This is a genomic window from Streptomyces sp. NPDC086519 (assembly GCF_040686075.1).
Lineage (GTDB): Bacteria > Actinomycetota > Actinomycetes > Streptomycetales > Streptomycetaceae > Streptomyces > Streptomyces shenzhenensis.
In genome coordinates, this window is sequence record NZ_JBFBJL010000010.1 from 1 (window position 1) to 57,671 (window position 57,671).

The window sequence follows — 57,671 nt, forward strand, 5'->3', positions numbered from 1 at the left end:
CGGCCTTCGGCGTCGAGGGAGACGTCGAGGCGCTGGACGCGGTCACCGAGGACACGCTGCCCGAGGCACTCTCCCGGTCGCGGCCGTGATCCTACGAGGGAGTACCTTGTCTCCGGTTGGTCGCGCGGCACGTATGTGCGAATGTCTCGGCTCTGTGTGCACACCGAGCCTCGCCTGGCACTGAGTTGCGGCACGTTCCCCTGTGATCCGCTCGCCCCCTCCCCGAGGGACGAACGAGAGGCCTGCATCGATGACCACGGTCTCCGACGACGCCACCGCTGACGGAATGCGAGACGTGCGGGCGTCGTCGGCCATGCCCGAGGAAAGCCCATGGGCTGGAATGAAGCCCACGGCTGCACGCAGTCGGACCGTCACCGCCGTCGGCACATCCCTGGTGTCGCAGAACCACGACGTCGCCTTCGCGCAGCTCCTCCTGTCCAGTCACCAGCGGTTGACCGGCACCCCGCTGTGTCCGTCAGAGCTTTCGCACGTCGGTGAGATGGTCCGCTGGCTCTACGAGGACGCACCGTTCGGACTCCTGGCACACGACACGAGCGCGGATCCGATCTTCACATACGCGAACACGACCGCCCAGAGATGCTTCGAATACACCTGGGAGGAGTTCACGCGGCTTCCGTCCCGGCTGTCCGCGGCTCCGGAGGGACAGAGCGACCGGGAGGGGTTCGTGCGATCGGTGACAGAACACGGGTTCGCGTCCGGCTACCGAGGCCTGAGGATCTCCAAGTCCGGCCGGAGATTCTGGATAGAGGACGTCACGATGTGGAACCTCGTCGACGCCGACGGATCACACCACGGTCAGGCTGCGGTATTCCGGTCGTGGACGGACGCACCACAGGAGCGGGCAGGCAGCTGATTCGGTCCGACGCATCGATGGGTCGACGCGCGGCCGCGGCCGAGGGCGACTTCCTCGCCGCACTCCCCCACTACGCCCCGACCGGCAGCACCGTCAGGTCGTGGCCTGTCAGCGTCGCGCCCACCTCCGCTGTCTTCTGCCGCAACCGGATGGGGGCCGCGTCCTGAGTATGCACCGGGTGCTACCACACCGCCCTGCGCCACACGGGCGGCACCAGCTCGTCGTCGATCTCGCGCGGCAGCAGCGGCTTGTCCTTCACCCGCCGCCGCGCCAGTGCGGGCAGCCGCTTCACCCCGGCCGGCACCAAGGCCGTACCAGCGCCCGTCTGCCCACGGGTTGACGAAACCGAGGGATCCCCCGCCCGTGCTGCGCCCGCCTTCGGGGTTACGCCATCGCGGGTGTGCGCAGCGGGCGCAGGGCCTCGGCTACGCGGACGAGTTCGTCGAGCATCGCCGTCGCGGAGCCGGTCATGACCTCGTTCGGCACCAGTCCCTCTTCCTCGGAGAGGAGCTGGTGCGCGAAGGGAATCGACACCGACTCGAGGACCGGCGTCATCTTCAGGGTGGTCACCACCTGCTTGATCATCTGCGCAGCCCGGGTCCCCGCGGAGACGCCGCCGTAGCTGACGAGGCCGACCGGCTTGTACTGCCACTCGCGGTGCAGGTAGTCGATGGCGTTCTTCAGCTCGGCGTTGTAGCCGAAGTTGTACTCCGGCATCACGAACACGAAGGCGTCCGCCTCCGCGACCTTGGCGCTCCAGTCACGGGTGTGCTGGTGGGTGTACTGGCCCAGGCGGGGGTGGTGCGGTTCGTTCATGAACGGCAGGTTCACCTCGGCCAGGTCGACCAGCTCGATCTCGTCGAATCCGGTGTGTTCCTTGGCGTGGGTCTCGAACCACTCGCCGATGGTGGGGCCGATCCGGCCCGGCCGCGTGCTAGCGATGATGATCTCCAACTTGGCCATGGGAAGTTCTCTGCTCCTTCGATACGGGGTGTGCGGGTGTGGGGTCTCGGAGGGCTCGACCGAACAGGTCCTGTGGCGCGGTCCAGTGACGTTCGGCGGTTGCCGCGCTAGAGCGGTCGGTGCCCGCCATGGTGCAGCCGGCGTAGACGTCAGTGTGATGCCGGGCGCGGGCAACCGCACCGCAGGGGCGCGCGCCGGGGATCGCGTCCGCCGGCGCGACGGCAAGGGCGTCGTGGTGAGTAGCAGCCGTCGCGCACCGAGCGTCTCCACCGTGGAGGCAATCCTCAGGTGTTTCTGTTTTCGAAGGAGGTCGCGGTGCTCCGCGCATCCCTGGCGGAGCGCCGCGCCTCGGACGCGGCGTGTCGAAGGAGACGAGAGGTGCGGCGGCTCAGAGGTGATCGGGGAATGCCTGATCCATTCCGAGCAGGCTGAGGGCGTACTCCTCCCGGTTCATGAGAACGTTGTTCAGACCGTGGCGGCTGGCGACTTCGATGTCTCGCCACACCCGCTGAAGCGGGTTCGACAGCGCGAAGCTTCGGGTGCCCCCGATGTCGAGGAGCAGATCGACGGCATTGCGGAAGCTGCGAGTCGCGGCAGCGGCGTCACCGCGCAGTTTCGCTCGCTCACCGACCTCGAGGATCCGGCCCTCGTGGGCCGCGCTGTCGATACCGTCGGCGGCCCGAAGCAGGTGGAAGCGTCCGGTGTCGATCGCCGTTCGCGCGTCCGCCAGAGCGAAGCGGTAGCCGGGTGCCTCACGGATGTCGCTGTACGCGGCCGAGATCGGCCGGCCGGCCTTCATCGTGTCCAGCACCAGATCCCAGGCAGCTTCGGCCATTCCCATGATCGGCCCTACGATGGCCAGACAGGCGACGGTGGCGAGCGGAGCTCGGTAGCCGGGCTCCTCCGGGAGCCATGACGGGAACTTCCTGCCCATGAAGGTGTCCAGATCGAGGGTGAACCCGCTCGGCACGAACAGGTCGTTCGCGATGTAGGTGTTGCTCCCGGTTCCGGCCATCCCCGCGATGTACCAGGTGTCCTCGATCGTGAGATCGGCCGTGGACATGAGGGCGTAGCGGACCTCCCGCACCTCTCCGGCGTCGTCCAGCACCTTGAAGGCGGTCAGCGTCCACTGTGCCTGGTGGCTGCCTGACGCGAACGGCCACTTGCCGGTGAGCCGATACCCACCGTCCACCTCGGTCGCCGCTGCGATCGGTGTGAACTGGCTGATCGCCACGTTGTGGGGATCCGTGTATACCGCGGCCCGCACGTCGTCGGGGAACAGTCCCAAGCCGAAGGCAGTGGCGTTCGCGATGAACGCCACCCATCCCGTGGAGCCGTCGCCACGGGCGAGTTCGGCGGTGACTTCGACCATGGTGCGGACACCGCCGCCGGATCCGCCGGACGCGCGCGGCGTGCATGCCTGGAAGAGACCGGCGGATCGCACCGCTTCGGTCACCTCGTCCGTGAGGCGGCGATCACGCTCTGTGCGTTCCGCGTTTTCCCGGAGGAGGGGGATCAACTCGTGTGCGGTGTGCACCAATTTCTCACGTGTACCTGCTGCGTCGGCTGCCGCTTCCGTGGCACTGACTGCGTGAATCGTCATGATGCGTCCTCCTTTTCTGGGCAGAGATCTGCCTGAATTCGGCTCCGGCCGAGGGGCCGGTCGCCAAATCGGAATGCGATCGCGCTACTGCGCGCCCGACACCAACTCGGACAGCTCACTCAACTGATGCCAAGTCCGGTTGTGGTAGATCAGCGGACGTGAGGCGTCGCTCGGGGCGGCGAAGTCCGTCGGCGCGTAGTGAGCGTCGGTGGCGTTGACGACGACGAGCGTCGAAGCTCCCGCTGCGAACGTGGCCACGATGCTGCCGCGGATGCCTACCGGGGCGGCGACGAAGTACGGCTCGCCGGTCGTCAGCCGGGTCCAGGCAGTGGTGTCCGCGAAGCGATCCGCCCCGCTTGTCGCACAAAGGCGCGCGAGGTCGACCTGACCGGCCCCCAGCAGGTGCACGACCACGGACGACGACTCCAGGATCGTCGGCGTCGCCGAGGAGAAGGCCGACACCGAGAACACGAGGAGAGGTGGCGTCGCGCTCACCGATATCACCGACGTCGCGGTCAGTGCGACCGGGCCCCGGCCGGCATCGGCGGTCACGACCGCGACCCCGCCCGCATGATTGCGGAACGCCTCGCGGAAACCATCGGCCGACAACCCCGGCTCCAGAGAGGCATCATCTATCAACGCAACGTGTTTCCGTAGGTGATCGCGAGCAGTGATTTCAGACATCGGCGGCGTCTCCAGTCAACATCGACGAAACGATGTGTTCATGGAACCCGATACGTCGGCCTGACCTCTTGCCCGATCTCACCAAAACGTTCGTCGTCGATTGCGCCGACGAACCAACGGCCTCGACTGGCGACCGGGCTACACGGCCGGCGAAGCAGAGCCCGCGTCCGGGCCGATGACGGCCGCGAGCCGCAACGCGACACCCAGTTCGAGCTGCCGGGCCCTGATGTCGTGGCCGAGCATCTCCTCCGCACGCTTGACGCGGTAGATGACCGTGTTCTTCGCCACGAACAGGGTGCGGGCCGTGTCCTGCGGTCTGCTATTGCTTCCCAGGTACGCCCGCAACGTCTCGCGCAGCACGCGCGGCGTCTCTCCACTTCCGCCCAGCTCGCCGAGCTCGTCACGCATGAAACTCAGCGCGTCGGCCGAATCGGCCGTGAGGAGAGCCACCAGGCGAACGTCGTGGAAATCCACAACCTGCCCACCCCCGATCGCGGTGGCGTTCAACTCGGCCACGCGTACTGCAGCCCGTGCCTCAGCGTGAGTGGTTCTGAATCCCTCCAAGCCGGACTGCCGCCTCCCCACTGCCACGAGGACACCGCGGAGCGCGGGGATGGTGGACGCATCCGGAGCACACTGACCCGGAACAGATGCCCAAGCCCAGACTTCCGTTCGGTCGATCGCCATCACCAGACACGCCGTCGCTTCCAAACCGCTCAGCATCGACACGGCCTCCTCACGTAGCGGAGTGGCATCTCCGGATGCGGCCGCGCTCCGCCGGAAAATCACGCCGACATGTGAGGAACTCGCCAGGTCGTAGCCGAGAACCCGGGACGCGGTCTCGGCCGAGATATCTTCGCCGGCGAGAATCGACCGCACCATCTGGTCCCGCCGCGCGTTCGCACTCGCCAGCCACCGACGCTCCTCCGCAAGGTAGAAATCGCTGATCGTCGCATGGAACGAATTCGCGAACTCGAACAGGATCGTGAACACGACCTCCAACTGTTCGGCCTGCTGCTCCGGCGGCACGAGGCGGCGGCATGCGCCGAGATACGCTTCCGCCAGCTGCTCGTTCCCCGCGCGGAACCCGCTCAGGACCTGCTCCAGGGGCACGCGACGGGGGATCAGATCGATCACGCCTTGCTCGATCTCCCGAGTGCTCCCCGATCTGTCCGGCACGCCGGACAACACCGCGAGCAGGGTGGTGATGACGAACGACTCCGAGCTGGGCCGCAACATCTGCACGGCGCGGTCCCGACCGCCCAGGAGCAGCACGTCGCTCACCTTCTCGCTGAGTTCGATCGCGAGCTCGATCGCCCAGGCCAATGGTTCTTCGCCCAGCCGGTCCAGGGCCAGTTGCCACATGTCGGAGCTGCAGGCGGGAGCGGGCAGGTCAGTCCGGGTCGGTTGCAGGCTCCGGACCCAGTACCCTTCGACAGTCATCGGTCCAACCCGTCCTTTCAGCTCGGCAGCAGCCGACCGGCCTGCCCAAGCACGTACCGGTCGCCGGTCGGAGGCAACGGCAGCCAGTAATCGATGCGCTTGACTGAGGAGCTTTCGCTCATCTCAAGCCCGTTTTGGTTTCTTGGGTGAAGTGATCAGGGCCAGCACTGCGTCGTGTCGCTCACGTGGCCGCCGAAAGCCGTCCCCGTCGGCCGTGCGGACCTTGGCGGACTGGCCTTCTCCGACCTGAGCGGGGCAGTCACCACCATGGCTATGACCTCGTTCAGGGCAGGAATACGACAATACCGCGCAGTTCATGGCTTGCAGGTCGTTACCAGGCGCCCTCTCCCTCCGTGCCGACCCGAGGCAGAGCGCGTGGGCGTGGAAGCCACCGCCGGAGGGGTACCGGTTCGGCGGTGATCGCTCCGGGTACCCTGGTAGATGTCGCGGGGCCGGAGTTGAACCGAGTCGGCAGATGTCAGGGGCGCCCACCGGCTGCTGCGGCGTTACCGCCGAGGCCGACGCAGACCCTCGAAGGGGAAGGCCGTATGAGTACGACACCCTTGTCCGATGCTCAATCGGTCCGCTTCTCCACTGCGGGCATCCCCGAGCCGGACCGGGTGGCGTCCTGGGAGGCCCACAACACCGCCTTGGTGGCGCCGATGCGCTTCCGTCCCCTGCAGTCCGTCTTCCACGCCTCCAGCGTCCGCACGACGATCGGCGCGCTCGACGTCCTGCGGACGGCCTCGACCTCGCACGTGGTCGAGCGCGACGCCGGGCACGTACGCGACCATCCCGCCGACCAGGTGGCGGTGCACATGGTCCTGCGCGGCAAGTCGGCGTTCTGCACCAGTGACGGCGTCCTCACGCTGCGCCCGGGGCAGGTTCTCCTCCACAGCGACCAGCCGTTCATGCGCGGCTACAGCGGGGACCAGCACGACGTGTCGATCACGGTGCCGCGTTCCCTGTATGCCGAATTCACCCACGGGGCGAAGCCGCCCCGGCCCCAGGTCGTCGACGTCGACGGTCCCCTGGGTGCCTGCGTGACCGCCCTCGGGCGCCTGCTCGACGGGGCCGCCCGGTCGGTGACGTCCGTGCGGGCGGACGACGCCACGATGCTGGAACTGTTGGCAACGCTCATCTCCGGGCGGGGTGCGCCCCTGTCCACGGGCGCCCACTACGCCGCCGCCCGGGAGGTGATCGAACGCCATCTGCACGACCCGGGGCTGAGCGCCACGTCCATCGCGGCCCGGATCGGCATCAGCGAGCGTCACCTCTCCCGGGTGTTCGCCGCCCAGAACACGACCGTGCCGCAGTTCGTGCGCGGTCTGCGGCTGGACCGCGCCCACCGGATGCTGGCGACGTCCGGCGGACGTGAGCGCCTCACGGTGGCCGAGGTCGCCCACAGGTGCGGCTTCGCCTCCGCGTCGCATTTCTCGACGAGCTTCGCTAAGCGCTTCGGCGTTCGCCCCACGGACCTCGCGCAGCAGGCCCGCGGCATGGCCGCCGTCATGGCTGACGGCGCGCGCCGGGCGGGCTGAGACGGGTACGGCCCGGTAGCCGGCCGGGGCCGGTACCGGGCCAGGTCCGCAGCGAACGTGATTCAGCACCTCGGGTGCTCAGGCACGCTCCGGGCCCCCGGACAGGGCTCCGAACGAGCCCCGGAAGTACAGCAGGGGAGCGGCGTCCGGGTGGCCTGCCAGCGCCACCACCCGGCCCACGACCACCAGGTGGTCGCCGATCGGGTACTCCTCGACCAGTTCGCACTCGACATGGCCCGCTGTGCCGTCGAGCAGGGGAGCGCCGGTGACCTCGCGGCGCCACCGCACCCCCGCGAACTTGTCGCCGCCGCTGCGGGCGAACGCCGTGGCGAGTTCGGCCTGGTCCTCGGCGAGGATGTTGGCCGCGAACCAGCCGGCCTCCCGGATCGTCGCGTAACTCCCGGAGGTGGCCGCCGGGGCGAACGCGACCAGCGGCGGGTCCAGTGACAGGCTCATGAAGGACTGGCAGGTCAGGCCGGCCGGGCGGCCGTCGAGCGAGGCGGTGACGACCGTGACACCGGAGCAGAACCTGCCCAGCACATCGCGGAATCGGGCCGTATCGAAGTCCGGGGTGCTGCCCGGAACGGTGTCACGGGCGGTGTCATGGGCGGTGAGCGCGGTCTTCATCAGGCACCCGCCTTCGTGGTGCCGCCGTTCACGACGGTGGTCTCGGCGTCGGTCCCGGTCCGGGCCCGGCGCGCCTCCAGGTCGGCGGCACCGAAACGAAGGTTCATGAGGTCGCGCGTCATCGGGACGGAGTGCGAGCGGTAGGCGCTGAAGTCCCGCCAGTAGCGCTCGGTACGGGTCCCCTGGCGGAGCGCGCTCGATCCGCCGGTGCGGACGAGGAGGTCCATCGCCTCGGTCACGAACCGTCCGCCCTGCCCGGACAGGTTCACCAGGCGCAGGTCGTCGGCGGGGCCGAACTCCCCCTCGCCCCGCACCTCGCGCTCGCTGAATTGGTGATACAGCTCTCCCACCTGCTGCGTCACCGCCTCGGCGGCGTCGAGCAGGGAGCACGCCTCGCCGTACCACCGCTGGTAGTGGGCGTCGTCCGCGCGCAGCCCCTGCGGATCCCACATCGGCTTCTTCTCCAGCAGCGCCGACCGGTACTCGTCGAGCATGGCCCGACCGATGCCTGTCGCGACGGCGAGACTCTCGCCGTAGAAGAAGCCCGAGAAGCGCCCCGCGTACATGGGATTGCCGTGCAGAGCCATGCCGACGGACTCTGCCCACATGTGCTCCTGCCCCTCGACCTCGCGCACGTTGCCCCGCGGCACCACGGCGTTCTCCACGCGGATGGAGGGCGAACCGCTGCCCCGCAGGCCGATGTTGTCGCCCCAGTCGTCGAGCACCGTGTAGCACGACCGGGGCACCACCGCTATGCCGAAGCGGGGCGCGCCGTCCTCGCCGGGGGGCAACGAGACGGCACCGAGCGCGTGGGTCGAGTACGGGGCCCCCGAGTTGTAGCTCCACGTGCCCGTCAGCTCCCAGCCGTCTGCGTGGGGAACCGCGCGGACCGACGGGACGACTCGGTGGGGCGCGATGAAGTGTCCGTCCTCGCCCATCGCCTCGGCCTGGACCTCAGGGCCGAACTGCGAGGAGAACACGAGCACGTTCTCCGAGCCGAGGGCCAGGCACCAGCCCGTGGAGGGGCAGCCCTGGGCTACCTCGAGGATCACCCGGTAGAACTCGGGCACCCGCAGCTCGTAGCCGCCGAAGGTCTTGGGCTGGAGCATGCGGTAGAAACCGGCCCGCTGGAAGGCCTCGTGGGTCTCCTGCGAGTAGTACGTCCGCTTCTCCGTCGCCTCCTGCTCGGAGCGGAGGTGGTCGCGCATGTCGCGGGCCCGCCGCACGAGGTCGTCGACGGTGAGGCCGGGTTCGGGCTGGGCCAGCACGCGGCCCATCGGACGAAGGGCAGCAGTCGGATGGGCCTGCGCCTGGGGGTCGACGCGTGGGGTGTCGTCAACGGTGGTCATCATCGCTCCTTGTTCTCGCCGCTTGCCCCGCCTGCCGTACCTGCACATGGCGGGACCTCCGGGCGGGCGGCCACGGATTCAGCTCCGCAACTGCGCGAATCCCGGTACGAACGAGTCTCAGGGCGCCGACTTATCCCCGTCGAAGGATCGGGCCGTACACGGCGGAAACGGGGAGGGATGGCGGATCGGCGCCTGCGGAGAGCTCGCGGTGAGCACCCCGCCCGGACCCCGGCCGGGGTGCTCACCTGGTCGCAGACCTGATCGACGCGGGTGCGAAGCCGTCGTATACGTTCCCCCGGATGAGCGCCGGGCCGGGGGTGAGCACCCCTTTGTGCGCGGTACCGGCTGGTCAGGCCGGACGGGCGGGAACAGGCAGGTGCCGAGTCGTCCGCCGGTGCGGAGAGTGGGAGAGTGCGCGTGCCGGCGCTCCGGGTGGGAAGCTCGCTCGTGTCGGGGGCAGCCTGCCCCGTCGCAGGTTCCACGGATGCGTTCCGTTTGGCGCGAAGCCGTTTTTCGGGTGGCGCCGGACGAGTGTCAGCGTTCGAGTACGAGTGCGAGGCCCTGGCCGACGCCGATGCACAGGGTCGCGACGCCCACGCCGGAGCCCTTGCGGGCCAGTTGGTGGGCGACCGTGCCGGTCAGCCGGGCGCCGGAGGCGCCGAGCGGGTGGCCCAGGGCGATCGCGCCGCCGAGCGGGTTGAGGATCTCCGAGTCAAACTCCGGCCACTCCGCGACGCAGCCGAGCACCTGTGCAGCGAACGCCTCGTTGAGTTCGAGCACGTCGAGGTCGGCGAAGGACCTGCCTGCCCGGTCGAGGGCACGGTGGACCGCCTCGACCGGTCCGAGGCCGAAGTAGTGCGGCTCGATCGCGGAGACACCGGACGCGGCGATCCGCGCCAGCGGCTCGCGGCCCGTCGCCCTCAGCCCCTCCTCATCGGCCAGGAGGAGAGCCGACGCGCCGTCGTTGAGCGTTGAGGCGTTGCCCGCCGTCACCGTGCCGCCCTCCTTGCGGAACGACGGCTGGAGCTTTGCCATCGCCTCCAGGGACGCGCTCGCCCGTACGCCCTCGTCCGCCGCGAAGAGGACCGGGTCGCCCTTGCGCCGCGGGACGGAGACCGGCGCGATCTCGGCGTCGAAGAGGCCCTGCTCCTGGGCCCGCGCGGCCTTCAGATGCGATTGCAGCGCGAACTCGTCCTGCTGCTCGCGCGTGATCCCGTGCTTGTCGGCGATGAGCTCGGCCGACTCCCCCAGCGGGACGGTCCACTGCGGGTTCATCCTCGGGTTGACCATCCGCCAGCCGAGCGTGGTCGAGTACAGCTCGGCGTAGCCCGCCGGGAACGGGACGGGCGACTTGGGCAGCACGTACGGCGCGCGAGTCATCGACTCGACGCCGCCCGCGACGATCACGGACGCGTCTCCGAGCGCGATCGCCCGGTAGCCCTGGATGACGGCTTCGAGGCCCGACGCGCACAGCCGGTTGACGGTCGCGCCCGGAACGGACGTGGGCAAGCCCGCGAGGAGGCCGGCCATGTGTGCGACGTTGCGGTTTTCCTCGCCCGCGCCGTTGGCGTTGCCGTAGTACACGTCGCCGATCAGCGACGGGTCCAGGTCCGGGGTTCGGGCGAGGAGTTCGCGGATGGTGTGCGCGGCCAGGTCGTCCGGGCGTACGGAGGCGAGGGAGCCGTTGTACTTTCCGACCGGGGTGCGGACGGCGTCGACGAGGTAGACGTCCTTGGTCACGTGAGGTCCTTTGCGACGATCAGCTCGGTGGCGGTCCTGGCGACGACCTCGCCGGCCGTGACGCCCGGTGCGGTCTCGGTCAGCAGCAGGCCGGCCGGGGTGACGTCGATGACCGCGAGGTCGGTGATGACACGGTTGACGCATGCCTTGCCGGTGAGCGGCAGCGTGCACTCGTCGACGAGCTTCGGGGAACCGTCCTTCGCGGTGTGCGTCATGGCGACGATCACGGTGCGGGCACCGTGAACGAGGTCCATCGCGCCGCCGATGCCGGTGATCATCTTGCCGGGGACGGCCCAGTTGGCGAGGTCGCCGCGGGCGGAGACCTGCATCGCGCCCAGCACCGCGACGTCGATGTGGCCGCCGCGGATCATGCCGAAGGACAGCGCCGAGTCGAAGAAGGACGCGCCCGGTAGGACCGTGACGGTCTCCTTGCCCGCGTTGATCAGATCCGGGTCGACGTCCTCCTCGTACGGGAAGGGACCGGTGCCCAGGATGCCGTTCTCCGACTCCAGGATCACCTCCACCCCGTCGGGGAGGTGGTTGGGGATGAGGGTGGGCAGGCCGATGCCGAGGTTCACGTACTGGCCGTCCGTCAGCTCGCGCGCCGCCCGCGCGGCCATCTCCTCACGCGTCCAGGCCATGGTTACGCGTCCCCTCTCGGTGTGGTGGTGACGTTCTCGATCCGCTTGTCGGCGGCCTGCTCGGGGGTGAGGGCGACCACCCGCTGCACGAAGATGCCCGGCAGGTGTACGGCGTCGGGGTCGATCTCGCCGGGCTCGACCAGTTCCTCCACCTCCGCGACGGTGATCCGGCCCGCCGTGGCGGCCAGCGGGTTGAAGTTCCGGGTGGACTTGTTGAAGACGAGGTTTCCGTGCCGGTCGCCCCGGGCGGCCCGTACGAGCGCGAAGTCGGTGCGGATGGCGCGTTCCAGTACGTACTCGACGCCGTCGAACTCCCGCACCTCCTTGGCGGGGGAGACGAGGGCGGCGCCGCCGTTGCCGTCGTAGCGCCACGGCATGCCGCCCTCGGCGACCTGGGTGCCCACCCCGGCCGGGGTGTAGAAGGCGGGGATGCCCGCGCCACCGGCGCGAAGGCGCTCGGCGAGCGTGCCCTGGGGGATCATCTCGACCTCGATCTCGCCGCCCAGGTACTGGCGGGCGAACTCCTTGTTGCCGCCGATGTACGAGCCCGTCACCCGCGCGACACGGCCGGCGGAGAGCAGGACGGCGAGGCCGGAGTCCATCGCTCCGCAGTTGTTGGACACCACCGACAGCCCGGACACGCCGGCCTCAAGGAGCGCCTGGATCAGTGCGCCCGGGACTCCGCTCAGTCCGAATCCCCCGACCGCGAGGGACGCGCCGTCCGGCACGTCCGCCACGGCCTCTGCGGCGGAGGCGATGACTTTGTTCATGGTCGTTCTGACTCCATCGTGATCTGGCTCCATCGTGATCCGGCTGCGTCGCTGGGCGGACGTGCTCTCAGGAGGTCGGGGGCTGTCCGGACCAGGCGGCGCGCAGGAGGTGGCCGAGGCCGTCCGCGGTCACCTCGCGGGGGTTGGCGTAGGGGTTGGCGAGCGAGACCTGGACGATGCGGTCGATGTCGCTCTCGGCCATGCCGAGCTCCCGCAGGGACCGCGGGGCGCCGAGCCGGCCGGCGAGGTCCCACAGATACGCGGCCGGGTCGGCGGAGGTGCCGAGGGCGCGGCCGAGCGCGGCCACCGCCTTGGGCGCCGCGACCTGGTTGTAGGCGAGCGCGTGCGGGAGCACCACGGTGTGGGTCTGGGCGTGCGGCAGGTCGAGGGTGCCGCCGAGGGCGTGGCAGAGCTTGTGGTGCAGGGACATCGTGGTGGCCCCGAGGCAGGCGCCGCACAGCCACGCGCCGTACTGGGCACGGGCGCGGGCGTCGAGGTCGGCGCCGTCGGCGACGATGTCCGGGAGCGCGGCGGCCAGCGCCCGCACACCTTCCTCGGCCATCAGATCAATGATCGGTGAGGCGTCCGGCGCGTACAGGGCCTCGACCGCGTGCGCGATCGCGTTCATGCCGCTGGTCACGGAGACCGAAGTGGGCAGGGTCAAGGTGAGCGCGGGGTCGTACAGCACCGAGACCGGCAGGACGCGGGGGTCCCTGCCCGTGCGCTTGACGCCGTTCTCCGTCAGACCCCACACCGGCGTCATCTCGGACCCGGCGTACGTCGTCGGTACGGCGATGATCGGCAGGCCGTACTGAAGGGCGACGATCTTCCCGAGGCCGATCGCCGAGCCGCCGCCGACGGCGACGCAGCCGTCCGCGTTCACCTCCTTGGCGCGCCTTTGGGCCTCGGCCGCCGATTCTGCGGGCACGTGCATACGGGCGTGGGGGTGGATGTCGGCAGCTCGGGCGCCGATGAGGCCGGCGACGGTTTCGGCGAGCTCCCGCTGTTCGGGCGAGCACAGCACCATGACCCGCTTGAGGCCGGCGTGGTCGATCTCGTCGGCGAGCCGGTCGAGGGCGCGGGGGCCCATCACCACGCGCATCGGGAGCGCCTGGTAGCTGAAGTCGAGCGGGGTGTTCATCGGGCGTCCTTGTGCGTCTCGGGCTCGATCGTCTCCGGCTCGACGGTGATGTCGAACTCGGCCATGCGGAACGGAGCGGTGACCTGGTACTCGTGGGCCTTCTTCTCGTCGTCGACCTGCGGGAAGTCGACGACCAGGCTCTCCTTGACGGCGAAGACGGCGTCCGAGTCCTGGTAGGGGCTGCCGGCGACGAAGATGTGCGTCGTCAGCGGTCGATGGCCGTCGGCCTCGACGATGAAGTGGATGTGAGCCGGGCGGTACGGGTGCCGCCCGGTGGCGTCGAGCAGCCGTCCCACCGGGCCGTCGGTCGGAATGGGGTAGTGGCTCGGCACGATCGTGCGGAACCACAGGCGGCCTTCGTCGTCGGTCCGGAAGAGTCCGCGTCCGTTGCCCAGTGGCTGGACGTCGGGCTGCTGCACGTCGTAGAAGCCGTCCTCGGTGCACTGCCAGACGTCGACGCTCGCTCCGACCAGCGGGCTGCCGTCCGCCGACGTGACGCGGAGCGACACGACGCAGGGCTCTCCGGTGCCCATGAGATCGATGTTGTCCCCGCTCTCGCGCTTCGGGGACTCCACGACGTGGAACGGTCCCAGGACCGTGCTCTCGGTGCCGCCGCCCTGCTCGTTGACGGTCTCCACCAGCATGGAGACACCCAGCACGTCGGAGAGGAGGATGAATTCCTGACGGGTGGGATCACATTTCTGCCCGACGGCGGTGAGGTATTCCACGGCGCACTCCCACTCCTGGATCGTGGGGCGCAGCTCACGGACGTAGCCGTGCAGATGGCGGACGAGCCCTTGGAGCAGTTCACGCAACCGGGGGTCGGGGGTGTCGTGGAAGCTGTCGACGGCCGCCGCGGTAATGGCCTTCACTGCTTCGTCGGTGGCGGGCATGACATACCTCCAGTGGGGTGGCGGGCGTTCTTCGGCCGGGCCGGACGGCGATCGCTCCTCCTCGCGCCGGTCGGCGCCCGGCGAACAAGCTGAGGAAACGCTATGGAGCCGCAGCCGGGGGCGATATCCGCGGAGCGCGGCCGGCAGCCGAATCGCGCGACGAGTTCCGAACGGCCTGTCCGGGGGTGCGGGTGCGGCCAGGGGATGTCCCGCGGAGATCTCGCGTCCACCGCCTGTGCAAGAATGGAGTATGGGGTACTCCCTGTTGGCCAGCCACGTGCTGTGCCGCGATTCAGGCTTCGAAGATTTCCGCGAACGCCTCAATGACCTGTTCTATCCGGCGGAGGTCACCCCGCTGTCGGGCATTGAGGGCCCCGGCGGGGAACTTCGTGGTACGCGCACTGAGCACATCACCATCGGCCTGATGACCTTCGGCCAGCGCACACGCGTCGATCCCGGGCGGACGCCGGCGCACTACCACGTCAACGTCGTACTCCAAGGCGCCATCGAAGCAGCCACCGGACGTCAGGAGATGGTGGCCACCGCCGGCGATGCCATGGTCTTCGCGCCGACACAGCAGCACCGGCTGCTGAGCTGCGACCACGGCGAGCAACATCTGGGAATCAAGATCGACCGGAGCCTTGTCGAGACCGAACTCGAGGCCCTCCTGGGCCGCCCGCTGCAGGCTCCGCTGGAATTCGCGTTCGACTTCGATCTGACGTCCGCGCCCGGGCGCAGTTGGCGCAACACTCTGGACCTGTTGCTGGCCGAGTCCGACAGCACCAGTGGGCTCATCGGCCGACACGCGATCCAGCAGCACTTCGAGCGCCTCCTGGTGAGCGGCCTGCTGCTGGCCCAGCCGCACAACTACACGGAAGCGCTGCTTCGTCCGCAGCCTCCCGCCTACCCGCGGACGGTACGCAAGGCCGTCGACCTGATCGACGCCCACCCCGAGACCCCCTTCACCGTCGGATACCTGGCCCAGGTGGCAGGCGTCAGCGCCCGACGCCTCCAGGAAGGTTTCAGGGAGTACCTCGGCGTGACCCCGATGACGTATCTGCGCAACGTCCGTCTGGACCGTGTCCACGCAGAACTCCTGACCGGCGCCACGGGAGTCACCGAATCGGCCGGGCGGTGGGGTTTCACGCACCTGAGCCGGTTCTCCGCCGCCTATCGCCGGCGCTTCGGCGCCGCGCCCTCCGAGACCCTGGCCAGGTCCGGCGGCCAGGGTCTCGGTGAGCGGGGGGACCTCGGGTACGGCGGCCGACGCATGCCGATCAGCTGATATGGCGGCGGGTGCGCCCACCCGAGGGGGGTGGCATCGGCGGGTGAGCAGACCTTGCCGGTGGGTGCGGGTCCTGCCGGTGCGTCCGGGGAAGCACTCGCCGCCGAGGTCGGCGCACCGCGGTCTCGGTCACGTCGAAGTCCACGGCGATCTGACCGACTGAGTGGTCACCACGGTGACACAGCTCAACGATCTCGTCCTTGAACTCCGGCGTGACCGAGCGGCGAAGCGCGGCTTCTTCATTCTCCCGCCGCGCGGGTCTTGCCCGGCTACGCCCTTCCAAGAGAGCGCCAGAAGGCGCAGTGGTGTTCGGCCGCGTAGTCCGGCATCGTCGAGACGTTGTCCGGGCTGAGCTGCACGATGCCGTTGCCGCCGCCCTGGTACGCCGGCCAGTCGGGTTGGCCGTGTGCGTTGGGGTTGCCCCGCCCGGCGAACGTGGCCCAGTACCGCATGATCCGGTCGGACAGCGCCTTCTGCGCGGTGGTGAAGTGCGAGGGCTGCTGGGCGTAGCCGTTCTGGAAGAGATAGGCCAGCTCGGAGCTGTGCGACGAACCCATCTGGAAGCCCTTCGGCGGTTCGGGGACCGTCAGAGGCGGCGCGTTCGGGTCGTAGAACTCGTAGAAGTAGGTGGTGGTCTGCTCGGCGAAGATGTCAGCGGTCGACAGTTCGCCGCAGCCGCCCAGCCCTGCGGTCGCGCCGCTGTCGGTGAGGACCGCGGCCGTGGCGTAGGCGGGGTCGGTGTAGTCGGAGGCCGGGTACTCCGCGAGGATCTTGTCGGCCTGGTCGCCGAAGAAGGCACGGATCACAGAGTGGTATCCGTCCTCGGACTCCGGGAACGACGCGCCGATGTAGTGCAGTTCCGCCCGTGCCTCGTCCCGGGTGGTGCCCATCAGGACCGGCACCTTGTTCCAGTCGCCGGCCTTGACTGCCTCCAGTGGCTGGGTGGGCAGCGCGTTTCCGCCGGCCACCACGCTCCAGGTGCCCGCCGCGGGCACCTTGGCCATCGCGTCGTTCAGCTCGCCGACGGACTTGCGCCGCATGCAGGCCAGTTCCGCACGGGCGTTGGCTGCGGAGCAGCCCGCGGCCCTGACGATCGCCTGGTCCGTCTCCTGGTACGACGTCTTCGACGCGGTGGGGCAGGTTCCGCCGCTCTGCATGACCGCCGCGCTGAACAGGCCCTTGGCCGCCGGCGCGGCCAGCATGTTGCAGACCGAGAAGGCGCCGGCCGACTGGCCGTCGATCGTGACGCGGCCCGGGTCCCCGCCAAAGGCGGCGATGTTCTTGTTCACCCAGCGCAGGGCGGCCAGTTGGTCGAGGAAGCCGTAGTTTCCGGAATTGCCCTGCTCGTGGTCGAGGGACGCCAGGGCCAGGAAGCCGAAGACGTTGATCCGGTAGTTGATGCTGACCACGATCGCGTCGTTGGCCGCGGCGATTTTGGTGCCGTTGTACAGGTTGGCCGCGCCTGAGCCGTATCCGCCTCCGTGGATCCAGAACAGCACGGGCAGTTTTCTCGCGGTGGTGTGCGCGGGCCGGTAGACGCTGAGGTACAGGCAGTCCTCGGTGACGCTCACCTCACCGGGCCGCAGTCCGCCGACGGCCTGGGCACAGGCCGGAGGGTTGGCGGTCGCGGCGCGGACGCCCCGCCACGGGGTCACCGCGGCCGGCGGGCGCCAGCGGCGCTCACCGGTGGGCGGCGCGGCGTACGGGATACCGAGGAACTTGTCCGTGGCGGCACTCCTGACCCCGCGCACCAAGCCGTCGTCGGTCCTCACCAGGGGAGCACCGCTCCCCTTCGCACTGCCTTCCGGCGACGCGTACACCACCGACGGCGCCATGAGTGCGATCAGGGCGAACAGGCAGGCGGCCAGGCCCGCCAGACCGAGTCGTCGGCCTCTTACGCCCAAGCCGACAAAGCGAAAACGTGATGGCATCTCACGCTCCGTTCGAGAAGGCGGCGTCGAACGACGCCGCGGGAGGGTCGAAGGCAAGGCGCCTGACGAAGGCCAGGGCCTCGGGAGCACCGACCAGGCGGTCCATGCCCGCGTCCTCCCATTCGACGGAGATCGGTCCGTCGTAACCGATGGTGTTGAGCATGCGGAAGCAGCTCTCCCACGGCACGTCGCCGTGGCCGGTGGAGACGAAGTCCCAGCCGCGGCGCGGGTCGGCCCACGGCAGGTGGGAGCCGAGGCGGCCGTTGCGGCCGTTGCCCACCTGGCGCTTGGCGTCCTTGCAGTCGACGTGGTAGATCCGTTCCCGGAAGTCCCACAGGAAGCCGACCGGGTCGAGGTCCTGCCAGACGAAATGGCTCGGGTCCCAGTTGAGCCCGAACGCCTCGCGGTGGCCGACCGCTTCGAGGGCGCGGGTGGTCGTCCAGTAGTCGTAGGCGATCTCGGAGGGGTGCACCTCGTGGGCGAAGCGCACGCCGACCTCGTCGAAGACGTCGAGGATCGGGTTCCAGCGGGCGGCGAAGTCGGCGTAGCCGTCGTCGATCATCGACTCGGGTACGGGCGGGAACATCGCCACGGTCTTCCAGATCTTCGATCCGGTGAAACCGACGACGGTACGGACACCGAGGCGTGCCGCCGCGTGTGCGGTCAGCTTCATCTCCTCGGCGGCGCGGCGGCGTACGCCTTCCGGGTCGCCGTCGCCCCAGACCCTGGGGTGGACGATGGCGCGGTGGCGCTCGTCGATCGGGTCGTCGCAGACGGCCTGACCGTTGAGGTGGTTGGAGATGGCGTGGACCTGGAGGCCGTACTTGTCGAGCAGGGCGCGGCGGCCGTCGAGGTAGGTGTCGTCCTCGGCAGCGCGGGCGACGTCGAGGTGGTCGCCCCAGCAGGCGATCTCCAGGCCGTCGTAGCCCCATCCGGACGCGAGCCGGCACACCTCCTCGAGGGGCAGGTCGGCCCACTGGCCGGTGAAAAGGGTGACGGGGCGGGTCATCGGCTCTCCTTTCGGTCCTGGACAGCGGTCCACTGAGAGTCATGCGCGGCGCTGTGTTCCACGGATTCCAGCACCCGCTGCACCTGGAGGGCGTCGTCGAACGACGGCTCAGGGTCGGCGCCTTGGGCGATGGCAGTGATCAGGTCCACGACCTGGTGGGTGAAGCCGTGCTCGTAGCCGAGGCCGTGACCGGGGGGCCACCAGGCGGCGACATACGGATGCTCGGGCTCGGTCGCGACCACTCGGCGGAATCCGGCGCTCGCGGTGGGGTCGGTGCCGTCGAGGTAGTGCAGGACGTTCATGTCCTCGAAGTCGAAGGCGAGACTCCCCCGGTCGCCGTTGATCTCGATGCGCAGCGCGTTCTTGCGGCCGAGGGCGAAGCGGGTCGCCTCGAAGGTGGCCAGGCCGCCGCCGTCGAGACGGCTGAGGAAGACGGCGGCGTCGTCGACGGTCACCTTGCCGGATCCCGTGCCGTCCGGCAGCGGTCGCTTGTCGACGAACGTCTCGGTCAGGGCGCTGACCCCGGTGAGCCGTTCGCCGGTGAGGTACTGGGCCATGTCGACGATGTGGGAGCCGATGTCCCCGAGCGCTCCTGACCCGGCGCGGTCCTTCTCCAGCCGCCAGCTCATGGGGGTGGCCGGATCCGCCAGCCAGTCCTGCAGGTACTGGGCGCGGACATGCCGTACGCGCCCGATCCGGCCCTCGGCGACGAACTGCCGGGCGAGCCCGACGGCCGGCACGCGCCGGTAGGTGAAGCCGACCATGGAGCGGATGCCGCGCCCGCTCGCCTTCCGGGCCGCCGTCGTCATCTCCTCGGCCTGTGCGACCGTGTTGGCGAGGGGCTTCTCGCACAGGACGTGTTTGCCCGCCGCGAGCGCGGCGACGGCGATCTCGGCGTGGGTGTCGCCGGGGGTGCAGATGTCGACGAGGTCGATGTCATCCCGCTGCACGACCTGACGCCAGTCGGTCGCGCTCTCCTGCCAGCCGAGCCGTCGGGCGGCCTGTGCCGCGCGTTCGGCGTCCCTGCCGACCAGTACGGCTTGCTCGGGAGCCAAGGGCATGTCGAAGAAGTGCGGCGCGGTCCGCCACGCCTGGGAGTGCGAGGCTCCCATGAACGCGTGTCCGACGAGGGCCACGCGCAGGGTGTCTCCGGGCAAGGTGTCACCGTCCTTCGAGGGGCAGGGTGCGGGCGATGTGGCGGGCGCCGGCGACGGCCAGGGCCACCGAGGTGAGCGTCGGGTTGCAGGCGGTCGCCGTGGGGATGACGCCGTTGCCGGCGACGTGCAGGCCCGGTACGTCCCAGACCTGGCCGATGGGGTCGCAGACCGAGGTGCCGTCGTCGGTGAGGCCCGCGCGGACGGTGCCCTGGTAGTGCAGCGACGCCCCGAGGGCGAGGGTGCGGGGTGCGTCGTCGAGGGGGTCGCCGAGGGCGTCGGCCGCCCGGCGGACCGCGGTGCGGGCCGCGTCGAGGGAGGCGTGGTCGCGTTCGGTGAGCCGGTAGTGGATGCGCATCGCGGGCATGCCGTAGGCGTCGCGACGGGCGTCGTCGAACTCCACGCGGTCCTCGGCCCGTACGTCCTTCGCGCAGAACCAGCCCAGGCCCACGATCGACCCGGGCGCCGGGACGTCGTCCCCGACCAGCGGGACGGGTGAGGCGTCGAGCTGCATCACCTGGCCGTGGAAGGGCTCGTCGTCCGTGTACGGCACCCAGCTGACGCCGCTGGACGGGGCGGTGGCCGTACCGGGTGCCGCCTGGACGTCGCGCAGGCGGACGGCGTACACGATCTGCGGCTGGTCGTTGAGGTACCGGCCGAGGGCGGGCGGCCGTACGCCGGAGGCCCACAGCAGTTGGGGGGTGCGCAGGGCGTCGGCGGCGACGACGACCCGTGCGGCGCGCACCTCGTGCTCGGTGCCGTCGCGCAGGTCGCGCACCAGGACGCCCGCGGCCCGGCCCTTCTCGACCAGTACGCGGGTGACCAGGGCCTCGGGGCAGAGGGTGTGCCGTGGGTTGGCGCGGGTGGCCTCGCCGTAGACGACGTCGGCTCCGGACCAGGTGACGCGGCCGTCGTCGTGGCGCCGTACCGCCAGGGGCATGGGCCGCACTCGGCGGGCCTGCGGGCGGTCGGCGTCCAGGGCGTCCGCCAGGCGTTTGCGGACCTCGGCGGCGAAGGGGGCGTCGTCGAAGGCGTGGGCGTCGACGCCGAGCAACCGCTCGGCGTCGTCGAGGAGTTCGTCCATCCCCGGCACGAAGCCGATGCGTTCGCCGCCGCCGGGGCGCGGGCACGCGGCCGTCCAGTGGGCGCCCATGCCGCCGACGTTGCTGGACATCGCCGCGTTCGGCAGGCCGTCCTCGCCGGGGCTCTGGTAGCCGTCGGGGAGGAGGAAGGTGCCGGGGCGGGAGAGGCGCCCGTCGGCGGGGGCCGGGCCCGGCCCCTGGGAGCGGAGCTGGGCGCGCTCGCGTTCGGCGGGGTCGGCGATGTTCTTCACATGCACGCCCGGAGGGTCGGCCAGCAGGGGGCCCACCTCGAAGGTGGCCAGGTCCAGATCGGGGCGCTGCTCGGACAGGATGCGCGCGTAGGCGGCACCGCACGGTCCGCTGCCTACGACGGCCACGTCCACGCGCGCGGGGAAGTCCCGCCTCATCACTTCCCCGCTCCGGCCCCGAGCCGCAGTCGCTTGCGGTCACGGCCGCCGCCGGGCACCGGCATGTAGGAGATCCGCAGCCGCACCGACACGGCGACGTCGTGGTCACCGGGAGCGAGCGGCGCGTCGGTCTCGAAGGCGAGGACGGCCCGCTCCCCCATCTCCCACCGGTCGTCGGTGACTTGGGGCAGCTCGGCGAAGGTGTAGGTGTTGCCGTGCACGCTGAAGGTGGTGCGCTCTGCGGGTACCGGGCGCTCGTCGAGGGTGAGGTCGACGGCCTCCACCATGGACAGGAACAGGCCCCGGTAGTAGGGCATCCTCACCTCCAGCTCGCCGCCCGGGCGGCCGTCGCCCCGGGTGCGGAATCCGTCCTCGCAGACGATGTATTTGTCGAACACGGTGAAGCCTCTCCGCGGTGGTGGGTGGTGATCAGGCGGTCTCGCCGAGGAGGCGGGCGAGCAGCGTCTGCTGCCGGCGCACCTGCTCGACGCTGTCGACGTGGAAAGCGTCCTGGATGTGGCGGTTGCCCTCGTACTCGCTGGAGAGGTAACCGGTGAAACCGCCGTCGACGAGGACCGGGACGATGTCCTCGTAGGGGATGCTGTACTCGGTGCCCTCGTCGGTCATCTCGTAGAACTTCGCCTGGATGTGCCCGGTGAAGGGCATGTGGGCGAGGAGTTCCTTGGGCTCGGTCCAGATGTAGTGGGTGGCCTGCCGGGCCAGGGCGAACTCGACGGGCCCGCCGCCGCGGTAGTTGACGATGTCCATCAGCGCGTGGGTGTCGCCGTGGTCGTCGTAGGTGCGGACGATGTGGTCGACGAGCTCGGGCCGTGCCCCGTCGCGCAGGGCCCGCTCGCTCACCACGCGCGGGAACCGCCGTACGTGGATGCCCATGTCCGGCATCAACCCGAGGACGTGGGCGCCGGCGCGGTGCATGACCTCCAGGTGCTCCAGGATCCACGGGTGCCCGAAGTGGAACAACGCGTGGACCTCCAGCAGCAGCCGCACCCCCTGGTCCTCGGCGTAGGGGGCGACGGCAGCCATCACCTCCGGTGAGAAGTTGACGGTGGCCTTCACGATCGGCGCGCCGACACGTACCGCGATGTCGATGTCACGGCGGACGCGGGCGGCCTGCTCGTCGAGGGTCAGCAGGCGGTCGGAGTGCAGCTTGGTGTCGAGGAAGGCGTTGGTGGCCACGGGCGTCGTACCGTAGGCGCGCATCCAGTCGTGCCAGCGCGTGACGAACTCGTCGGTCGGCTCGGGATAGCCGGGGACCGACTGCTCCGGGATGATCTCGATGCCGGTCGCGCCCATGCCGGCGGCGGCGGCCACGCAGTCCTCGACGGTCATGGTGCGCAGGAAGTACTCCTCCTGAAAGGAGTAGAGGCTGACTCCGCGGCGGATGGCGTGCGGCGGCCGACCAGAGATGGGCGTCATCGGCTGTCGTCTCCTTGCTCGGTCCCGTGGGGGCCAGTGTGTGCCCCGAGCTGGAATAAATACAAGATTCTGATTCTGTTTTTTTCGCGGACGGTACCGCGCAAGACGAGGGGCTCATGCCCCTGTTCGTCCGCTGGGAGCGAGCGTCAGCTCTTCTCCGAGTGGGCCGCGCGGTCGATCTCGGCGCGCATCTCCTCGTGCCGCCCATCCAGATCCCAGAAGGCCATCGTCACGGCCTGCGCCACGACGAGGAGCAACGGGACGCCGTAGAACAGCACGCGAATGCCGGTCACCGCCGCCCCGCCCTCGTCGCCCGCCCGATAGCCGGCCAGAGCGAGTCCGTATGCGATCGCGGCCGAGCCGACGGCGGAACCGACCTTCGTGGCGAAGCTGATGCCGGACGACAGCAAACCCTCGTGCCGCGTGCCGAACCGCCACTGCTGGTACTCCACGGTGTCCGCGACCATCGTGAACATCGACACCATCGACACCGCGATCGCGAGCGTGGCGATGATGTAGAAGGTGAGGAACACAGGGAAGGCACCCTCGGCCGGGTACAGCGCGGCCCAGGCGACGAAGCCCACCGCAAGCGCCTGCAGATTGCCGCGACGCTTGCCGAAGCGGCGGTAGTACGGAGCGGCCACCAGGCCACCGACGATCATCGTGCCGGACACCAGCGGGAGCAGTACCGAGATCGCCCAGGGGGCGCGCAGCACCGCCAGGGCGAAGTACACGGTCACCCCGAGCACCAGGGACAGTCGTACGAAGTTGAGCACCCCGTAAACGAAGACCACCTTCCACGGCCGGTTTCCCCACAGCGTCCGCAGGGCGGCCGTCAGCCCGACCTGCTCGGATTCGGCGGGCAGGGCGTACCGCTCCTTGCAGGCGAGGAAGGTGACGGCGAAGAAGCAGACGCTCAGCACGCTGTAGATCGTGGTCGCGACGGTCCAGCCCCGCTGCTCACTGCCGGCCCCCAGCCAGGCCACGAACGGTGTCGTGGAGGCCGTCACGATGATGGATCCGACGGAACTGCCGATGGCCCTCAGACCGCCCATCTGCATCCGCTCGTCCGAGTCACGCGTCATCATCGGCAGCAGGGCACTGTAGGGGACGTTGACCAGGGAGAACAGCAGCCCCAGGGTCAGGTACGTGACGAACGCGTAGACGAGCTTCCCGCTGTCGCTCACGTCCGGGACCATGAAGGTCAGCACGCCGACGACCCCGAAGGGTATCGAGGCGAAGACCAGATAGGGGCGCGCCTTGCCCCAGCGGGACCTGGTGCGGTCCACGAGGACGCCGATGGCCGGATCGATCACGGCATCGGCCAGCCTGGCGACGAGGAAGAGGGTACCCAGGGCCGCGACGGGCACCTCGGCGACGTCGGTGTAGTAGTAGAGGAGGAAGCCTCCGACGAGGTTCCACGAGAGGTTGGAGGCCAGGTCGCCGGCCCCGTAGCCGAACTTCTCCCGCCAGCCGAGGCGGGTCGTCGCTCCCTGGGGCGTCTGCGGTTTGACAGCGCTGATTGTCACGTCCAAGGTGCTCCGCTCCTTTGCGTGGCACGACGCCGCACCGGCGCCCCTGGATGAACAGGGCACACCACACTCGCGTCCAGCGCAAGACAGAGTAAATTCAAAATTAAGATTTTGGTTATTCCTCCAACAGCACCTCACCAGGCGCACCCGTCCCAACCTGGAACCTTGCCGCGAGGTGCGCCACCGAGCCACCCGCAGGAAGCCGACCCGCCCCCGAGCACCACCGGCACCGGAAGTCCGCCGCGCGCGCCGCGGGCGACATCCTCCCGCACACCCGCGATCACGCCGACCGTCGGCGCGCTCGGCGCGCATGGACATGAGCACCAGCCGTCACGAGGTCACGCGGCTCGACCACTTCCCAGACCTAGAACCAATATGTAGATTCTGTTTAATCGAGATCGCATCCTGTCGGCTGCGTCCCCTCCCCCTCCCTGGAGTTGATCAGGCATGAACGAGCTCCGCTGGAGCTACATGGACCACTGGCGGGTGGACAGCCCACGCGGCCCGGTGACCCAGTACGCAGCCCGCCGCCACATGGACGACTTCGTCAAGCAGATCAGTGCGGTCGGTTTCGAGGGCCTGGACATGTTCGACTTCCAGGTCTACGCCCTGTCCGGCATGTTCGGTTCCGTCGAGAACTACCAGCGCTATCTGCGCGACCACGGCATCGAGAAGATCGTCAATCTGTTCCGCGGCATCATGTACGACCCGCGCGTCGCCGACGCCCACGTCCGCGAGACGCACGACGAGATCGTCGGGAGCACCCGCCGGATGCTCGGCATGTGGGACGCCCTCGACATCGAGAGCCTCATCGTGATGCCGGCCAGCCTCTACACACAGACCGCGCCGGTCACCGACGACAAGATCAAGGCGGCGGCCGAGTGCTGGAACCGGGTCGGGGAGATGACCCTGACGGAGTTCGGCGTCCGCACCACCTGTCACCACGAGTTCTTCTGCGCCATCCGCACCGAGGACGACATCCGCAAGTTCTACGAGTTCACCGACCCCCGGTACGTGTCGTTCTTCTGCGACACCGCCCAGCACTGCATCGCCGGCATCGACCCCGTCACCCTCTTCATGGACCTGCACGAGCGCTGCTCGGGCTTCCACTTCAAGGACACCCGGCAGCGGGACACCACCGAGGCCTACAAGCACAGCCCGGACGCCGAGCTGATGGCCCCGCAGACCGACCAGTGGTTCCACGAGATGGGCACCGAGGGCGGTCTGGTCGACTTCCCGCGGCTGATGCGCGCAATCAAGGACGTCGGCTACACCGGCTGGATCACCGTCGAGCACGACAAGGTCAACATCGGCGGCGACTACGCCGAGGCCACCGCCCTGTCCATGTGGTACGCCCGCAACGTCCTGTCGGAGATCTACGCATGAGCCCCCGCATCCGTCTCGGCTACGCCGTCAACCAGTGGAAGCCGAACTTCGACGACTTCACGCGACCCGAACAGCACGAGCGCGCCCTGAAGGTGATCGCCGCCTGCGGGTTCACCGGCGTCGAGCTGTGCGGCGGCACCGGCCGCTGGGATCCGCTCGGCCGGCCCGCGTCGATCGCGGCGACCTACGGTTCCACCAGGGCCTTCCTCGACATCGTCCGGGGTACGGGTCTCGAGGCGGTGTCCAGCTGGTACGTCGACCCCGGTGAGCCCGTGGACGAGGAGCTCAGCCGCGGCCGGTCCATCCTGGAGCGCGCCCGACACGGCGAGATCACCGAGGCTCTGCTGCCCTTCGCCGAGTTCCTGGCCACGGCGGGTGGCACCCGGCTGGTGGTGCGGGCTCTGCCGGCCGCCTGGACCCTGGACCGGCCGCTGCCGGGCGCGGCGATCACCGATGCCGCGGCTGGCTGGAACAGCGTGGGCGCCGCCGTCGCGGAGACCGGCGTACGGCTGTCCCTGCACGTGGACTGCCTGAGCGCCGCGGCCGAGGAGAAGACACTGTCCGCGCTGCTCACCGAGACCGACCCGGCCCTGGTGGGTCTCACGCTCGACACCGCCGAGCTGACCGTCGCCGGGCTGGACCCCGTGCGGCTCTTCGACACGCACCACGACAGGGTGGACCACCTGCACCTGAAGGACACCCGGTACGTCGACGAGAACGGTGAACGCCTCGCGCCGCACGCGGAGGCGAGCATGCTGTCCGAGGGCGGAGCCCGCGGCATCGAGCGCTGGTTCTACGAGTGCGGCACCACCGGCGGGCTCGTGGACTTCCCCGCCCTGGCGGAACGGCTGCGCGCCCACGACTGGTCCGGCTGGGCCGTCTTCGAGAGCGAGCAGACACCGAACCCGGCCCGCAGTGCCATGCTCAACGGCTGGTACGCACAGCGGCTGCTGCGCGGCTGACACCTCGCGCGGGGCGGCGGCCGGTTGTCGCTTCCCTCCCGGCCGGCGCCCCGCGTGCCGGCTCACCCCGCGGTCACCGTCGCGGGGGCTTCCCTCTCCGTTTCAGGAGCAACCATGTCCCGTCCCGTCCCTTTGTCCGTCAACGTCGAACTCCTCTTCAAGGAGGCCGGAGACGATCTGGGTGAGCGCATCCGCGCCGCCGCCGACCATGGCGTCGACGTGGTCGAGATCTGGTCGCACAGCGACAAGGACCTGGAGTCGATCCGCAAGGCCCTGGAAGCCACCGGCTCGTCCCTGCACACCCTGCTCGTCGAGGGCCGGCTCACACTCGCCGACGCCCGCACCCACGAGGAGTTCCTCGGTCACGTCCGGGCCGCGGCGGAGGTTGCCGCCCGGCTGGGCTGCACCCGCATCGTCACCGGCTCGGGCGTGGGACTGCCGTACGTGAAGCGTGCCGTGCAGCACGGCATCCTCGTCGACGCGCTGAAGGCGGGCGCCGAGATCGCCGCCGACCACGGCGTGACGATCCTGCTGGAGAACCTCAACACCCGGGTGGACCACCCGGGCACCCTGTTCGACACCACCGCCGAATGCCTCGCCGCGGTGCGTGAGGTCGACTCCCCCGGGCTCGCCCTCCTGTACGACCTCTACCACTCACTGCAGATGGGTGAGGCGCCCGAGCGGGAACTGACCGGCGCCATGGACCTCGTCTCACACGTACAGATCGCCGATCTGCCGAACCGCACGGAGCCGGGCACCGGAACCGTCGACTGGGCCGCGCAGCTCCACGGTCTGCGACAGCTCGGCTACGAGGGCCCGATCGGTCTCGAGTACCACCCCACCATCGAATCGGCCGCATCACTGCGGTCCGTCCAGGAGGTCGTCGCGGCGCTCTGATCGCGACAGCCGAAACGGGCGGGGAGAGGCGGTGAACGCCTCTCCCCGCCCGTTTCGGCTACAGCTTCGGCTACAACTCGTGGACAAGCGTCTGCACGATGTCCTCCGCGGACCGGCCGACGAGGACCTCATGCCGCCCCTCGATCACGGACCAGCCTCCCCCCGCGGCGTCCCACCGCTGCCACGTACGCTCGTCGAGCTCCACTTCCACCTCGGCGTCCTGCCCCGCGTCGAGCCGGATCCCGGTGAAGCCGGCGAGCCGGGCATCCGTCTCCCCCGGCGCCCGGATGTAGACCTGGACGACCTCACGCCCGCCGCGCTCCCCTGTGTTGGTGACCGGAAGGCGCACCGCCCAACACCCTCCGCTCGGAACGAGCGAGGCCGCCCCGAGCCGCCAGGTCGTGTAGCCGAGTCCGGCGCCGAAGGCGAATCGGGCCTTGGTGCCGCTGCGCCTCAGATGCCGGTACCCGGTGGGTTCTCGGTAGACACGACGCAGATCGGCGTCGAGCGTCTCACCGTGCGTCGCACGGTCGGCGTCGCACAGGGGCACCGTGACGGGCATCCGGCCACCGGGCTCGTCGTCCCCGGCCAGCACACCCGCCAGAGCCGTGCCGTACCCCTGCCCGGCGAACCAGCTCTGCAGCACGGCGGGGACCGAGTCGGCCCAGGGGGCGTCCACGGGCCGTCCCGCGTTGACGACCACGACCGTGCGCGGATTCGCCCGGGCCACCGCCTCGACGAGTCCGAGCTGGGCCTCCGGCAGAGCGGAGTGTTCGAGGTCCTTGCTCTCCCGCGATGTCTCCAGTTCGTCGCCCACGACCAGTACGACGGCGTCGGCCGACGCGGCCGCCTGCCGCGCGCGCTCCAGGGCTCCAGGAGTGGCCGGCGGCGTGCAGCCCACGGTCAGCGCCTGCACCGGGCCGCCCGTCGAGACCATCTCGACGACCACGGTCACCGGTTCCCCCGCCCTCAGTTCCCACTGCGCGGTCGTGGTCTCGGCGCGGGCCACCTGCCCCATCAGATCCCCGGCGGCGGGGGCCGGGCGCCGGGCGAGCACCACGCCGTCGACGGACAGCACGGTCGCACCGGATCCACCGGCACCGAATGTCCAGTGTCCGCCGGCCTCAGGGGTGAGCACGGCTGTGAGCCTGAGCGTCATCGGCTCCGTGGTCGGCCCGACGCCCGGGATGTCCCCGAACCAGATGAACGCGCTGTCCGCGCGGACTTCGGTCAGGGCGACGTGTCCGTCGCGCAGATGCTCCAGCCGCACTCCGGGCTCCTTGTCCGGAGTGGTGACCCGGAAGGCACCCAGGGAGTCGGGCGGCACCGTGTCGACCCCGGGTTCGTACACGACATCGCAGAGGGGACCGAAGCGTTCCCTCATCGCCTGGAGCGGGGTGGCCGCGACCTGTTCCGGCCGGATCCGGCCGAACGTCGCTCCCTGGTAGCAGGGCCGGCCGGCGTTCGGTCCGATGACGGCGAGCCGTCGCAACCCGGCCGGGTCGAGCGGGAGCAGCGTGTCCTCGTTGCGGACCATGACGAACGAGGCGGCGGCAGCCCGGACGAGTGTCTCCTGTGCCTGTTCGCGCGGTACGTACGCGTCACCGGCGGCCACCTGCCGGTGGGCACCCTCGATGCCGCCGACCCGCCGGGCCAGACGCAGCAGTCTCTCCACCGCGTCGTCCAGCCGTGCCCGCGGCACCTCACCCCGTTCCACCGCCTCGGCGAGCCGCACACCGTAGTGGATCGCCGGACCGGGCATCTCCAGGTCGAGGCCGGCGAGCGCCGGGCCGACCGTCTCCTTGAGGGCGAAGTAGTCGGAAACGACCACCCCGTCGAAACCCCACTCCTCCTTCACGATCGCCAGCAGTTCGGCGTGGGCCGTGCACGGTGTGCCGCCCAGCCGGTTGTAGGCGGCCATCAACCCCCAGGCGCCGGCCCGCACAGCCATCTCGAAGGGGCGCAGGTAGACCTCACGCAACGCCGTGTCGTCGACCTCGGCGCTCATCCGCTGTCGCGCCGTCTCCGTGTCGTTGCAGACCAGGTGCTTGGGGAACGCCGCGACGCCCTGTCCCTGCAGGCCTGTCACGAAGGCCGCACCGAGCACGCCGGCCAGCAACGGGTCCTCCGACAGCATCTCGAAGGTCCGGCCGGACAGCCCCGTCCTGGCCAGATTGAGGTTGGGGGCGTAGATCGCGTCGAAACCGCGCCGACGTGCTTCCGATGCCTGTGCCGCGGCCACCGCGCCGACCACTTCCGTGTCCCAGGTCGCTCCCAGCGCGATGCCGCTGGGCAGCAGCAAGGAGGTCTCGCGCTCGTCGAAGGTCGGACTGACCAGGCCCAGAGGCCCGTCGACCAGGAACAACGACCGCAGCCCCAGGGCCGGCTCGTCCAGGGTGCTCCAGCCTGTCTTTCCCGCGGTGAGGGAGGCGGCATCCAGGGGCGGGTACGCGGAGGCGTGCATGGCGACCTCTCGATGTGCGGGTGGGTGGTGCGACGACGGCGCGGGAAGAACACCGCCACTTCACTAGAACCAGAATATTAATTCTGCTCAAACCTAGGCAGCCGAGGTCCGGCCAGTCAATACCGAGCTCACCCCTTGACGGCCATGCAGCCCTCACGTATTTTCAGAATCGCAATTCTGATTCACTGGTGGGGGGTTCTCCCATGCACTTCTCCGTCTTCCTCGTCGGCCGCTCCCTGGGACCGGCCGACGATCCCTTCACCGCCTACGCACCGACGTCCGGCGACCCCCTCCGCTTCGCCGTGTACCTGGCCTCCCGGACGCAGAACGTGCACCACGGCTTCTCCGTGACGACCCTGCCTCTGCACCGTCCGGTCCGCCTCGCCGAACACGTGAACCTGCTCGACCACGGCCCCCCGCAAGGGCGCGGTGGTCCAGCGCATCGTTCCCGCCGGCGCGAACCCTCGACGGCCTTCCAGACGTGCCTGAACCCCTACCGCGCCACCATGAGCCACCTCCGGTCACCCGCAGCCGGAGACCGACGAGCAGGCGCGTGAGGAGGTGGAGATCATCCTCGCCGCCTACCAGGAGGCCATCCTCATGGGTTTCGCCAACGGGCCTCTCGCCCCGGGGCGCTACGCCCTGCCCCAGTCCTCGCTGCGCCTCTTCGCCTCCGAGGTCATGCCTCACTTCCGAAAGGACTCCACCCCGATGAGTCACCTGATCGTCGGCATCGGCGGCACCACCCGCGCCGGCTCCAGCAGCGAGCTCGCTGTCCACACCGCCCTCGCGGCCGCAGAACGGCGTGGCGCCCGCACGGTGCGCTTCGGAGGCGACTTCCTCGCCGCACTCCCCCACTACGCACCCGAAAGCGCCGAACGTACCGACCAGCAACGCCAACTGGTCGAGGCGGTGCGCCAGGCGGACGGCCTGGTGATCGGCTCCCCCGGCTACCACGGCGGTGTCTCCGGCCTCGTCAAGAACGCGCTCGATCTGCTGGAGGACCTTCGCGAGGACGAACGCGTGTACTTCGACGGGCGGGCCGTCGGGCTGGTCGTGACGGCGGCCGGCTGGCAGGCATGCGGCACCACCCTCGCCGCCCTGCGCAGTACCGTCCACGCCATGCGCGGCTGGCCCACCCCGCTCGGCGTCACACTCAACTCCGGCCAGGGCCCGCTGTTCATGCCGGACGGCACCTGCGCCGACCCCACCACCGCTGCCCAGCTCGACCTGCTGGCACGACAGGTCCAAGAGTTCGCCCAGCGCTTCGCCGCTCCCACAGGGGCGGTACGTGTCGCCTGAGTCCGAAGAGTACGCGCGCCTCCCCCTCGTCCCGCGTATCCCTCGTTGCCGGAGCCCGCGGGGTGACGCGAGGAGAAGGCGGGCCGCGGGCGGTTCCCGCACGGTCGCCGACCACGACCGGGCGGCATGTCACGCTGCATACACTGACTGAATGCCCACCACGCCACAGAAGCCCCCACAGACCGGCGGTATCCGCGCCCCCAAGCAGGAGCGTAGTCAGCGCTCCTTCGACCTGGTTCTCGACACGACCCTCGAGCTCCTCTCCGAGAAGGGCTACTCCGGTTTCGCCCTGACCGAGGTCAGCCGGCGCTCCGGGGTGTCGGTGGGTTCGATCTACACCCGGGTCGACGGCAAGGACGACCTCTTGCGGGCGGCACAGGCCCGGTTCCAGGAACGCCTGCTCGCCGCGCAGCGCGAAATGACCGACCCGCAGCACTGGGCCGGCGTGCCGCTCGCCCAACTCGTCCCGCAGCTCATCGCGCAATTCGCCGACGTGCTGAACCAGCAAGGAAGGACCCTGGGCGCCTTCCTCCAGCGAGGCGCCGTCGACCCGGCCGTGGCCAAGGTCGGCAAAGCCGGGTACATGGACGCCCGCGACCGGTTCATCGACCTGATCCTCTCCCGCCGCGACGAGATCCGGCACCCGGACCCGATTCGCGCCGTCGGCTCCTGCTTCACCACGGTCTACGCCGCGCTCGCCAGGGCGTTGGCCCTCGACGTCGCTCCGGAGGCCGCGGAGGGCAGCGACTTGCCTACACTGATCGAAGACCTCGGCGCGATGACGCTCGCCTTCTTGCGCTACGAAGGACAATGAAGGCTGTCCGCAGCCGCTGTCACGGGTCGGACGATCTTGCGGTGTCCGGTGCGATCACGGCGTCCGAGCCGTCCTGGACAGCTCCGTTCAGGGGCCCGCGGTCCCTCGGCGACCCGGCCAAGGCGGCGGGGCGGCCCGCCGAGTTCCACGAAGGTCCTGCCCGGACCACGCCGTACGACGACAAACCGCCGGGGCGTACAGGCCGGCATGACGATCCGGCCGGCGCAGGGCGGATCTGCCGGAAAACGCAAAGCGCGAGCTGGGCGCCTTCTCCGAACCACCGTGGGCTGGGAGACGCAGTAGCCGTCGCGCACCGGCTGAGATCGGCATCCGGCGAGCGGACGCCGCCGCCGAAGCCGGCGGCCTGACGGTCCGGTACGGCCGGCGACTGCGTTGCGGCGAGTCCACGCACGTGCCGTCGGAGGCGACCAGCCTGGCACTGTTGTCCGCGTGGAGCGTGACACCGAGGGGGATGGCCCAACCCCATGGCGTGGACTGCCAGGCTACGGGAAGCCAGGGTGGTCCCACAGGCCTGCCACCCAACGGCCGTCACCACAGGACCAACGGCTGCAGGTCCGGAGCGTTCCTGACCGGCCCCGAGATTCCGCCGCGGTAGCCAGGAGAGCCGACGATCGGGCCGTCCGCCCTGCTCACGGCGTGGATGGTGTACCCGGTTTCAGGTCCCCAGATCGTCGTCGAGCGGTTCGCCGGTGCATCGACCGTACGCTGGACCGAGTCGCATGCCGCCGCGGTCCGGGCATGGTCACGATCGGTGAGCCGGTAGTGGATGCTCAACCCGGGCGCGCCGTAGGCGTCGTTGTGGCACTCCGCCCGGTCGGACGGTCAGGCGGTTTCGCCGAGCAGCCGGGCGAGCATGGTCTGCTGACGGCGGACCTGCTCCACGCTGTCCACCGGGACCGCGTCCTGAATATGCCGGTTGCCCTCGTATTCACTGGAGAGGTAACCGTCGAACCCGCCCTGGAGAAGAACGGGGATGATCTGCGCGTACGGAATGCTGTACTCGTCCCCGTCATCGGTCATCTCGTAGAACTTGGCCTGGATGTGCCCGATGAGGGACATGTGGTCGAGCATGGCCTTCGGCTCGCTCCAGATGTAGTGGGTGGCCTGTCGCGCGAGCCCGAACTCCACCGGTCCGCCGCCCCGGTAGTTGACGATGTCCATGAGGGCGTGGGTGTCCTCGTGGTTGTCGTAGGTGCGCACGATCAGGTCGACGAGGTCCGGCCGCGCGCCGTCGCGCAGCGCGCGTTCGCTCACCACCCTGGGGAAGCGCTGGACGTAGGTGCCCATGTCGGGCATGAGGCCCAGCGCGGGCGACTGGAGGCGGTACATGACGTCGAGGTGCTGGAGGATCCAAGCGTGCTCGTAGTGGAACGGGGCGTGCACTTCGAGGAGCAGACGGACGCCCCGTTCCTCGGCGTGGCCGGCTACGGACTCCATGACCTCGGGCGGTGTGTTGATGATCATCCGGACGACGGTGGCACCGAGGCGCACGGCGATGTCGATGTCGCGGCGGACCGATGCCACCTGTTCCTCGTGGCTGAGCCGTCGCCCGGGGTACAGCTTGGTGTCGAGAAACAGGTCGGTCGCCACCGGGACGGTGCCGTAGCGGTCCATCCAGCCGTGCCAGTCGGCCACGAAGGCGTCGGACAGGTCCGGGTAGCCGGGGATCGACTGCTCGGGGATGATCTCGATGCCGCGCGCGCCCGTGCTCGCGGCGGCTGCGACGCAGTCCTCCAGCGTCATCGTGCGCAGGAAGAACTCCTCCTGGAAGGAGTAGAAGCTGACTCCGCGCCTGATCGTGCGCGGGCGGGGCGTGAACGTGTCGGCCATGGATCCTGGTCTCTCCTCGGGGAGTGACGGCTTGGGCGGATGCCGGGGGTGGGGGCCCGGTCGGTGGCTACGGGGTCAGGCCTTGAGCCCGCCGGAAAAGCCGCGCATCAGGTGTCGTTGCGCGGCGACGAAGAGGATGAGGACGGGCAGCAGTGCGACGAGGATCCCCGCGAAGACGAGGTTCCAGCGGGTCGCCACCGAGCCGACGAACTCGTAGATCGCCAGCGGGAGAGGCACCTTGTCCGTGCCGGACAGGAAGATCAGCGGTGTGAAGAAGTCGTTCCAGACCAGGATTCCGCAGAGGGTGGCCACCGTCGCGGTCACCGGCCGCAGCTGCGGGAAGATCACACGTCGGAAGGTCAGGAAAGGCGTCGATCCGTCCAACAGGGCCGCTTCCTCGTAGTCCTTGGGCATGGCACGGATGAACCCGGTGTAGAGAAACACCGCCATGGGGATCCACATACCGCCATAGAGCAGGATGATCCCCAGGTAGCTGCCTACCAGGCCCAGGGAACGCATCATCGAGTACAGCGGGATCAGCCCCAGCTGGAAGGGCACGATGATGCCGATCACGAACAACAGGTAGAAGGCGGCGCTCCAGCGGCCGGGCCGGCGAGCGATGGTGTAGGCGCAGAGGGAGCCGACCACGATCAGCAGGGCGACGCTGCCACCCGTGATGATCAGGCTGTTGAGCAGGGCGCGGCCGAGGTGTGCGGTGCTCCACGCCTCGTCGTAGTTGCCGACGTCGAGGCTGGTGGGCAGGGCGGTCGGGGCGCTGAAGATCTGGCTGTCGGGCTTCACCGACGTCATGACCAGGAGGTAGAAGGGGAAGAGCCACACCAGCCCGGCCACGATCATCGCGATCTCGCGGGCAAGGGTGCGCCGGGTGTAGCGCTGCATTCCGGAGTTCATCGCATCCGCCTCTCACGGGAACGCAGAACGAGGAGTTGGGTGACCGAGGCGAGGGTGATCACGACGGTGAGGATCACGGCCAGGGCGGTTCCGTACCCGAACCGGCCGAGACTGAAGGTCTGCTCGTAGATGACCGTGGACAGCGTGTCCGTCTTCCCGGCGGGGCCGCCGCCCGTGAGCGCGACGACCTGGTCGAAGATACCGAGAGCCATGATGGTGGTGAGGGTGAGCGCGATCGTGGTGGCGGGAGCCAGTAGGGGCAGGGTGATCGCGCGGAAGCGGCGCCAGGGGCCCGCCCCGTCGACCGAGGCCGCTTCGGTGAGTTCGGCGGGAATGGACTGCAGACCGGTCAGGTAGATGATCATGGCCAGGCCGGTGAACTGCCAGACGGTCACCGCCGCCACCGCCCACTGGGCCCAGGTGGGGTCGGCGAGCCAACTCCGTTCCCAGGAGCCCAGTCCGACGGCGCCGAACAGGTGGTTGAGCGGTCCGTCGATCTGGAAGATGTAGCGCCAGATGTAGGCGGTGGCCAGCGGGCTGAGGACGGCGGGTGCGAAGAACACGGCGCGTACGATGTTGCGCGTCTTGATCGCCGAGTCCAGTGCGAGGGCGAGGGACATGCCGAGTACGTTGCTGGCGGCCACGACGGTCAGCGCGAGCACGAGGGTGTTGACCAACGCCTGCCGGGAGTCCGGGTCCTCGACGATCGTCCGGAAGTTGTCCAGGCCGACGATGTTGTAGACCGAGCTGAGCCCGTTCCAGTCGGTGAACGCGTAGTTGGCGCCGAGGACCGTGGGGACGTAGCGCACAGCGAGCAGGAGCAGCAGCCCCGGGGCCAGCCAGATCAACGGTGCCGTGGCGCGGCGCCGTGGGCGGCGCCCCGGCCGGTGTTCGGTCTTGGCGGCCGGGGGCGCCTCAAGGGTTGTGGTCACGGAATCTCCCTGCGAGGTCGGGGTGAGGGCGAAGGAGGCGCCCCATCGCTTTCGTCAACCGTTTGAGGAGGACAGATGCCGGCGGGCGCGGCGCTGCCCGCCGGCACCCGCGCTCACTTCTGCTTCCAGGCGTCGTCCATGCTCTTCAGGACATCGGCGGGGCTCTGCTGGCCGGTCAGCAGGCCCTGGACGCCCTTGCCCAGGTCGCTGTAGACCTCGGGGTTGGGCCACGGGAGGTTGATCATCGGGAAGTTGTGCTTCTCGTCGGCCAGGATGCCGGAGATTCCGCTCAGCGCGGGGTCGTCGAGCGTTCCCTTCAGCGGCAGGTTGCCGGTCGCCTTGGCGTAGACCTCGTCGCCGCCGCCCGTGGCGACGTACTTCAGGAACGTGGTGGCGGCTCCGTTCTTGGCTCCCTTGGTCGAGATGGCCAGCGCGTCGGACTGGGAGGAGTAGATGTTCGTTCCCTCCGCGGTCACACCGGGCAGCGGGTGGGCTTCCAGTTCCAGGTTCGGCGCTATGCCGCGCAGGGCGGCCAGCGCGCCCGTGGGGATGACGAAGGACAGGGCCTTGCCCTCCGCCAGGGCCGGGGCCGCCTGGGGGATGTCGGCCGCCTCGACTCCCTTCTGGAAGCACCCGGCCTTCTTCATGTCGACGATCGCCTGGACGGTGCTCTGCCAGCCCTTGCTGCCGGCGAACGTGGTCTTGCCCTGTGCGCGCTCGGAGTTGAATTCCGGCTGGTCGGCGAGCACGTAGTTGGCGGCGAGAGCGACGGCGAACAGTCCGGAGTTCTCCGCGCTGGCACCGGCCAGGGAGAGCAGGGACTTGCCCTGGCTGTTCACCTTCTTGCAGGCGGTCAGGAGTTCGTCCATCGTTCTGGGGATCTCGATGCCGCTCTTCTTGAGGGCGGTCGTGTTGTACACCTGGGCGACGACCACCCGGTCGAACGGGATGCCCCACAGGCCCCCGTCCTGGTAGAAGAGCTCGCGGGCGTTGGTGTCCACCAGGCCCTTGGTCCAGGACTGCTTGGCCAGATCGGCGGTGAGACCGGCATCGGCCAGGTTGAGCAGGGAGGTGAGGCCTCCCGCGCCGGGCGCCGCGTAGAAGACGTCGGGCTGGTTGCCGCCGCGGAGCCGGGTCCGCAGCGAGTCGGCGTAGCTGGTGCCGATCGGCAGGTACTCCGACTTCACCTTGATACCCGGGTACTTCTTCTCGAAGGCCGCGATGACCGTGTCCAGGGGTTCCGGCTTGTTCCCACTGGCCTGGCCGAGGAGGGTGAGGGTACCGCTGTCGGCGGGGGCGGCCACGGCTGCCGAGGAGGCGGCCTGGTTCTTGGTTCCGCCTCCGCCCCCACATGCGGACAGACTGAGTGCCCCGGCCGCTGCGAGTGCGATGACGAGGGTCGAACGGGAGGCTGCTGACATGGTGCTGCCTTTCGGGTTGGCGCTGGTCCGGCCTTCGCGGGGAGAGGACGGTGCCGACGGCGGAGGAACGTGTCCTGATGTCTGGGCGGCAGACGGGCATGGGCCCCGGCATGGAGTGCGGCGCGGGGAGGCGGCGGTGGGTTCACATGGCGCTCGGGAAGGACCGTCGGGTACGGCGGGCGTCCGAACGGCGCGGAGCGGGTCGGTGTCGAGCGGTCCCGGCACCGGACCGGAAGGGGTGTCACCGGGGGGAGGGAGCGGATCGTGTGGCGCGCTGTTCCGTGTGTCCGACCAGAAGCGCCGGCACCGACTCACCGGGGTGGGGTGGTACCCCTCCGCCCGTGCGGTGCCCGGCCGGTGGGCCGGGCACCGGCGGCGGATAACTTGTCGGGTTGGGCCACAATGCCTCCTCCGCCGTACCCGACCCGTTCTGGCGGGTGCATCACGTTACGGGCGAGTGTGCGCGCCGTAACGAACAAATTCAAGATTCTGATTCTAAAAATAAAAAGTGACCTAAGTCACTGTCTCGACGGCGGCGTCAGGCGACATCAGCTGAGCCGAGGCCACCGCCCGCCGGGCGGTGGCCACAACGCGTGCGGTACGGCACGCACGTTCCCGCCCCCGTCCCCGCGGAAGCACGGACTCAGAACCCGTCCTCCGGCGAGGAGGGAGCCGGTTCCGGCGACGCACCCCGCGGCAGAGCCAGGCCGCAGAAACCGGCTCCGAGAACCACTCCGGCGGCGACCAGCAGAGCGAGGCCGAAGCCCTGGGTCGTGGCCGCGTCCTCACTGGTACGCCCTGCGGCCGTGAGGGCGACCGTACGCGTGGCCGCCAGCGTGACCAGGACGGCCAGGCCAACGGCGCCGCCGATCTGCTTGGCGGTGTTGAGCAGACCCGAGGCGAGCCCGGCCCTGTCCGGCCCGGCGCCCGCGACCGCGGTCAGCGTCAGTGGCAGCCCGGCCACACTGAGCCCCGCCATGGAGAGGAACAGCGGAACCGCGACGGGCCCCGCGTAACCACTGTCCGGGCCGAGCCGCGACAGCCACACCAGGGACGCCGCGGCTAGCAGCGAACCGGCCAGGAACACCATGCGAGGGCCGAGAACGCCGACCAGCCGGGAGGCGGCCGCCGCGCCGAGCGCGACACCGGCGGCGCTGGGCAGCAGGGCCACACCGGCCCACAAGGGCGTCAAGCCCTTCACGTTCTGCAGATAGAGGGAGAGGAAGAACATGGTCGCCGGCAGCACACCACTGATCACGAGCGCCAGCGTGTTGGCCGTCATCAGCGGGCGGACACGGAACACCGCCGGGGGAACGAGCGGGTGACGGGCACGCCGTTCCCACAACAGGAAACCGGTAAATAGCAGCACAGCCGCCGCCAGAAGGGACAGGGTGAACGCCGAGGTCCAGCCGTGGCCCTCCGATACCACGATCGCCGCCACCAGACCGGAGGTTCCGAGGGTCACCGCGAGCGAGCCCGGCACGTCCAGCCGCCCTCGCACCGAGCCGCGCACCGCGCCCGGCAGTGTCCCGGCAGCGGCGAGGGACAGGACGACCCCCAGGGGCACGTTGACGAACAGCACCCAGCGCCACCCGAGCAGCCCGGTGAGCAGCCCGCCGAAGACGCCTCCCAGCGCTCCACCCGCCCCGGCCGCCGCAGTCAGCACGGCGAGCGCTCGGGCTCTGGCACGGGGGTGGGGGAAGGTGGTCGTCAGCACGGTCAGTGTCGTGGGCACCAGCAACGCGCCGCCCAGCCCCTGGACGAAACGCGCCGCGACCAGTTGCCAGCCCGCCTGGGCCAGGCCACCCGCCAGGCTCGCCGCGGTGAACAGCGCCAGCCCGGCGAGGAAGACACGTCTGGTCCCCAGCAGGTCGGCGGCGCGCCCGCCGAGCAGCAGGAAGCCGGCGAAGGTCAGGGCATAGCCGTTGACCACCCACTGCAGCCCGCCGGGCGAGAGACCGAGGCTCTCGCGCATCGACGGCAGCGCCACGTTGACGATCGACACGTCCAGCACACAGATGAACTGAGCCGCACAGGCGATCGCCAGGATCACCCACGGGCGGCTCCGGGCGACGGCGCCGAGGTCGGGGCCGTGGTCCGTGTGCTGCTCCGGAGAGGGCGTCACAGTTCGACTGCCAGATGGTTCGAGAACTCGGTCGACGACCTGCCCACGAGGACCTCGTGCCGACCGGGTGCGACCCGCGAGCGCGCGTCGGCGATGTTCCGACGGGCGAAGGCCCACCTGTCCGGGGGCTGGTTGGCGCAGGCGCCCCGCAGCGTCTCCGGCTCCTCGGGGCCGGGGCCTGTCGAAGCACCCACGGCCCTCTCGCGGGTGTGAGTGTCGCCGCTCACCGGGACCGGAACCTCGGCATGACCTCGGTGGCGAAGAGCTCCAACGAGCGCTTGCCCCATTCCGTGCGCTCCGGGGTCAGCGTCCCGCCCAGGAAGGCGCCGAGGACGTTGCCGATACCCACGTCGGCGACCTCACGCAGGTGCTCGGTGACCGTTTCCGGGCTGCCCCACAGGCACCAGGTGCGCTGCCAGCCGGGGTTGCGGGCATTGTGCACGGCTCCGAGCTCGACGCCGCTGAGCCGCTCGGCGGCCTTGTTGGCCGTGTGTTCGCGCTCAACCGCCTTCTGGTACAGGTCGATTATCAGCTGGAACTCGTCCTCGGCCTGCTCGTCGGTCGGTGCGACATGCACATGTTGGTAGGTGTGCGTGGTCCAGCTCAGCGCGTGGTCCACCAAGTCCTGCGGATGGCCGGCCGCCTCCAGGGCGTCTCGGTAGGCGCCGAAATGCCTGCGAAGGTGCGACAGGGGCTCGCCGTCGTCGAGCACGGGCGGAGTGAAGGCGGGAACAAAGGCCGGCTGCGCGAGATCGGCGGCCCGCTGGGTGCTGGAGGGACGCAGTGCCACCGACATGAGCTGCGGGCCCTGCGCCGAGTGCGCGACGGGCACGATACGGGAGACGACGGCACCCTTGTACGGCCCGTTGTCGAAGACTACCGGCTCGTCGTCCGGCTTCTTGTCCCACAGCCGTCGCACGATTTCCAGGTTGGACACGGAGAGCTGCGGGGTGTCCTTGTAGTTGATGCCCAGCCCGATCATCTCCTCGGGCGTGGTGCCGCTGCCGGTGCCCACGAGGACCTTGCCGTCGGTCAGCTGATCGAGAAGGTTCAGCCGCTCGGCGAAGCGGACGGGGTGGTGCAGCGGAATCGTCTGCACCGAGAAACCGAAGTGCAGCCTGGGCAGAAGAGCCGCGAGATAGGCGGCGAACATCATCGGGTCACTGGCCGGCGGGGCGTACCCGGTGAAGTGGTGGTCCGGCAGGAACACCGCGTCGAACCCGAGCCGCTCGACGTCGACGGCGTGCTGGACCATCGCGTTCATGACGTCGCGGTCCTCGTGCGGGCCGGCAGATCGGGTGGTGAGAAAGGCGGAGAAGCGCACAGAAACCTCCTGGCCGATGCAACGGATCGGGTAAGTGGTCGCGGGGAAATACCTTCGAGGGAATCGGACCGTGACGATCCCTGGAGAAGCCGACGCGACGATGACGCCCCTGCCACCGCGGCACGGACGGGCACACCGGTGAGCTCTTCCGGCGCGCGTCAGGACGGCACTCGCGCCCGCCTTACGGGCAGGACGGTGCCGCACGGTGACAAGCCACCCGGCCGGGTCCTGTCCCCGGCCCGGATCACTACGGACGCCCCCTCACATCAAATTCAGAATCCTGATTCTGTTGAAGAGTAGGCGTCGCTCCAGGCATCGTCAACAGACCTGACCGCCTCCGGGCGCAGCGGCGAGCTCGCCCTCCGCGCGGCCCCTGCGGCCACCGAGCGGCGCGGCGCGGTGCCCGGACGATGCACTTCGGCGGTGACTTCCTTGCCGCACTCCCCGCTACGCTCCCGAACACCCGAGCGGACCGACCGGCAGCACCGCCCGGCACCCTCTGAACCGACGCGACCGTGAGCAGGTGAGCACCCAGTGACGACCTCGCCTCTGCGCCGCGCCACATCAGCCCCGGCCGTGGTCGGCTACGTCCGCCCGGCCCGGCCGGAGCCCCGTCCCGCAGGTCAACACCCTTGTGCACGTCGGTGCCACCAAGGAGGACATCCGCGTCGAGCGAACCAACGGCCATGAAACCGCACGGTCCGAGCGGGACCTGCCATCGCCCCAACTCCGCTCCGGCGACGCCGTCACGGTCACCCGGCCGGACCGGCTCTCCCACTCCGTCCGGAACCTCATCGTCGTGGGCACCGAGCTGCGGGACCGCGGCATCCGACTTCACGCCGTCGCGCGGGGCATCGACGGCAACACCCGCTACGGACGCGACCCCTTCGGCATGGTGTCCGCCTTCGCCGACCCGCACCGCGAGTTCGTACTCGGCGCGACCAAGGACGGCCCGGCCGCCGCCCGCGCCCGCGCCCGCGACAGGATCGGCGGACGGCCCCCACGCCGCCGAGAAAACGGGAGCATGGAACGTTCCGGGCGCGCGAGACTTCCCACCGGAGCCCCACGGAGACCGACACGCCGTCGCCCGGCGGATCTCACCACCTACAAACCGGCGTCAACGAAGGCCGCATCACCGACGTCGAACTCCAGAAACACCTGACGGCAGGACGCACCGGCGTCCCGCTCCCGTGCCACCGCGTCGTCCTGATCGCCCGCCTTCGCCGCAGCTGTGCGGACCGGCCGACCGCGGCACCCGGATGATCTCCACCCACGAAAATCTCGCCAGAGCCACGTTCACATGTACGCCGACACCGGATCCCAAGGGCGTGAACGCAGATGCGTCGAGGCCGAGCACGACGGTCGCCCGCCCTTGAGCAGCCGGACCGCACCCGCCTTCCTCCTGTAACGCTCAGGTTACGAAATCGCCCTGCGGTCTTCCCCGTCCCACGATCCCGGTTTACGTTCCAGCGAAAACCAACCACATGGTAACCGTTGACGTCGGAGCACAGCCGTCGCTCGAATCCACGTCCAGCCACACCCCCGGCCCGAAAGGCGTGTGAAACCGCCCTCGGCGGCACACGTCCCGCCGGGCTCGTCGCCATCGGCACTCAGGAAGGCAGTCGACATGACCGAACTCGCTCCCGGTTTCCTCTGGGGCGCCTCCACCGCACCACACCAGATCGAGGGCAACAACCTCAACAGCGACTTCTGGGCGAACGAGGGGCGCATCCCCGGCATGGAGCGCAGCGGCGACGCCTGCGACAGCTACCACCGGTACCGCGAGGACATGCGGCTGCTCGCTGACGCCGGGCTCAACGCCTACCGCTTCGGCATCGAATGGGCCCGTATCGAGCCCGTCCCCGGCCTGGTCTCGCGCGCCGAACTCGCCCACTACCGGCGCATGATCGACACGGCCTTCGAGCTCGGTCTGACCCCGGTCGTGACCCTGCACCACTTCACCAGCCCGCTCTGGTTCACCCAGGAGGGCGGCTGGCTCGGCGAGCACGCGGTCGACCGGTTCCGGACCCACGTCGAGACGGTCGCGCCGATCCTCGAAGGCGTCGAGTGGGTCGTCACCATGAACGAGCCGAACATGCTGGCCATCATGGCCGGCATGGCGCGGGCGATGCAGAGCGCGCAGGCCTCCGGGGAGTGGCAGAGCCCCACTCTCGACAACGAGGGCCCGCGTCCACCACTGCCGGCCCCCGACACGGCCATCGGCGAGCGGCTCGTCGAGGCGCACCATGCCGCGCGAGAGGTGCTGCGCGAGCGCACCGGCGCCAAGGTCGGCTGGACGGTCGCCAACCGCGCCTTCGTGGCCCGTCCAGGGGCCGAGGAGAAGAAGCGGGAACTGGAGCACGTCTGGGAGGACCTCTACCTGGAGGGGTCGCGCGGCGACGACTTCGTCGGCGTGCAGTCGTACTCCAGCCAGTGGGTCGGCCCGGACGGCATCGAGCCCCACCCGCAGCACCCGGACAACACGCTCGTCGGCACCGCCTACCGGCCCGACGCCCTGGGCATCGCGGTACGGCACACCGCCGAGGTCACCGGCGGTGTGCCGATCCTGATCACGGAGAACGGCATCGCCACCGGCGACGACACACGCCGCATCGCCTACACGGGCGAGGCCCTGGAGCACCTGGGCAAGGCGATGGCCGACGGGGTGGACATCCGCGGCTATCTGCACTGGAGCCTGCTCGACAACTACGAGTGGGGCCACTGGGAGCCGACGTTCGGCCTGGTCGAGGTCGACCGCGAGACGTTCGAGCGCCGCCCCAAGCCCTCTCTCGCGTGGCTGGGCGAGACAGCCCGCCGCGGCCGGATCTGACCGCCCCGTCACACGGAGGACACACCGTGCAGATATCCGTACCCGACGTCTCGTCCAAGTCCCTGGCCGAACTCGTCTCGCTCTCCGGACGGCGCGCCGTCGTGACCGGCGCGGGCCGGGGGCTCGGCCGGGCCGTCGCCGAGCGACTGGCCGAAGCGGGAGCGGACGTGCTCGTCGCGGACATCGCGGACGAGCTCGCCGGCGCCGTCGCCGAGGATCTCGGCGCGCGAGGCCGGGGCCGCGCCCTGGCCGCCCATCTGGACGTCACCGACCCCGACAGTGTCGTGTCCGCCGCCGACCTCGCGGTCCGGGAGCTCGGCGGGATCGACATCTGGGTGAACAACGCCGGGGTCTTCCCCAGCGTGCCCGCGCTGGAGATGTCCGACCAGGCCTTCGACGAGGTGTTCGCCGTGAACACCCGCGGGGTCTTCCTCGGCTCCCGGGAGGCCGCGCGCAGGATGAGCGCCGCTGGACACGGGGGCGTCATCGTCAACGTCGTCTCCACGGCGGGGTTCCGCGGGACGGCCCCCGGGCTGGCCGCGTATGTCGGCTCCAAGCACGCGGCACGCGGCCTCACCCGGCAACTCGCCCTGGAGTTCGCCCCGTTCGGCATCCGCGTGCTGGGCGTGGCGCCGACGTTCGTGCCGACCGAGGGCAACATGGCGGCGGCCGCCGCGGCCGGGGTGCCGCTGGACTCGGAGGCGCTCTTGTCCGTGATGCGGCCCGGCCCGCTCGGCAGGCTCGGCGTGCCCGACGACATCGCCCGGGTGGTGCTGTTCTGCGCCAGCGACCTCTCGGCCTTCATGACGGGCAGCACACTCCTCGCGGACGCCGGTGAGACGGCCTGACGCGCACCGCCCCGACCGCCCCGATCGCCCTGACCGTTCCGAGCACCCGGTAGGAACCCTCATGCTCTCGCCCCGTACCACCCCCACCCGCGACGTCGTCGGACTGGACGGCCTGTGGCGGTTCGCTCTCGGCACCCGGGCCGGCGCCGCCCCGTGGGCGGCACGGCTCGCCCCGCCGCTCGAAGTCCCCGTGCCCGCCAGCTACAACGACCTGTTCGTGGACGCCGAGATCCGGGACCACGTCGGTGTCGTCTGGTACCAGCGCGACGTACGCGTCCCGCGCGGCTGGACCGACGAGCGCGTGGTGCTGCGCTTCGGGTCCGTCACCCACGCCGCTCAGGTCTACGTGGACGAACGGCTCGTGGCCGAGCACACCGGCGGCTACACGCCGTTCGAGGCGGACCTGACCGGCATCGTCGAGCCTGGCACGGAGTTCCGGCTGACGGTCGGCGTCGACAACCGGCTGACGAACGTGACCATCCCGCCCGGCACCATCACGACCGGCCCCGACGGCCGCGAACGGCAGTCGTATCTGCACGACTTCTACAACTACGCGGGGATCGCCCGCCCGGTCCGCCTGTACAGCACCCCGAAGACCTTCGTCGAGGACGTCACCGTCGTCACCGGGCGGGACGGCGCCGCGGGTACCGTCGGCTACCGGGTGGAGACCGCGGGCGAGCACGCCGACACGGTCACCGTGCGGGTGCGCGCGGTCGACGAGGCCGGCCGGACCGTCGCGGAGGGACACGGCGCCGAGGGCGTCCTGCGCATCGAGGACGTCACGCTCTGGCAGCCGGGCGCGGCCTATCTCTACGACCTGGTGGTGGAGCCGGCCGTCGACGGCGAGACCGTGGACAGCTACACGCAGCCCTTCGGGGTCCGTACCGTCGAGGTGCGGGGCACCGAGTTCCTCATCAACGGCGAGCCGTTCTACTTCACCGGCTTCGGCAAGCACGAGGACACCCCGGTCCGGGGCAAGGGCCACGACGACGCCTACCTCGTCCATGACTTCCAGCTCATGGAGTGGACCGGCGCCAACTCCTTCCGCACCTCCCACTACCCCTACGCCGAAGAGGTGCTGCACTTCGCCGACCGGCACGGCATCGTCGTCATCGACGAGACCGCCGCCGTAGGCCTCAACCTGGGCGTCCAGGGCGGCCTCACCGGCGTCCCGCCGACCCCCACCTTCGCTCCGGAGAACTTCGGCGGGGTCACCCGCGACGTCCACGCCCGGCATCTGCGAGAGCTGATCGAGCGGGACCGGAACCACCCGAGCGTGGTGATGTGGTGCCTCGCCAACGAACCGGCCTCCAACGAGGAGGGTGCGCGCGAGTACTTCGAGCCACTGGTCGAGCTGGCCCGCAAACTCGACCCGACCCGGCCGCTCACCTACGCCGCCGTCATGTTCGCGACGCCGCAGAACGACAGGATCGGCGACCTGTTCGACGTGCTCAGCATCAACCGCTACTACGGCTGGTACCTCTTCACGGGCGACCTCGCGACGGCGGAGGGGTATCTGGAGCAGGACCTGCGCGGGTGGGTCCAGCGCTTCGGCAAGCCGGTCATGATGTCCGAGTACGGCGCCGACACCCAACCCGGGCTGCACTCCGTGTGGGACGCGCCGTGGAGCGAGGAGTACCAGAGCGACTTCCTCGCCATGTACCACAAGGTCTTCGACCGCATCCCCGAGTTCGTCGGCGAACACGTGTGGAACTTCGCCGACTTCCAGACCTCCGCCGGCATCCACCGCGTCGACGGCAACAAGAAGGGCGTCTTCACCCGCGACCGCAAGCCCAAGTCCGCCGCGTTCGCCCTGCGCCGACGCTGGCACGGCCTGGATGGCGGCAAGCCCGGCCGGGCCACGGCCGACTGACGTCCGCGGCGTTCGGGTTCCGCCCGGGCGCATGCCGCCACCCCGCCACCCCGTTCGGCGCACGGACGGGCACACGGCGGCAGGGGACGGGACGGTCCGCGCGGCAGGGGACGGTCCGCGCGGCACGGGACAGGTCCCCGCAGCACACGACAGGTCCGCACTCTCGCGTCTCCCCACGGTCCCTCGCCGGCGTCCCCTGAGCCGACGCCCCGGGATCCCCCTGCCTCTGCCCCCGCGACCCTCCGGCACCGCGCGCGTCGCCGGCGGACGCCCTGGGGTCCCGACGGCCGGCCGTTGCCAGGCCCGTGACCGGCGCTTCGGCCCGGCTCTCCCATCTCCCCAGCTCCCCTTCTCCTCCCCCACCGGTGGCAGCCGCCGCTTGCGCTCATGTGACAAAGGAGTCCGCATGTCTCACGACAACCGGGACGTCAGCGTGGTGGTCACCCCTTCCACGACATCACCGCCGCAGGACGTCGAGGGCAGCCCCCCGATCGAGGCACCACCGCTGCGGAAAGTCGGCAGGAGCTACCTCCTGTGGCTGATGATCGCCAGCTTCGGCGGCTCCCTGGCCCTGATGGTCCCCCTCTCCTACTCCCTCGCCGTGCGGATCGACGACCTGGCGCCCGGACACGAGGAGCGGCTCGGGTACGTCACCGGGTCCGCCCAGTTCGTCTATCTGGTCCTCAGCCCCCTGATCGGGCTCTGGAGCGACCGGACGCGTTCCCGTCTCGGCCGCCGGACCCCCTTCATGATCGGCGGCACTCTGCTCGGCACCGTCGCGCTCGTGGGCGTCGCCCTCGCTCCGTCGGTCCTTCTGCTGGGCCTGGCGTGGGTCGTCGGCATGATCGGCTGGTCCACGGCCGGGCAGGCCGTCCAGAACGTCCAGGCGGACCGGGTGCCCGAGGAGCAGCGCGGCCGGGTCTCGGCGCTAACCGGCGTCATGACCCAGATCGCCCCGGTGATCGGCATCGGTCTCGCCTACGGGGTGGCCTCCAGCACCTTCCTGGTGTTCCTGGTCCCGGGCGTCCTGGGCGCTGCCCTGGTGGTGCTCTTCCCGGTGTTCAAGCCCGAGGGCGACTCCCGCGCGCTCGTGCGCACCAGCGGCGTGACCCTGAGGAGCATGGTCGCCAGCTACGGCTTCAGCCCGCGCAGGTACCCGGACTTCGGCTGGAACTGGCTCGGCCGCTTCGTCTTCTTCATGGGCCTGTACTTCAACACCACCTTCGGCACCTTCTTCTACGCGCAGCGGCTCGACCTGCCGGTCAAGGAGGTCGCCGGGATCGTGGCGGTCATCGGGACCATCGGCGTGGTGGCCGCGGCGGGCGGCGCCATCGGGGGCGGTTTCCTCTCCGACAAGCTCGGCCGGCGCAAGCTGTTCGCCCTGATCGGCTCCGCGGTGTTCGTCGCCGGGGCCGTCACCGAGGCGTTCGCGCACTCGCTGCCCCAACTGGTCGTCGGCGCGGTGCTGATGCAGTTCGCCATCGCCACGTTCAGCGCCGTCGACCAGGCGATCGTCTTCGCCGTCCTCCCGGACCGCGCCGAGGCGGGCCGCTACCTCGCCGTCGTCGGTTTCGCGCAGAAGATCCCCAGCGCCGCCGCCCCGCTGATCGCCCCGCTCATCATCACCCTCGGCGTCAGCGACGGCGGCGAGAAGAACTACACCCAGCTCTACCTACTCGGCGCGGTCCTGGCACTGGTCGGTGGCCTCATCGTCAAGCTCAAGATCAAGTCGGTCCGATAGCGCCGCCTCCGGCAGGCTTCCCGAGAAGCCATCCCCATCCACCGAGTTCCGAGAAGGCACAGCATGCACAACGCACCGTACGACCAGGACATCGACAGCGGCGGGGACACCTTCCCCGTATCGGGGACCACGCCCCGGCTGTCGTGGAAGCCGCCGTCGGACGCGGCGCGCCCGGTGGCGTACGAGGTGGAGTGCACCGTCGACGGCGAGGCGCGTCCCGCTGTGACCACCGCCGTGGGCGGGCACCGGTTCCTCCCCTGGCCATGGGCGGCACTGACCAGCGGGCAACGGGTGGCCTGGCGGGTCCGGGCACTCGGCGGCGACGACGGCGACCGCGACTCGCCGTGGTCGCGGTGGCACGCGTTCGAGGCCGGTCTGCTCGCCGCCGACTGGAAGGCACGCTGGATCAGTCCCGCCGAGACCGGCGATCCCGGCTACGGCAGACGGCCGGCGTACGTCCTGTCGGCCCGGTTCGAGGCACGGGCCGGGGTGCGCTCGGCACGGCTGTACGCGACGGCACTCGGGGTGTACGAGGCGTACGTCAACGGCGAGCGGGCCGGCACCGCCGAACTCTCGCCCGGCGCGACGTCGTACGACCGCACGCTTCACGCCCAGGCGTCGGACGTGGCGGACGCCCTGCGACAAGGCGGCAACCTCATCGAGATCGTGCTGTCCGACGGCTGGTACCGGGGTCAGGTGGGCGCGTTCCGGCTCCCGGCCGGCTGGGGCACGGTGACCGGTGCGCGGGCCGAACTGCACATCGCCTACGAGGACGGCGCGCGCCAGGTCGTGCACACCGACGGGACGTGGACGAGCGCGGAGTCGGCCATCACCCGGGCCGACCTCATGAACGGGCAGACCACCGACTTCCGTCTGCGGCCCGGGGCCGGGCGGCCCGGGGCCGGGCGGCCCGGGGCCGGGCGGCCCGTCCTCGTCGACCAGGTGGCGGCGTCCGCGGTCGGCTGGTCGCCGGCACCGCCGGTGCGCGTGGTCGAGTCACGCCCCGCGCACTCCGTCGTACAGCTCGAAGACGGCCGCTGGATCGCCGACTTCGGCCAGAACGCCTCCGGCTGGATCGCCCTGGGTGACCTCGGTCCGGCCGGCACCCGCACGGTCGTCGACTACGGCGAGCATCTCGGCCCCGACGGCGATCTGACGACCGCCCACCTGGACTCCGCACGCCCCGGCCAGGCCTCGATCCCCTTCGTCCAGCGCGACGAGGCCGTCTCCGGGGGCTGCGGCGAGACGTTCGAGCCGCACCACACCGTGCACGGTTTCCGGTACGCCCGTCTCCACCGCGACGGCGCCCCGCTCGACCCCGCGAGCCTCGTCATGCGGGTCGTCCACTCCGACCTGCGCCGCACCGGCACCTTCGCGTGCGGTCACGACGACCTCGACCGCCTCCACGAGATCGCCGAATGGAGCTTCCGCGGCAACGCCGTCGACGTGCCCACCGACTGCCCGACCCGTGAACGCCTCGCCTGGACCGGCGACTACCAGGTGTTCGCGCCCACCGCGACCCGCCTGTACGACGTCCTGGGCTTCAGCCGCAAGTGGCTGCGATCCGTCCGCGACGACCAGCTCCCCGACGGACGGATCGCCAACTTCTCGCCCGACGGACGCCGTATCAAGCACCACCTCGACGACCAGTTCGCCATGATGACCGGCTCGGCCGGCTGGGGAGACGCCGTCGTCGCCGTCCCATGGGAGCTGTACGAGTCGTACGGCGACCGAGAGATCCTCGCCGAGAACTGGGACGCGATGGTCCGCTGGGTGGAGTGGGCCCTCACCACCGCCCGCACCGCCCGGCACCCCACCCGTGTCGAACGCTCGCCCGAGCCGCTCGCGCACGAACAGTACCTGTGGGACGGCTCCTTCCACTGGGGCGAGTGGACCGAACCGAAGGAGAAGGCGGCCGACGGCACGCCCATCGACCCGGTCAAGGACAATCCCGTCGCCTGGTTCACGGCCGACAAGGGCGAAGTGGGCACGGCGTTCCTGTACCGCTCGACGGCGACCCTGGCCCGTGTCGCGCGGATACTGGACCGCGCCGAGGACGTGGACCGTTACGCCGAGCTCGCCGAGCGGGTCCGCGACGCCTGGCGCACCGAGTTCCTCTCCCCCGACGGACGCACCTCCGGCGACACCCAGGCCGGTTATGTGCGCGCGCTGTCCCTCGGACTCGTCCCCGGTGAACTGCGCGAGGCCGCCGCCGCACGCCTGGTCGAGCTGATCCGCGCGGCCGGCACCCATCTCGGGACGGGCTTCCTCGCGACCGGCGACCTGCTCCCCGTCCTCGCCGACACCGGACACGCCGAAGTCGCCTACGAGTTGCTCCTCCAGCGCACCCCGCCGTCCTGGCTGTACATGCTCGACCGCGGCGCGACCACCATCTGGGAGGAGTGGGAGGGCGTCGACGCCACCGGTGCCGCCCACGAGTCCCTGAACCACTACAGCAAGGGCGCGGTCGTCCGCTTCCTGCACACTCACACCCTGGGACTGCGCCAGACGCCGGAGTCGATCGCCTGGGAGTCCTTCGAAGTCGCGCCCGTCCCACACCCGTCTGTGCCGTGGGCCCGGGGTACCCACGAGTCACCGCAGGGCACGATCGCCGTCGAGTGGCGGACGGTCGGCGCCGAACTCACCGTCACGGTCGACGTACCGCCGGCGACCACCGCACGCGTCGTCTTCCCCGACGGCACCACCGTGGAACATCTCCCACCCGGCACGTTCAGCGCCACCCGCCGTGTGGAGAAGGCGGGTTGAGACGACCCGGGGGCCGCCGGTGACGCCGCGGGCGGTTCGCCCCTGTCCGCGGCGTCTCGTGCCCGAGGTCGCCGCGGGCGCCGCGCCCGAACTGGAGGCGGCACGTGGCGCCTGCTCGGATGCGCCGGCCGTCCTGTCGCCGACCGACGATGGCGGAAGCAGCCGCACCGACCGGCGCCTCACGCCGGCACGATCCGATCCGGACCCGCTTCCCCACGCGTGGCCCGACCGGCGTCTGCGTCCCCGGCGGACACCACTGGTTGACTGAGTGTCAGGACGCGGTGAGGCCACCCTGCAGGAGGACTTGCCGGTTGGCTGCGAGGAGTTCGAAACGCTCGGCTTCGGTCCGGTCGATCTCTGTGATGTGCCAGCGCAGATGGCTTCCCGCGCGCAACGCCGCCGGAATGTCGACGTCCCCGGTACCGATGGGCGTCTGCGGCGCGTCGGGTTCGGCGGGCCCGTCCTTGAGGTGGGCGGTCACGGCGCGTTCTCCGAGGCGCTCCAGGACCTCCACCGGATCCTGACCGGCCACGGCGGCCCAGTAGACGTCGACCTCGGCGAGGATCCCGGGGTCGAGCAGCTGCCACAGCACGTCGAAGGCGCGAGCGCCGTCCGGCAGCCGCACCCACTCGAAGTGGTGGTTGTGGTAGCCGAGCCTGATCCCCGCCCCGGCCAGCTCCCGCGCCGCCGTGTTGAGGCAGTCGGCGAAGGCGCGTACACCGTCGCAGGTCTCAAACACCCGTTCGTCGAATCCGTCGACGAGCCATGGGACAGGAACGAACGCGGTGTCCGTGCCGAGGATGCGGCAGGTCTCGATCGCGGATGCCTGGCTGTCGGCCGAGACGGCGACGTGCACGGAGCTGACGCCGAGGCCGACCGCGTCCAGATCAGCGCGCAACTCGGCGGCGGAGGCGGCGAGTTCGTCGGGGGACGTGTTCCACATGCCGAGCGCGAACGGCTCGACGTGCCGGTATCCGAGCCCGGCCAGCCGCGCGAGGGTGCCGGGGCGGTCGGCCGCCAGAGCATCGATCACGCTGTACAGCTGGACGGCGAGGGTTCCGGTTCTCATTCCTCGCCCTCTGGTTCTGATGTCTGCGGGAAGGCCATCCGCATGAAGGCCCCGACGGGGCCGATGACGTCGAGATCCTGGTCCAGCAACCATTGCAACTGCAGGCCGTTGAGCACGGCCTGGAGCAGGGTGGCCGCGTGTTCGGGGGCGAGCGCTTCGTGCAGGGCCCCCTGTTCCGCCTTCTCCCGCATGCCCTGCGCGAAGTTCTCGCGTACTTTGTCGTAGCGCCACACGAAGTATCCGTGTGCCGGATGATCCGGACGTGAGGCGGCCACGGCGAGTTCGATCCACAAGCGCATCAACTCGGGGGCCTGCTGGTGGTGACGCAGCAGGTCACCGAGGTACGGCGCCAGGTGATCCATGTTCGCGACCTGCGACTGGGCGTACTCCCACTCCTCGGTGTCGCGTTCGGCGAGCACTGCGGCGAGCAGCTCGTCCTTGTTGCGGAAGTGGTGCAGCAGCCCAGCGTGGGTGATGCCGACCCGCTCGGCGATGTCCCGCAGGGACGCCTTCGCGAACCCGTGCTCGGCGAAGCTGTCACGTGCCGCCCGGACGATCTCCGCACGCCGGGCCGGTGTCTTCGTGTACGGGCCGCGGCCCTTGGCCTGGGTCACAGTGCGCTTCCTCTCCCTGGATCCCGAGCTCTCCCTCGAAAACCTTCCAAGAGTCTATATTTCACGGCCCGCTCGGAGTGTGAGCGCCGACCGGCGCGAACGCAAGAGGTGCGACGCGACGAATTCGCGCCACATAACGCTCTGATTACGAACACGGGGCGCCCCCTTCCCGCGCCCCGCGCCGCGCCCTACCTTCCGAGTGAAAAGCGACCAAGTGGTAACTGTTGGCGTGACAGGGGCACCGGCGGAGCCGTGATCGCCGCAACCTCCCTGCTCACAGCGCACGTGCCGGCTTCACACGAGCTCCAACCCACACCCGCGCCTGTGCGTCCGCCGGTTCATGCGTCCCTGCACGGACGCGCCGAAGCACCGCACTGACAAGGCCTCGGCTCTTCAGGTTCCAGGACGAAGGAATCCATCCATGCGCACACGACCCTCGCTTCCCCGGCCCAGGCCTCGGACCCGTCCGCGCTCCCAGGCCATGGCGGCCCTCGGCGTCGTCGCACTGCTGGCGACGGCCACCTCGGCATGCGACAGCGAACCCGCCGCCACCTCGAACTCCGGCGCCGACAGGACCCTCGCGCTGTCCATCCTCGGCACCCCCAACTCGTTCGACCCCGCCCAGCTCGTCGAGGGCCAGTCGACCTACGTCTGGGACTCGATCTTCGACACTCTGCTGCTCCAGGACAACAAGGGCGAGCTGCACCCCGGCGCCGCGCAGAGCTGGTCGTACTCGAAGGACGGGCTCACGCTCACCCTGAAACTGCGCGCGGGCATGAAGTTCAGCTCGGGCGCGACGGTGGACGCGAATGCCGTGAAGGCCACTCTGGAGCGCATTCGAGCCACGCCCGGTCAGAGCCAGCAGTCGCTCGCCTCCGTCTCCTCGGTCGAAGCCCCCGACACCTCGACGGTCGTCATCAAGCTCAAGCAGCCGGACTCCACGCTGCTCGCCTCCCTGTCGACGGCCCCCGGCGTGATCGGCGACCCGAAGACGATGGCGAGCAAGAGCACCGCCCTCAACCCGGTCGCCTCGGGCCCGTACACCCTCGACACGAAGGCCACCGTCAACGGCTCGGTGTATGTCCTGAAGCGGCGGGACGACTACTGGAACAAGAAGGCCTATCCGTTCCAGACGGTCAAGATCCGCGTGATCACCGACCCGACGGCGTCGGCCAACGCCCTCAAGGCGGGCGAGACCAACGCCGGCACGGTCGACGTCTCGCAGTTGTCCGCGCTCAAGGCGGCCGGCTTCAAGATCACGCACGTCCAGGCGACCGCGGGCGCCTATCTCGTCCTCGGCGACCGCGCGGGCACCAAGCTGAAGCCACTCGGCGATCTGCGCGTGCGCAAGGCCATCAACATGGCCTTCGACCGGGAGAAGCTGGTCTCACAGCTGCTGCGCGGCTCCGGCAAGGCCACCGACCAGCTGTTCAACCCGAAGGACGAGGCCTACGACGACGCGCTCAACAGCGTCTACCCCTTCGACGTCGCCGGGGCCAAGAAGCTGCTCGCCGAGGCCGGCTACCCGGACGGCTTCTCGGTGACCATGCCCAGCCTCGTCTTCACCAAGAGTTTCGAGCCGATCTTCACCCAGGCGCTCGGCGACATCGGCATCAAGGTGACGTGGGAGCCGGTGCCCGCGCAGCAGACCGTCTCCGCCGTCTCCTCGGGCAAGTACCCGATGTTCCTGCTCGTGGAGGGCCTCAACAGCGACGCGATCATGACGCGCAGCTTCTACACCCCGACCGGTTCCCGCAACGTGTTCCACACCACCGACCCCAAGCTGACCACGCTCCTCGACAAGGCGGCCCGGGAACGCGACCCCGCCAAGTCCCGCGGCGTCTACCGGGAGATCAACAAGTTCGGCGTCGAGAACGCGTGGGTCGCGCCCGTCTTCTTCATCGGCAGCGACTGGGCCACCGGAAAGGGCATCACCTATCTCGGCGACGGCGCCTCGACGATGTCCACCATCCGGCAGTTCGGCGTGACCGGCTCGTCGCAGCAGTCGGGAGGGTGAGTCCGCGCCCATGACGGTCTATGTGCTGCGTCGCCTGACCGCGGGCCTCGTGCTCGCGGTCCTGGTGACCATGATCACGTTCCTGTTGCTCAGCACGTCCTTCGACGACGTGGCGAGCAGTGTCCTCGGCAGCGGTGCCACCCCGAAGCAGCTCGCCGCCCAGAAGGCCCAGATGGGCCTCGACCGACCTCTGTTCACCCAGTATCTCGACTGGCTCTCGCACGCGGTCCGTGGTGACCTCGGCGCCTCGTATTTCACCAGCGAACCGGTCCGCTCCGCCATCACCGCCCGGCTCGGCGTCACCCTGTCGATCGTCGTGGTGGCGCTGCTGGCCACCTCGGTCATCAGCGTCGCGCTCGGCGTGGCCGCCGCCGCGCGCGGCGGCGCCGTCGACCGGTTCGCGCAGGGCGCCGCGATGGTCGGCTATCTCGTCCCGAGCCTGCTCGTCGCCATCGCGCTGGTCTACGTGTTCGCCGTCAAGCTGCACGTGTTCCCGGCCACCGGGTACACCGACTTCAGCGAGAGTCCGACCCGCTGGGCGAGTTCCATCGCCATCCCCGTCGTCGCACTGATGATGGGCGGTGTCGCCAGCCTGACCTCGCAGATCCGCGGCGCCATGATCGGCGAACTGCGCAAGGACTACGTCCGAACCCTGCGCACCCGGGGCATCCCCACCCGCTCCATCGTCCTGCGGCACGCCCTGCGCAACGCCGCGGGACCGGCCCTCACCGTGCTGTCCCTGGAGTTCATCCAGATGCTCGGCGGGGCCCTGATCATCGAGCAGATCTTCGCGCTGCCGGGCTTCGGCCAGTACGCGTTCAATGCCTCCCTGCAGGGCGACGTCCCGATCATCATGGGCATCAGCCTGTTCGGCGTGCTGCTCGTCGTGGTCGTCAACCTCGTCGTCGATCTTCTCAACGGCTGGCTCAACCCGAAGGCGAGGATAGTCAGTTGACCACACCGAGTGCGGACACGCGGCGCCGCTCGAACCTGCGGCGCCTGCTCGCCGACCCCCAGGCCGTCGGCAGCGCGAGCCTGCTGACCGTCATCGTCCTGCTCGGGCTGCTCGCACCCGTCCTCACCTCCCACGGTGCCAACGAGGCGAACCTGGACGCGGTCAACGCCGGTCTCGGCGACCACGGCTATCTGCTCGGCGGGGACAAGAGCGGCCGGGACATCTTCGCCAGGCTCCTGTTCTCCATCAACACGAGCGTGGTCTCGGCGCTCATCGGCGCGAGCATCGCCCTCGCGATCGGGATCACGTCCGGGCTGGTCGGGGGATACTTCGGGCGGCGCGTGCGCGGAGTCACCGAGTGGCTGTTCAGCCTGATCATGACGTTCCCCGGGCTTCTCCTGCTCATCGTCCTCATGCCGGTGACCAAGGGCGACTACAAGGCCACCATGCTCGTCTTCGGCGTACTGCTCTCCCCGGGCATCTACCGGCTCGTACGCAATCTCGTCGTCGGCGTGAAGAACGAACTGTACGTCGACGCCGCCCGGGTCTCCGGCCTGCCCGACCGGCGTATCCTGCGCCGCCACGTCCTCACCGTGGTGCGCGGGCCGGTGATCATCGCCACCGCGTTCCTCGCCGGGTCGTCCATCGGCGTGCAGTCGGGCCTGGCCTTCCTCGGCGTCGGCTCGAACACGGTGCCCAGCTTCGGTGCGATGATCTCCGACGGGTTCACCAACCTGTACGAGGAGCCTCTGCAGTTCGTGTGGCCGAGTCTCGTCCTCGGGGTCATCACCGCTTCGCTGGTGCTCCTGGGGAACGCGCTGCGGGACGCTCTGGAGGGCGGGCGCCCGAAGCCAACCCGGATCGTCACCGCCACCACGTACCGGCCGACGGCCGGCGGGGGAGCCGCCTCAGGACTGCTCACCGTCGACGACCTGGCCATCGCCTACCCGACACCGACCGGCGAACTGAAGGAGGTCGTCAGCGGCGTCACCCTGAGCGTGGCGGCCGGGGAGACCTTGGGCCTGGTCGGCGAGTCCGGGTCCGGCAAGACACAGACCGCGTTCGCCGTGCTCGGAGTACTGCCGGCCGAGGCGGTCGTCGTCCGAGGCTCGATCCGGCTCGACGGGCGCGAACTGCTCGGCCTGAGCGAGCGTGAACTTCGGGCGGTGCGGGGGACGTCCATCGCGTACGTGCCCCAGGAACCGATGTCGAACCTGGACCCCTCCTGCACAGTGGGCGCCCAGCTCGTCGAGGGGGTGCGCGCGGCGACGCCCATGTCCAGGTCCGAAGCCCGCGAGCGGGTCCTGGCCCTCCTCGCCCGGGTCGGCATCCCCGACCCCGAGCGCACGTTCCGGTCCTATCCCCACCAGATCTCCGGTGGCATGGCGCAGCGCGTCCTCATCGCGGGCGCCGTCGCCAGCCGGCCCCTGCTGCTCATCGCCGACGAACCGACCACCGCCCTCGACGTCACGGTGCAGGCGGAGATCCTCGACCTGCTGCGCGACCTGCAGAGGGACCTGAACATGGCGGTGCTGCTCGTGACCCACAACTTCGGTGTGGTGGCGGACATCTGCGGCCGGGTGGCGGTCATGCAGGAGGGGAGGGTCGTCGAGACCGGCACCACGGAGGAGCTGTTCGGCGTACCTCAACACCCCTACACGCGCAAGCTTCTCGACTCGATCCTCGACGAGACCGCTCTGCGCACCGACCCGCCGGCCATCCCCGCGGGCGCGCTCGAGACGGAGACCCGATGACCACACTGCTGGAGGTGAGCGACCTGCGCGTCACCTACCCCGGGCGGGTCTTCAGGGCGCGCGCCCACGAGGTTCTGCACGGCGTGTCGCTCGCCGTGGGGCAGGGCGAGACCCTCGGCGTCGTCGGCGAGTCGGGCTCCGGGAAGACGACCATCGGCCGGTCCGTGCTCGGCCTGGTCGCGCCCAGCGGGGGCACGGTCCGCTTCCAGGGCAACGACATCACCCGCGCCGGGCGCAAGGAGCGCCGTACCCTCGCCCGTGACATCCAGGTCGTCTTCCAGGACCCGTACTCCTCCCTCAACCCGGCCCTCACCATCGGCGACATCCTCAGCGAACCGTTGGTCGTGCAGGGCACCCCGGTGGGTGAGGCCCGAGGACGGGTGGCGGAGCTGCTCGACCAGGTGGGGCTGCCGGGCAACGCTTCGCAGCGGCTGCCGCGGGAGTTCAGCGGCGGTCAGCGGCAGCGCGTCGCGATCGCCCGCGCCCTGGCACCTGCCCCCCGGCTCATCGTGTGCGACGAACCCGTCTCCGCGCTCGACCTGACCACCCAGGCCCGCGTCCTCGACCTGCTCATCGACATCCAGCGGCGGACCGGCGTCGCCTACCTGTTCATCTCGCACGACCTTGCGGTCATCCGGCACGTCAGCCACCGTGTGAGCGTCATCCACCGGGGCGACATCGTCGAGACCGGTCCGGCGGCCGACGTCA

46 protein-coding genes and 1 pseudogene (1 of these 47 running past the window's edge) are annotated in these 57,671 nt (G+C 70.0%); 19 read left to right on the forward strand and 28 right to left on the reverse strand.

The annotated features are described in order from the left end of the window. Window positions 1-250: 250 nt before the first annotated feature. Window positions 251-874, forward strand: a complete 624-nt coding sequence (locus AB0P24_RS12060) for an MEKHLA domain-containing protein (protein WP_365792826.1) — start codon at window positions 251-253, stop codon at window positions 872-874. Window positions 875-1,258: 384 nt separating this feature from the next. Here AB0P24_RS12060 and AB0P24_RS12065 read toward each other — a convergent pair whose 3' ends face one another. The 4 genes from AB0P24_RS12065 to AB0P24_RS12080 all read right to left on the reverse strand — a co-directional run bounded on the left by AB0P24_RS12065 (window position 1,259) and on the right by AB0P24_RS12080 (window position 5,567). Further along, entirely contained in the window at window positions 1,259-1,837 is a 579-nt protein-coding gene (locus tag AB0P24_RS12065; RefSeq protein ID WP_365792828.1) for an NAD(P)H-dependent oxidoreductase, read from the reverse strand. A 388-nt stretch (window positions 1,838-2,225) separates the two neighbouring features. Further along, window positions 2,226-3,440, reverse strand: coding sequence for an acyl-CoA dehydrogenase family protein (locus tag AB0P24_RS12070; RefSeq protein WP_365792830.1), 1,215 nt, complete (start codon window positions 3,438-3,440; stop codon window positions 2,226-2,228). Between the two features lie 84 nt (window positions 3,441-3,524). After that, window positions 3,525-4,124, reverse strand: a complete 600-nt coding sequence (locus tag AB0P24_RS12075) for a flavin reductase family protein (RefSeq protein ID WP_365792832.1) — start codon at window positions 4,122-4,124, stop codon at window positions 3,525-3,527. 138 nt (window positions 4,125-4,262) lie between these two features. Further along, entirely contained in the window at window positions 4,263-5,567 is a 1,305-nt protein-coding gene (locus AB0P24_RS12080; protein WP_365792834.1) for a helix-turn-helix domain-containing protein, read from the reverse strand. 548 nt (window positions 5,568-6,115) lie between these two features. Here AB0P24_RS12080 and AB0P24_RS12085 point away from each other — a divergent pair. Further along, window positions 6,116-7,108: an AraC family transcriptional regulator gene (locus tag AB0P24_RS12085; RefSeq protein WP_365792836.1), complete on the forward strand. Its 993-nt coding sequence runs from the start codon at window positions 6,116-6,118 to the stop codon at window positions 7,106-7,108. 78 nt (window positions 7,109-7,186) lie between these two features. On the opposite strand, the gene AB0P24_RS12090 is transcribed toward AB0P24_RS12085, so the two are convergent. The 7 genes from AB0P24_RS12090 to AB0P24_RS12120 all read right to left on the reverse strand — a co-directional run bounded on the left by AB0P24_RS12090 (window position 7,187) and on the right by AB0P24_RS12120 (window position 14,269). Then, a complete protein-coding gene (locus AB0P24_RS12090; protein ID WP_365792838.1) occupies window positions 7,187-7,735 on the reverse strand; it encodes a flavin reductase family protein in 549 nt (182 codons plus the stop codon). Further along, the gene (locus AB0P24_RS12095) at window positions 7,735-9,084 is read right to left on the reverse strand and encodes an acyl-CoA dehydrogenase family protein (protein WP_365792840.1); all 1,350 of its coding nucleotides are present in this window, start codon (window positions 9,082-9,084) and stop codon (window positions 7,735-7,737) included. Before AB0P24_RS12095 ends, AB0P24_RS12090 begins: the two co-directional genes overlap by 1 nt. Window positions 9,085-9,618: 534 nt before the next feature. Then, the gene (locus AB0P24_RS12100) at window positions 9,619-10,824 is read right to left on the reverse strand and encodes a thiolase family protein (protein ID WP_365792842.1); all 1,206 of its coding nucleotides are present in this window, start codon (window positions 10,822-10,824) and stop codon (window positions 9,619-9,621) included. After that, window positions 10,821-11,465: a CoA transferase subunit B gene (locus AB0P24_RS12105; RefSeq protein ID WP_365792844.1), complete on the reverse strand. Its 645-nt coding sequence runs from the start codon at window positions 11,463-11,465 to the stop codon at window positions 10,821-10,823. Before AB0P24_RS12105 ends, AB0P24_RS12100 begins: the two co-directional genes overlap by 4 nt. Window positions 11,466-11,467: 2 nt before the next feature. Further along, window positions 11,468-12,235, reverse strand: coding sequence for a CoA transferase subunit A (locus AB0P24_RS12110; protein WP_365792846.1), 768 nt, complete (start codon window positions 12,233-12,235; stop codon window positions 11,468-11,470). A gap of 67 nt (window positions 12,236-12,302) precedes the next feature. Then, the gene (locus tag AB0P24_RS12115; RefSeq protein ID WP_365792848.1) at window positions 12,303-13,376 is read right to left on the reverse strand and encodes a maleylacetate reductase; all 1,074 of its coding nucleotides are present in this window, start codon (window positions 13,374-13,376) and stop codon (window positions 12,303-12,305) included. Then, window positions 13,373-14,269 carry a dioxygenase gene (locus AB0P24_RS12120; protein ID WP_365792850.1) on the reverse strand — a complete coding sequence of 299 codons (897 nt, stop codon included), beginning with the start codon at window positions 14,267-14,269 and terminating at the stop codon, window positions 13,373-13,375. The genes AB0P24_RS12115 and AB0P24_RS12120 overlap by 4 nt, the downstream gene beginning before the upstream one ends. Before the next feature lie 265 nt (window positions 14,270-14,534). On the opposite strand from AB0P24_RS12120, the gene AB0P24_RS12125 reads away from it, so the two are divergent. Beyond that, a complete protein-coding gene (locus tag AB0P24_RS12125; protein ID WP_365792852.1) occupies window positions 14,535-15,554 on the forward strand; it encodes an AraC family transcriptional regulator in 1,020 nt (339 codons plus the stop codon). 269 nt (window positions 15,555-15,823) lie between these two features. Here AB0P24_RS12125 and AB0P24_RS12130 read toward each other — a convergent pair whose 3' ends face one another. The 7 genes from AB0P24_RS12130 to AB0P24_RS12160 all read right to left on the reverse strand — a co-directional run bounded on the left by AB0P24_RS12130 (window position 15,824) and on the right by AB0P24_RS12160 (window position 24,103). Beyond that, window positions 15,824-17,485 (reverse strand): carboxylesterase family protein, encoded by a 1,662-nt coding sequence (locus AB0P24_RS12130; RefSeq protein ID WP_365792854.1) that lies wholly within the window; start codon window positions 17,483-17,485, stop codon window positions 15,824-15,826. A gap of 1 nt (window position 17,486) precedes the next feature. After that, window positions 17,487-18,494 carry a sugar phosphate isomerase/epimerase family protein gene (locus AB0P24_RS12135; protein ID WP_365792856.1) on the reverse strand — a complete coding sequence of 336 codons (1,008 nt, stop codon included), beginning with the start codon at window positions 18,492-18,494 and terminating at the stop codon, window positions 17,487-17,489. Then, window positions 18,491-19,651 carry a Gfo/Idh/MocA family oxidoreductase gene (locus tag AB0P24_RS12140; protein ID WP_365792858.1) on the reverse strand — a complete coding sequence of 387 codons (1,161 nt, stop codon included), beginning with the start codon at window positions 19,649-19,651 and terminating at the stop codon, window positions 18,491-18,493. The genes AB0P24_RS12135 and AB0P24_RS12140 overlap by 4 nt, the downstream gene beginning before the upstream one ends. A gap of 4 nt (window positions 19,652-19,655) precedes the next feature. Further along, window positions 19,656-21,137, reverse strand: coding sequence for a GMC oxidoreductase (locus AB0P24_RS12145; protein WP_365792860.1), 1,482 nt, complete (start codon window positions 21,135-21,137; stop codon window positions 19,656-19,658). Further along, window positions 21,137-21,535, reverse strand: a complete 399-nt coding sequence (locus AB0P24_RS12150; RefSeq protein WP_365792862.1) for a DUF6379 domain-containing protein — start codon at window positions 21,533-21,535, stop codon at window positions 21,137-21,139. The genes AB0P24_RS12145 and AB0P24_RS12150 overlap by 1 nt, the downstream gene beginning before the upstream one ends. A 31-nt stretch (window positions 21,536-21,566) precedes the next feature. Beyond that, window positions 21,567-22,574 (reverse strand): TIM barrel protein, encoded by a 1,008-nt coding sequence (locus AB0P24_RS12155; RefSeq protein WP_365792864.1) that lies wholly within the window; start codon window positions 22,572-22,574, stop codon window positions 21,567-21,569. Window positions 22,575-22,720: 146 nt separating this feature from the next. Further along, window positions 22,721-24,103, reverse strand: a complete 1,383-nt coding sequence (locus AB0P24_RS12160) for an MFS transporter (protein ID WP_365793122.1) — start codon at window positions 24,101-24,103, stop codon at window positions 22,721-22,723. Window positions 24,104-24,553: 450 nt separating this feature from the next. Here AB0P24_RS12160 and AB0P24_RS12165 point away from each other — a divergent pair, with 450 nt between their 5' ends. From AB0P24_RS12165 to AB0P24_RS12175, 3 genes are all read left to right on the forward strand, one after another. Further along, window positions 24,554-25,492, forward strand: coding sequence for a sugar phosphate isomerase/epimerase (locus AB0P24_RS12165; RefSeq protein ID WP_365792866.1), 939 nt, complete (start codon window positions 24,554-24,556; stop codon window positions 25,490-25,492). After that, entirely contained in the window at window positions 25,489-26,454 is a 966-nt protein-coding gene (locus AB0P24_RS12170; RefSeq protein WP_365792868.1) for a sugar phosphate isomerase/epimerase, read from the forward strand. Before AB0P24_RS12165 ends, AB0P24_RS12170 begins: the two co-directional genes overlap by 4 nt. Before the next feature lie 114 nt (window positions 26,455-26,568). Further along, the gene (locus AB0P24_RS12175; protein ID WP_365792870.1) at window positions 26,569-27,351 is read left to right on the forward strand and encodes a TIM barrel protein; all 783 of its coding nucleotides are present in this window, start codon (window positions 26,569-26,571) and stop codon (window positions 27,349-27,351) included. A gap of 70 nt (window positions 27,352-27,421) precedes the next feature. Here the strand turns inward: AB0P24_RS12175 and AB0P24_RS12180 are convergent, their stop codons facing one another. Then, window positions 27,422-29,815, reverse strand: coding sequence for a glycoside hydrolase family 3 C-terminal domain-containing protein (locus AB0P24_RS12180; protein WP_365792872.1), 2,394 nt, complete (start codon window positions 29,813-29,815; stop codon window positions 27,422-27,424). Window positions 29,816-30,018: 203 nt separating this feature from the next. Here AB0P24_RS12180 and AB0P24_RS12185 point away from each other — a divergent pair, with 203 nt between their 5' ends. The 3 genes from AB0P24_RS12185 (at window position 30,019) to AB0P24_RS12195 (ending at window position 31,931) form a co-directional block, all read left to right on the forward strand. After that, complete coding sequence (locus AB0P24_RS12185) at window positions 30,019-30,372, forward strand: hypothetical protein (RefSeq protein ID WP_365792874.1); 354 nt, start codon at window positions 30,019-30,021, stop codon at window positions 30,370-30,372. A gap of 4 nt (window positions 30,373-30,376) precedes the next feature. Further along, window positions 30,377-31,117 (forward strand): NADPH-dependent FMN reductase, encoded by a 741-nt coding sequence (locus AB0P24_RS12190; RefSeq protein ID WP_365792876.1) that lies wholly within the window; start codon window positions 30,377-30,379, stop codon window positions 31,115-31,117. A 151-nt stretch (window positions 31,118-31,268) separates the two neighbouring features. Further along, a complete protein-coding gene (locus tag AB0P24_RS12195; RefSeq protein ID WP_365792878.1) occupies window positions 31,269-31,931 on the forward strand; it encodes a TetR/AcrR family transcriptional regulator in 663 nt (220 codons plus the stop codon). An 843-nt stretch (window positions 31,932-32,774) separates the two neighbouring features. On the opposite strand, the gene AB0P24_RS12200 is transcribed toward AB0P24_RS12195, so the two are convergent. From AB0P24_RS12200 to AB0P24_RS12230, 7 genes are all read right to left on the reverse strand, one after another. After that, window positions 32,775-33,782 (reverse strand): TIM barrel protein, encoded by a 1,008-nt coding sequence (locus tag AB0P24_RS12200; protein ID WP_365792880.1) that lies wholly within the window; start codon window positions 33,780-33,782, stop codon window positions 32,775-32,777. Window positions 33,783-33,857: 75 nt separating this feature from the next. Beyond that, complete coding sequence (locus tag AB0P24_RS12205) at window positions 33,858-34,694, reverse strand: carbohydrate ABC transporter permease (RefSeq protein ID WP_365792882.1); 837 nt, start codon at window positions 34,692-34,694, stop codon at window positions 33,858-33,860. Then, entirely contained in the window at window positions 34,691-35,626 is a 936-nt protein-coding gene (locus AB0P24_RS12210) for a sugar ABC transporter permease (RefSeq protein ID WP_365792884.1), read from the reverse strand. The genes AB0P24_RS12205 and AB0P24_RS12210 overlap by 4 nt, the downstream gene beginning before the upstream one ends. A gap of 113 nt (window positions 35,627-35,739) precedes the next feature. Then, window positions 35,740-37,047 carry an extracellular solute-binding protein gene (locus AB0P24_RS12215; RefSeq protein ID WP_365792886.1) on the reverse strand — a complete coding sequence of 436 codons (1,308 nt, stop codon included), beginning with the start codon at window positions 37,045-37,047 and terminating at the stop codon, window positions 35,740-35,742. A gap of 643 nt (window positions 37,048-37,690) precedes the next feature. Further along, on the reverse strand, window positions 37,691-39,172 hold the full coding sequence (locus tag AB0P24_RS12220; RefSeq protein WP_365792888.1) for an MFS transporter: 1,482 nt from the start codon (window positions 39,170-39,172) through the stop codon (window positions 37,691-37,693). Next, entirely contained in the window at window positions 39,169-39,399 is a 231-nt protein-coding gene (locus AB0P24_RS12225; protein WP_365792890.1) for a hypothetical protein, read from the reverse strand. The genes AB0P24_RS12220 and AB0P24_RS12225 overlap by 4 nt, the downstream gene beginning before the upstream one ends. Beyond that, the gene (locus AB0P24_RS12230) at window positions 39,396-40,496 is read right to left on the reverse strand and encodes an LLM class flavin-dependent oxidoreductase (protein WP_365792892.1); all 1,101 of its coding nucleotides are present in this window, start codon (window positions 40,494-40,496) and stop codon (window positions 39,396-39,398) included. Before AB0P24_RS12230 ends, AB0P24_RS12225 begins: the two co-directional genes overlap by 4 nt. A 631-nt stretch (window positions 40,497-41,127) precedes the next feature. On the opposite strand from AB0P24_RS12230, the pseudogene AB0P24_RS12235 reads away from it, so the two are divergent. The 6 genes and pseudogenes from AB0P24_RS12235 to AB0P24_RS12260 all read left to right on the forward strand — a co-directional run. Continuing rightward, a pseudogene (locus AB0P24_RS12235) lies at window positions 41,128-41,658 on the forward strand (recombinase family protein); the annotation flags it as partial. A gap of 465 nt (window positions 41,659-42,123) precedes the next feature. Next, a complete protein-coding gene (locus AB0P24_RS12240) occupies window positions 42,124-43,326 on the forward strand; it encodes a family 1 glycosylhydrolase (protein ID WP_365792894.1) in 1,203 nt (400 codons plus the stop codon). Window positions 43,327-43,352: 26 nt separating this feature from the next. After that, complete coding sequence (locus AB0P24_RS12245; protein WP_365792896.1) at window positions 43,353-44,174, forward strand: glucose 1-dehydrogenase; 822 nt, start codon at window positions 43,353-43,355, stop codon at window positions 44,172-44,174. Between the two features lie 61 nt (window positions 44,175-44,235). Then, on the forward strand, window positions 44,236-46,047 hold the full coding sequence (gene uidA / locus AB0P24_RS12250; RefSeq protein ID WP_365792898.1) for a beta-glucuronidase: 1,812 nt from the start codon (window positions 44,236-44,238) through the stop codon (window positions 46,045-46,047). Between the two features lie 406 nt (window positions 46,048-46,453). After that, complete coding sequence (locus AB0P24_RS12255; RefSeq protein WP_365792900.1) at window positions 46,454-47,788, forward strand: MFS transporter; 1,335 nt, start codon at window positions 46,454-46,456, stop codon at window positions 47,786-47,788. A gap of 63 nt (window positions 47,789-47,851) precedes the next feature. After that, window positions 47,852-50,554 carry a family 78 glycoside hydrolase catalytic domain gene (locus tag AB0P24_RS12260; RefSeq protein WP_365792902.1) on the forward strand — a complete coding sequence of 901 codons (2,703 nt, stop codon included), beginning with the start codon at window positions 47,852-47,854 and terminating at the stop codon, window positions 50,552-50,554. Window positions 50,555-50,825: 271 nt separating this feature from the next. Here the strand turns inward: AB0P24_RS12260 and AB0P24_RS12265 are convergent, their stop codons facing one another. Both AB0P24_RS12265 and AB0P24_RS12270 read right to left on the reverse strand, forming a co-directional pair. After that, a complete protein-coding gene (locus tag AB0P24_RS12265) occupies window positions 50,826-51,623 on the reverse strand; it encodes a sugar phosphate isomerase/epimerase (RefSeq protein ID WP_365792904.1) in 798 nt (265 codons plus the stop codon). Beyond that, the gene (locus AB0P24_RS12270; RefSeq protein ID WP_365792906.1) at window positions 51,620-52,237 is read right to left on the reverse strand and encodes a TetR/AcrR family transcriptional regulator; all 618 of its coding nucleotides are present in this window, start codon (window positions 52,235-52,237) and stop codon (window positions 51,620-51,622) included. The genes AB0P24_RS12265 and AB0P24_RS12270 overlap by 4 nt, the downstream gene beginning before the upstream one ends. A gap of 421 nt (window positions 52,238-52,658) precedes the next feature. Here AB0P24_RS12270 and AB0P24_RS12275 point away from each other — a divergent pair, with 421 nt between their 5' ends. The 4 genes in view from AB0P24_RS12275 to AB0P24_RS12290 are tightly spaced (at most 10 nt apart) and all read left to right on the forward strand, a layout consistent with a single transcriptional unit that may run on beyond the window. Then, a complete protein-coding gene (locus AB0P24_RS12275; RefSeq protein WP_365792908.1) occupies window positions 52,659-54,254 on the forward strand; it encodes an ABC transporter substrate-binding protein in 1,596 nt (531 codons plus the stop codon). 10 nt (window positions 54,255-54,264) lie between these two features. After that, a complete protein-coding gene (locus tag AB0P24_RS12280) occupies window positions 54,265-55,209 on the forward strand; it encodes an ABC transporter permease (protein WP_365792910.1) in 945 nt (314 codons plus the stop codon). After that, a complete protein-coding gene (locus AB0P24_RS12285; RefSeq protein ID WP_365792912.1) occupies window positions 55,206-56,963 on the forward strand; it encodes a dipeptide/oligopeptide/nickel ABC transporter permease/ATP-binding protein in 1,758 nt (585 codons plus the stop codon). Before AB0P24_RS12280 ends, AB0P24_RS12285 begins: the two co-directional genes overlap by 4 nt. Then, a protein-coding gene (locus tag AB0P24_RS12290) for an ATP-binding cassette domain-containing protein (protein WP_365792914.1) crosses the window boundary here: on the forward strand, window positions 56,960-57,671 show its 5' portion. The gene runs 104 nt beyond the window's last position; 712 of the gene's 816 nt are visible here — the first part of the coding sequence; the start codon lies at window positions 56,960-56,962; its stop codon lies off the right edge, out of view. The genes AB0P24_RS12285 and AB0P24_RS12290 overlap by 4 nt, the downstream gene beginning before the upstream one ends.

Bases quoted from the DNA above. Each gene is read 5' to 3' on its own strand.
- AB0P24_RS12060 (WP_365792826.1), top strand. From the start codon at position 251: ATGACCACGGTCTCCGACGACGCCACCGCTGACGGAATGCGAGACGTG.
- AB0P24_RS12065 (WP_365792828.1), bottom strand. From the start codon at position 1,837: ATGGCCAAGTTGGAGATCATCATCGCTAGCACGCGGCCGGGCCGGATC.
- AB0P24_RS12070 (WP_365792830.1), bottom strand. From the start codon at position 3,440: ATGACGATTCACGCAGTCAGTGCCACGGAAGCGGCAGCCGACGCAGCA.
- AB0P24_RS12075 (WP_365792832.1), bottom strand. From the start codon at position 4,124: ATGTCTGAAATCACTGCTCGCGATCACCTACGGAAACACGTTGCGTTG.
- AB0P24_RS12080 (WP_365792834.1), bottom strand. From the start codon at position 5,567: ATGACTGTCGAAGGGTACTGGGTCCGGAGCCTGCAACCGACCCGGACT.
- AB0P24_RS12085 (WP_365792836.1), top strand. From the start codon at position 6,116: ATGAGTACGACACCCTTGTCCGATGCTCAATCGGTCCGCTTCTCCACT.
- AB0P24_RS12090 (WP_365792838.1), bottom strand. From the start codon at position 7,735: ATGAAGACCGCGCTCACCGCCCATGACACCGCCCGTGACACCGTTCCG.
- AB0P24_RS12095 (WP_365792840.1), bottom strand. From the start codon at position 9,084: ATGACCACCGTTGACGACACCCCACGCGTCGACCCCCAGGCGCAGGCC.
- AB0P24_RS12105 (WP_365792844.1), bottom strand. From the start codon at position 11,465: ATGGCCTGGACGCGTGAGGAGATGGCCGCGCGGGCGGCGCGCGAGCTG.
- AB0P24_RS12110 (WP_365792846.1), bottom strand. From the start codon at position 12,235: ATGAACAAAGTCATCGCCTCCGCCGCAGAGGCCGTGGCGGACGTGCCG.
- AB0P24_RS12115 (WP_365792848.1), bottom strand. From the start codon at position 13,376: ATGAACACCCCGCTCGACTTCAGCTACCAGGCGCTCCCGATGCGCGTG.
- AB0P24_RS12120 (WP_365792850.1), bottom strand. From the start codon at position 14,269: ATGCCCGCCACCGACGAAGCAGTGAAGGCCATTACCGCGGCGGCCGTC.
- AB0P24_RS12130 (WP_365792854.1), bottom strand. From the start codon at position 17,485: ATGCCATCACGTTTTCGCTTTGTCGGCTTGGGCGTAAGAGGCCGACGA.
- AB0P24_RS12135 (WP_365792856.1), bottom strand. From the start codon at position 18,494: ATGACCCGCCCCGTCACCCTTTTCACCGGCCAGTGGGCCGACCTGCCC.
- AB0P24_RS12145 (WP_365792860.1), bottom strand. From the start codon at position 21,137: ATGAGGCGGGACTTCCCCGCGCGCGTGGACGTGGCCGTCGTAGGCAGC.
- AB0P24_RS12155 (WP_365792864.1), bottom strand. From the start codon at position 22,574: ATGACGCCCATCTCTGGTCGGCCGCCGCACGCCATCCGCCGCGGAGTC.
- AB0P24_RS12165 (WP_365792866.1), top strand. From the start codon at position 24,554: ATGAACGAGCTCCGCTGGAGCTACATGGACCACTGGCGGGTGGACAGC.
- AB0P24_RS12170 (WP_365792868.1), top strand. From the start codon at position 25,489: ATGAGCCCCCGCATCCGTCTCGGCTACGCCGTCAACCAGTGGAAGCCG.
- AB0P24_RS12175 (WP_365792870.1), top strand. From the start codon at position 26,569: ATGTCCCGTCCCGTCCCTTTGTCCGTCAACGTCGAACTCCTCTTCAAG.
- AB0P24_RS12180 (WP_365792872.1), bottom strand. From the start codon at position 29,815: ATGCACGCCTCCGCGTACCCGCCCCTGGATGCCGCCTCCCTCACCGCG.
- AB0P24_RS12185 (WP_365792874.1), top strand. From the start codon at position 30,019: ATGCACTTCTCCGTCTTCCTCGTCGGCCGCTCCCTGGGACCGGCCGAC.
- AB0P24_RS12195 (WP_365792878.1), top strand. From the start codon at position 31,269: ATGCCCACCACGCCACAGAAGCCCCCACAGACCGGCGGTATCCGCGCC.
- AB0P24_RS12200 (WP_365792880.1), bottom strand. From the start codon at position 33,782: ATGGCCGACACGTTCACGCCCCGCCCGCGCACGATCAGGCGCGGAGTC.
- AB0P24_RS12205 (WP_365792882.1), bottom strand. From the start codon at position 34,694: ATGAACTCCGGAATGCAGCGCTACACCCGGCGCACCCTTGCCCGCGAG.
- AB0P24_RS12215 (WP_365792886.1), bottom strand. From the start codon at position 37,047: ATGTCAGCAGCCTCCCGTTCGACCCTCGTCATCGCACTCGCAGCGGCC.
- AB0P24_RS12240 (WP_365792894.1), top strand. From the start codon at position 42,124: ATGACCGAACTCGCTCCCGGTTTCCTCTGGGGCGCCTCCACCGCACCA.
- uidA (WP_365792898.1), top strand. From the start codon at position 44,236: ATGCTCTCGCCCCGTACCACCCCCACCCGCGACGTCGTCGGACTGGAC.
- AB0P24_RS12255 (WP_365792900.1), top strand. From the start codon at position 46,454: ATGTCTCACGACAACCGGGACGTCAGCGTGGTGGTCACCCCTTCCACG.
- AB0P24_RS12260 (WP_365792902.1), top strand. From the start codon at position 47,852: ATGCACAACGCACCGTACGACCAGGACATCGACAGCGGCGGGGACACC.
- AB0P24_RS12265 (WP_365792904.1), bottom strand. From the start codon at position 51,623: ATGAGAACCGGAACCCTCGCCGTCCAGCTGTACAGCGTGATCGATGCT.
- AB0P24_RS12275 (WP_365792908.1), top strand. From the start codon at position 52,659: ATGCGCACACGACCCTCGCTTCCCCGGCCCAGGCCTCGGACCCGTCCG.
- AB0P24_RS12280 (WP_365792910.1), top strand. From the start codon at position 54,265: ATGACGGTCTATGTGCTGCGTCGCCTGACCGCGGGCCTCGTGCTCGCG.